This is a genomic window from Pseudomonas sp. (assembly GCF_040514055.1).
Classification (GTDB): Bacteria; Pseudomonadota; Gammaproteobacteria; order Pseudomonadales; family Pseudomonadaceae; genus Aquipseudomonas.
In genome coordinates this window covers 1-48,815 of the sequence record NZ_JBEVDL010000003.1, presented here as the reverse complement: position 1 = coordinate 48,815, position 48,815 = coordinate 1, and the positions used below count along the sequence as shown (strand labels likewise).

Genomic DNA, 48,815 nt, shown 5'->3' with positions numbered 1-48,815 from the left:
GATCCATTCAAGGACCCGCATGCCGAGAAGTTCGATCATCTGACCTACGATGAAGTACTGGATCGCAAGCTGGGCGTGATGGATCTGACGGCCATTTGCCTGTGCCGCGACCACAAGATGCCGTTGCGCGTATTTAACATGAACAAACCCGGCGCCCTGCTGAACATCGTACATGGCGGCGCTGAAGGGACCCTGATCGAGGAAGGCCAACAATGATCAACGAAATCAAGAAAGACGCTCAAGAGCGCATGAAAAAATCCGTCGAGTCGCTGATGCACAACTTCGGTCGCATCCGTACCGGCCAGGCGCACCCGAGCATCCTGGAAGGCGTGATGGTGCCTTACTACGGTTCCGATACCCCGATCAAGCAAGTGGCGAATATCACTGTCAAAGACGCGCGCACCCTCCAAGTCGTTGCTTTCGAGCGCAACATGCTCGGTGCCGTCGACAAGGCCATCGGTAGTGCCGGTCTGAACCTCAACCCGACCAACCTTGGCGAGTTGCTGCTGATCTCCATGCCGGCCCTGACCGAAGAAACCCGCAAGGGCTTCACCAAGCAGGCTCGCGATGTCGCTGAAGACGCCCGTGTTGCCGTGCGCAACATCCGTCGTGATGCGAACAGCCAGCTCAAGGACCTGGTCAAGGAAAAGGAAATCAGCGAAGACGAAGAGCGTCGTGGCGCCGATGAGATCCAGAAGCTGACCGACAAGTACGTGGCCGAGATCGAACAGGCGGTCAAGCAAAAAGAAGCCGATCTGATGGCCGTATAAACCGGTCGAGCTCAGTCATGGACAAGACAGTCAAAAAAACCCCGCCGGCGGCCTCGTCGACGGTACCGCGGCATGTGGCGATCATCATGGACGGCAACAACCGCTGGGCGAAAAAGCGCCTGTTGCCGGGTGTCGCCGGCCACAAGGCTGGCGTGGACGCCGTGCGCGCGGTGATCGAGGTCTGCGCTGAGGCGGGGGTGGAAGTGCTCACCCTGTTCGCCTTCTCCAGTGAAAACTGGCAGCGCCCGGCCGAGGAGGTCGGGGCCTTGATGGAGCTGTTCCTGTCCGCCTTGCGTCGTGAGGCGAAGAAGCTGGACAAGAACGCCATCAGCCTGAAGATCATCGGCGACCGTTCGCGCTTTCACCCGGAGCTGCAGGCCGCCATGCGCGAGGCCGAAGCGGTCACCAGTGGGCATGACGGCTTCGTGCTGCAGATCGCCGCCAATTACGGCGGGCAATGGGATATCGCCCAGGCCGCCCAGCGCCTGGCGCGTGAGGTGGAAGGCGGACACTTGCGCCCGGAAGCGATCACGCCGCAGTTGCTGGAGAGTTGCCTGGTCACCGGTAACCTGCCGTTACCGGACCTGTGCATCCGTACGGGGGGCGAACACCGCATCAGCAATTTCCTGCTGTGGCAGTTGGCCTACTCCGAGCTGTATTTCTCCGACCTGTTCTGGCCGGATTTCAAACACGAAGCCATGCGCAAAGCGCTGGCCGATTACGCTACCCGCCAGCGCCGTTTTGGTAAAACCGGTGATCAGGTGGACGCCGAGGCTCGGGCTTAATGTTGAAACAACGGATCATCACGGCGCTGGTGCTGTTGCCACTCGCCCTGTGCGGTTTTTTCCTCCTGGACGGCGGCTGGTTCGCGTTGTTTATCGGTGCGGTGGTCAGCCTCGGTGCCTGGGAATGGGCGCGCCTGGCAGGTTTCGACGCGCAGCCCGCGCGGGTCGGTTATGCCGCGGTGGTGGCGCTGCTGCTGCTGCTGCTGTACCGCCTGCCCGTTCTGGCGCCGGCGCTGCTGGTCGTGGCGATGCTCTGGTGGGGCGTGGCGACGGCGTTGGTGCTCGCTTATCCGGGCAGCAGCCGCTACTGGGGCGGTGGCCCCGGCAAGCTGCTGATCGGCTGGCTGATCCTGTTGCCGGCCTGGCAGGGGCTGGTGCTGCTCAAGCAGTGGCCGCTGGGCAACCTGCTGATCCTGGCGGTGATGGTGTTGGTCTGGGGCGCCGATGTCGGCGCCTATTTTTCCGGCAAGGCCTTTGGCAAGCGCAAGCTGGCGCCGCGGGTCAGCCCCGGTAAAAGCTGGGAAGGGGCCATTGGCGGATTGCTGTTCTGCCTGGTACTGACCCTGGCGGTCGGCCTCTACCGCGGCTGGTCGATGTCCGGACTGGGCCTGGCGCTGCTGGGTGCGGCGCTGGTGGTGGCCATTTCGGTGGTCGGTGACCTGACCGAGAGCATGTTCAAGCGTCAGTCCGGGATCAAGGACAGCAGCCAGCTGCTGCCGGGCCATGGCGGTGTGCTGGACCGTATCGACAGCCTGACCGCCGCGGTGCCGGTGTTTGCCGTGCTGCTGTGGCTGGCGGGCTGGGGCACGCCGTGAGCCCGGCGCGGCCGCAACAGGTCTGTGTGCTCGGGGCCACCGGCTCCATCGGCCTGAGCACCCTGGACGTCATCTCCCGTCATCCTGAGCGCTACCAGGTGTTCGCCCTGAGCGGTTTCAGCCGCCTGGACCAGTTGTTGGCGCTGTGCCTGTTGTACCGGCCTCGCTACGCCGTGGTGCCCGATGCCCGGGCGGCGACCTTTCTGCGTGAGGCCCTGTCCGGCAGCGCTGTGGCGGTCGAGGTGCTGCAGGGCGAGGCGGGCTTGTGTGACGTGGCTGCCCATCCCGAAGTCGATACCGTGATGGCCGCCATAGTCGGTGCCGCGGGGCTGGCGCCAACGCTGGCCGCCGTGGCGGCGGGCAAAAAGGTGCTGCTGGCCAACAAGGAAGCGCTGGTGATGTCCGGCGCGCTGTTTATGCAGGCGGTGCGCAACAGCGGCGCGGTGCTGCTGCCGATCGACAGTGAGCACAACGCGATCTTCCAGTGCCTGCCCACTGACTACGCCCGTGGCTTGGCCCAGGTGGGGGTGCGGCGCATCCTGTTGACCGCCTCCGGCGGGCCCTTTCGCGAGACGCCCCTGGCAGCCTTGGGCGAGGTCACACCCGAGCAGGCCTGTGCCCATCCCAACTGGTCGATGGGACGCAAGATCTCGGTCGACTCCGCCAGCATGATGAACAAGGGCCTGGAGCTGATCGAGGCCTGCTGGCTGTTCGACGCGCGCCCCGCCCAAGTGGAAGTGGTGATCCACCCCCAGAGTGTGATCCATTCGCTGGTCGATTATGTGGACGGCTCGGTCCTGGCCCAGTTGGGCAACCCGGACATGCGCACGCCGATCAGCCACGCGCTGGCTTGGCCGGAGAGGATCGACTCGGGTGTCGCGCCCCTGGACCTGTTCGCGGTGGCGCGCATGGATTTTCAGCGCCCCGACGAACAGCGTTTCCCGTGCTTGCGCCTGGCGCGCCAGGCGGCCGAAGCCGGGGGCACCGCGCCGGCCCTACTCAACGCGGCGAATGAGGTGGCGGTGGCGGCATTTCTCGAGCGGCGCATCCGCTTCCCCGAGATCGCGGGTATGATCGACGCCGTATTGAATGCCGAGCCGGTGCAGGTGGTCGAAGCACTGGAGGTCGTATTGGCGGCCGATGCCCGCGCGCGGACCCTGGCCAATCATTGGTTGAGTCGCCATGGGCGCTAGCCCCGGAGAAAAACGATGAGCGGACTGTATATGTTCTTCGGCACCCTGATCGCCCTCGGTGTGCTGGTGACCTTTCACGAATTTGGGCATTTCTGGGTGGCCCGTCGCTGCGGGGTCAAGGTGCTGCGGTTTTCCGTGGGGTTTGGCACGCCCTTGTTGCGCTGGCACGACCGCCAGGGCACCGAATTTATGATCGCCGCCATCCCTCTGGGCGGTTACGTGAAGATGCTCGACGAGCGCGAGTCCGAGACGGCCATCCCGTCCGCGCTGTTCGACCAGTGTTTTAACCGCAAATCGGTGCGCCAGCGCATCGCCATTGTGGCCGCGGGCCCCATCGCCAACTTTATCCTGGCGCTGCTGTTCTTCTGGTTCCTGGCCATGCTGGGCAGCGAGCAGGTGCGCCCGGTGATCGGCGAAGTGATCCCTCAGGGGCTGGCGGCCGAGGCGGGCCTGACCACGGGCCAAGAAATCGTCGCTGTGAATGGAGAGCCCACCAGCGGCTGGGCCGCGGTCAATCTGCAACTAATCCGGCGCATGGGCGAGACTGGGGTGCTGCGGATCGCGGTGCGTGAGCAGGGCTCGACGGCAGAAATTACCCATGAGCTGCGGCTCGACGCTTGGCTCAAGGGCGCCGAGGACCCGGATCCGATTCAGGGTTTGGGGATTCGCCCTTGGCGGCCCGTCACGCCGCCCGTGCTTGCCGAGCTGGATCCGAGCGGACCCGCTCAGGCCGCCGGGCTCCAAGCGGGTGACCGGTTGTTGGCGCTCGACGGAGCGCCGTTGGAGGACTGGGTGCAGTTCGTCGAGGCGGTGCGTGCGCGCCCCGATCAGCGGGTCATCCTGCGCCTGGAGCGCGCCGGTCAGTCGCTCGAGCTGCCGGTCATGCTGGCCGCGCGCGGTGAGGGCAAGGCAAAGGCGGGTTATATGGGGGCCGGGCCCCAGCCCGTGGCCTGGCCGCCGGAGATGCTGCGAGAAGTTCGCTTCGGTCCGCTGGAGGCCATCGGCGAAGCTGCGCAGCGCACCTGGACCATGAGCCTGATGACCTTTGACTCGCTGAGAAAAATGCTGGTCGGAGAGCTGTCGGTAAAAAACTTGAGCGGGCCGATAACCATTGCTAAAGTGGCGGGCGCTTCGGCCGAGTCAGGCTTGTGGAATTTCCTGAATTTTCTGGCCATCTTGAGCATTAGCCTCGGTGTGCTGAATCTTTTGCCCATTCCTGTGCTGGACGGGGGGCATCTGCTGTTTTACCTGATCGAGTGGGCGCGGGGTCGTCCCTTGTCGGAGCGAGTACAAACTTGGGGGCTGCAGATCGGTATCAGCTTGGTCGTCGGGGTGATGGTGCTGGCCCTCGTTAACGATCTGGGTCGACTGTAACGCGTCACTGAATTATGAATCGGCGACACCTGTCGCCGTTTCTTTATCGTCAGTTGAAATAAGAAAGGACTTCATGAAACGTCTGCTGCTACCTGCGGTGCTTGCCGCATTGATGATCGCCGAAGTTCACGCCGAGTCCTTCACCATCTCCGATATTCGCGTCAACGGCCTGCAACGGGTGTCCGCGGGCAGCGTGTTTGGCGCCTTGCCGCTGAACGTCGGTGAGCAGGCGGATGACCGTCAGCTGGTGGATGCCACACGCGCATTGTTCAAGACCGGTTTTTTCCAGGACATCCAGATAGGCCGTGATGGCGACGTGCTGGTCATCAGCGTGGTGGAGCGGCCGTCGATTTCCGCTATCGAGATCGAAGGCAACAAGGCCATTTCCAGCGAAGACCTGCTCAAGGGCTTGAACCAGTCGGGTTTGTCCGAGGGCGAGATTTTCCAGCGCGCCACGCTCGAAGGCGTGCGCAACGAGCTGCAGCGCCAGTATGTGGGCCAGGGCCGTTATTCGGCCGATATCGAAACCGAAGTGATTCCCCAGCCGCGCAACCGCGTGGCGGTGAAGATCAAGATCAACGAAGGCACGGTCGCCGCGATCCAGCACATCAACGTGGTGGGCAACTCGGCCTTCCCCGATGAGGACCTGATCGGGCTGTTCGAGCTCAAGACCACCAACCTGCTGTCGTTTTTCAAGAACGATGACAAATATGGTCGGGAAAAACTCTCCGGCGACCTGGAACGGCTGCGCTCCTACTACCTGGATCGCGGTTATATCAACATGGATATCTCCTCGACCCAGGTGTCCATCACGCCGGACAAAAAGCACGTCTACATCACGGTCAACGTCGCCGAAGGTGAGCGTTACACGGTGCGTGATGTCAAACTCAGCGGTGACCTGCGGGTCCCGGAAGAGGAGGTCAAGGCGCTGTTGCTGGTCAAGGAAGGCCAGGTCTTCTCGCGCAAGGTGATGACCACCACTTCCGAGCTGATCACCCGTCGCCTGGGTAACGAAGGCTACACCTTCGCCAACGTCACCGGTGTGCCCGAGGCGCACGACGAGGACCATACGGTGTCGATCACCTTCGGTGTCGACCCGGGCAAGCGGGCCTACGTCAACCGGATCAATTTTCGCGGCAACACCAAGACCGAAGACGAAGTGCTGCGCCGGGAAATGCGTCAGATGGAGGGCGGTTGGGCTTCCACCTACCTGATCGACCAGTCCAAGACGCGCCTCGAGCGCCTGGGCTTCTTCAAGGAAGTCAACGTCGAGACCCCGCAAGTGCCGGGGACCGACGACCAGGTCGACGTCAACTACAGCGTCGAAGAGCAAGCCTCGGGCTCGATCACCGCCAGCGTCGGTTTCGCCCAGAACGCCGGTCTGATCCTTGGCGGCTCGATCAGCCAGAACAACTTCCTCGGGACCGGTAACAAGGTCAGCGTGGGCCTGACCCGCAGCGAGTACCAGTCGCGATACAACTTCGGCTTTGTCGACCCCTACTGGACGGTCGACGGCATCAGCCTGGGTTATAACGCCTTCTACCGTGCCACCGACTACGACGACCTGGATGTCGACGTGTCCAGCTATGCGGTGGACAGCCTGGGTGCTGGTGTCAGCATCGGTTACCCGATCAGCGAGACCGGTCGCCTGACCTATGGCTTGACCGTGCAGCAGGACACCATCGACACCGGCCGTTATACCGTCGACGAGATTTTCGATTTCCTCGAGGAGGAAGGCGACAACTACCTGAACCTCAAGGCCTCGATCGGCTGGTCGGATTCGACCCTCAACCGTGGCGTGCTGGCCAACCGTGGTCACTCCCAGAGCCTGGTGTTCGAAACCACGGTGCCGGGCAGCGACCTGTCGTTCTTCAAGCTCGACTACCGCGGCCAGCTGTTCCAGCCCTTGAGCGATACCTTCACCCTGCGTCTGCACACCGAGCTGGGTTACGCCGACAGTTACGGTTCGACCTCGGAACTGCCGTTCTACGAGCACTACTACGCGGGTGGTTTCAACTCGGTACGCGGCTTCAAGGACAGCAGCCTGGGCCCACGCAGCACCCCCAGCGTGGTGCGCAACGCCAAGGGCGAGATCGTTTACGATACCGAGGACGCCCGTGGCCGGGTTACCGATCCGGACCAGGATCCACTGCCGTTCGGCGGCAACGTGCTGGTCCAGGGCGGTCTCGAGTTGCTGTTTCCCGCGCCGTTCGTCAAGGACCAGCGGTCGCTGCGCACGGCCGTGTTCTGGGACGTGGGTAACGTGTTCGACACCAGCTGCGCATCCTCGTCACCAAGCTGCAGCGACATCGATGCCGGTGAGTTGGCCAGTTCGGTGGGCGTGGGGCTGACCTGGATCACCGCACTGGGTCCCTTGAGCTTCAGTCTGGCCATGCCGATCGTCAAACCCGACGATGCCGACACCCAGGTATTTCAGTTTTCCCTTGGTCAGACCTTCTAAAAGTCCGACATTCACGAAAAGACAGTTTTGCAGGAGTGCACTGTGCGTAAGTTGACTCAATTGGTTATGTTCACGGTCGCTCTGGTGGCTACCCCGGCATTCGCCGAAATGAAGATCGCAGTACTGAACTACCAGATGGCGCTGTTGGAGTCCGATGCCGCCAAGCGGTATGCGGTGGATGCGGAGAAAAAATTCGGTCCGCAGCTGACCAAGCTCAAGACCCTGGAAAGCGATGCCAAGCGTATTCAGGATCGTCTGGTCAAGGACGGCGACAAGGTTCAGCAGGCCGAGCGCGAGCGCCTGGAGTTGGAGTTCAAGCAAAAGGCCCGGGATTTTCAGTTCCAGTCCAAGGAGCTGAGCGAAGCCAAGGCGGTCGCCGATCGCGATATGCTGAAGAAACTCAAGCCGAACCTGGACAAGGCGGTTGAAGAAGTGATCAAGAAAGGCAACTTCGACCTGGTGTTCGAGCGGGGTGCAGTGATCGAGGTCAAGCCTCAATACGACATCACCCGCCAGGTCATTGAGCGTATGAACCAGCTGCGCTGATCATGACGGTACCTGTTTTTACCCTTGGCCAGCTGGCCGAGCGTCTCGGCGCTACCCTTCAGGGCGCCGCGGACTGCCCCATCACGGGCCTGGCGACCTTGCAGGACGCGGGCCCCGGCCAGCTGAGCTTTCTGGCCAACCCCCAGTACCGCAAGTACCTGGCCGACAGCCGTGCCTCGGCGGTGCTGTTGACGTCCGCCGACGCGGTCGGGTATGCAGGGGCCGCCCTGCTGGTCGACAGCCCGTACCTGGCCTATGCGCAGCTCTCCCACCTGTTCGACCGCAAGCCCAAGGCGGGTGCGGGCGTGCATCCGACCGCCCAGGTCGCGGCCGACGCCGAGGTGGCGGCCAGCGCCAGTATCGGTGCCTACGCGGTGATTGAGTCGGGTGCGCGGATCGGTGAGCGGGTGACGGTGGGTGCCCAGTGTTTTGTCGGGGCGCGCAGCGCGATCGGCGATGACGGTTGGCTGGCACCACGGGTGACGCTCTATCATGACGTGTGCATTGGTCAGCGGGTGGTGATTCAGTCCGGCGCGGTCATCGGTGGCGAAGGCTTCGGTTTCGCCAGCGAGCAAGGCGTCTGGCAGAAGATCGCCCAGCTCGGCGGGGTGCGGATCGGCGATGATGTCGAGATCGGGGCCAACACCACCATTGACCGCGGTGCGCTGGCCGACACCCTGATTGGCCATGGGGTCAAACTGGATAACCAGATCATGATCGCCCACAACGTGCAGGTCGGTGACAACACCGCCATGGCCGGTTGCGTGGGCATCTCAGGCAGTACCAAGATCGGCCGCAATTGCATGATCGCCGGCGGTGTGGGCATGGTCGGGCATATCGAGGTCTGTGACGGCGTGTTCGTCACGGGCATGACCATGGTCACCCGCTCGATCAGCGAACCGGGTGCCTATTCGTCCGGCACCGCCATGCAACCGGCCGCTGAATGGAAGAAAAGCGCCGCCCGGCTTCGCCAATTGGATGACATGGCGCGCCGCCTGCAACAATTGGAAAAGCGCCTGGCGGCCGTGACCTCGAGCGGGGAGGCTTCATCTGATGAAGCCTGATTCGCTTTCAGCTGTGCCGGCGTGCCGCATCGGCACTGCCGGGTCCCCGGTCGCGCCGCGACCGTCGGCCACCACGGCGAACTGAAAGCCCGTTGTTCTGCGCACCTTGCGCACCCCTATTTTTATTACAGGCTTCCCCTGACATGATGGACATTAACGAGATTCGCGAATACCTGCCGCACCGCTATCCTTTTCTGCTGGTAGATCGCGTGGTGGATCTTGACGTTGAAGGCAAGACAATCAGTGCTTATAAGAATGTCAGTATCAACGAGCCGTTTTTCAACGGTCATTTCCCCGAACACCCGATCATGCCTGGTGTGTTGATCATCGAGGCCATGGCCCAGGCAGCGGGCATTCTGGGTTTCAAGATGCTCGATGTGAAGCCCTCCGACGGCACCCTTTATTATTTCGTCGGTTCGGACAAGCTGCGTTTCCGTTCACCCGTGACACCCGGTGATCGCCTGGTGCTCGAGGCGCGGTTTCTGAGTACAAAACGCAGCATCTGGAAGTTCGCTTGCCGGGCCAGTGTCGATGGCAAGGAAGTTTGCGCGGCGGAAATCATCTGTGCGGAACGCAAACTATGAGTTTGCTTGACCCTCGCGCGATCATCGACCCGAGTGCCCGATTGGCTGACGATGTACAAGTCGGGCCCTGGTCGATCATCGGTGCCGATGTGGAAATTGGCGAGGGTTCCGTGGTGGGCCCGCATGTCATCATCAAGGGCCCGACACGGATTGGTAAACACAACCGTATTTACCAGTTTTCCTCGGTCGGTGAGGACACCCCCGACCTCAAGTACAAGGGTGAGCACACCCGTTTGGTGATTGGTGATCACAATGTGATCCGCGAGGGTGTGACCATCCACCGGGGCACGGTGCAGGACCGCGCCGAGACCACCATAGGCGACCACAATCTACTGATGGCCTATGTTCATATCGGTCATGACAGCGTGATTGCCAATCACTGCATCCTGGTCAACAACACCGCGCTGGCCGGCCATGTGCATGTTGATGACTGGGCGATTCTCTCGGGCTATACCCTGGTGCACCAGTTTTGCCGCATTGGCGCTCACAGCTTTTCCGGCATGGGCACGGCCATCGGCAAGGATGTACCGGCCTATGTCACCGTGTTCGGCAACCCGGCCGAAGCACGCAGCATGAATTTCGAGGGCATGCGCCGGCGTGGTTTTAGTGACGACGCCATCGCGGCCCTGCGGCGCGCTTACAAGGTGGTGTACCGCCAAGGGCTGACAGTCGAACAGGCCATGGCCGAGTTGGCCGAATCGGGAGCGCAGTTCCCGGAGGTCGCGGTGTTTATCGATTCGATTCAGGCGTCCACCCGCGGCATCACCCGCTGACCATGACGGCACTGATGCGAGTCGCCCTGGTCGCGGGCGAAGCCTCCGGCGATATCCTTGGTGCGGGCCTGATGCAGGCCCTCAAGCAGCGGCACCCGGCGATCGAATTTATCGGCGTCGGCGGACCCCTGATGCAGGCCCAGGGCCTGACACCCTACTTTCCCATGGAGCGCCTGTCGGTGATGGGCCTGGTCGAGGTGCTGGGGCGCCTGCCCGAGCTGCTGGCCCGGCGCAAGCGCCTGATTCGCACCCTGATCGCGGAAAAACCCGACCTGTTTATCGGCATCGACGCACCGGATTTCACCCTGGGTGTCGAACTCAAGCTGCGCCAGGCCGGGATCAAGACCGTGCACTACGTCAGTCCGTCGGTCTGGGCCTGGCGGCAGAAAAGGGTGTTGAAGATCCGCGAGGGCTGCGACTTGATGCTGACCCTGTTTCCCTTCGAGGCGCGTTTCTACGAGGAGAAGGGCGTGCCGGTGCGTTTTGTCGGTCATCCCCTGGCCGACCAGATTCCGCTGCAGGGCGACCGGGCGCAGGCGCGCCGGCAGCTGGGCTTGCCGCTGGACCAGCCGCTGGTGGCCTTGATGCCCGGCAGCCGCGGGGGCGAGGTGGCCCGGCTCGGCGCCTTGTTTCTGGATGCCGCCGAACGCCTGCGCGCGTTGCGCCCGGGCTTGCACTTTGTGCTGCCCTGCGCCAGCCCGCAGCGGCGTCTGCAGCTGGAATTGTTGCTGGCCGGTCGCAACCTGCCGCTGACCCTGCTCGACGGCCGCTCCCATGAGGCCCTGACCGCCTGCGACGCGGTGCTGATCGCCTCCGGCACGGCGACCCTCGAGGCCTTGTTGCACAAGCGACCCATGGTGGTGGCCTACCGGGTGGCGCCCTTGACCTACCGCATTCTCAAGCGCCTGGTGACCAGTCCGTTCTTTTCGTTGCCCAACCTGTTGGCCCAGCGTCAGCTGGTCCCCGAGCTGCTGCAGGACGCGGCGACGCCGGCGGCTCTGGCCGAGGCCCTGGCGCCGCTGTTGGACGCCGGCGAGGCGCAGACCCTGGGCTTCGATGAGATTCACCGGACCTTGCGCCGGGATGCGTCGGCCCAGGCCGCCGACGCCGTGCTCGAGCTGGCGGGGCGCGCCTGATGCAACTGGGGCTGGATTTCACCCTGGTCGAGGCGCTGGTCGCCGGTGTCGACGAAGTGGGTCGCGGCCCCCTCTGTGGCCCGGTGGTCACGGCCGCGGTGATCCTCGACCCGCGCCGGCCGATCCACGGGCTCAACGATTCGAAGAAATTGACCGAGGCGCGGCGGGAAAAACTGTTCGACGAAATTCGGGAAAAGGCCCTGGCCTGGTGCATCGCCCGGGCCGAGGTCGAGGAAATCGATCGGCTGAATATCCTCCACGCGACCATGCTGGCCATGCAGCGGGCGGTGGAGGGCCTGAGCGTGCTGCCGCGCCTGGCGCTGATCGACGGCAACCGCTGCCCGGTCTTGAGCATGCCCAGCCGGGCGGTGATTCAGGGGGACGGCCAGGTGCCGGCGATCGCCGCCGCGTCGATCCTGGCCAAGGTCAGTCGCGACCGCGAGATGCACGCGCTGGACCTCGAGTACCCGGGTTACGGGATGGCCCAGCACAAGGGTTATCCGACCCCGGTGCACCTGGAGGCGCTGCAGCGCCTGGGTGCGACGCCGATCCACCGGCGCTCCTTCGCACCAGTGCGGTTGCGCCTGGAGCAGGCATTGCGCGAGACCAGCCTGACCTGCTAGCGGGCCAGGCCCGGCATCGGGGCGTGAGGCTGTAGCTTTGCCGGCTGCCCCGTTACAATCGCCGCCTTGCCGTATTTGCGTCTGCACAGGATCACCATGGCCGCTTCGTTCGTTCACCTGCGTCTGCACACCGAATTTTCCCTGATCGATGGCCTGGTTCGGGTCAAGCCCCTGGTCAAGGCGGCGGCGGCGGCGGGCATGCCGGCGGTGGCGGTCACCGATCAGCGCAACCTCTGCTCCCTGGTGAAGTTCTACAAGGCGGCTACCGGTGGCGGCATCAAGCCGATCTGCGGCGCCGACCTGTGGCTGGCCAGCCGCGACGAGGATGGGCCGCTCAGCCGGATCACCCTGCTGGTGATGAACGCCAAGGGTTATCGCAACCTGACCGAATTGATTTCCCGTGGTTTTATCGAAGGCCAGCGCAACGGTGAGGTGATCATCGAGCGCGACTGGGTCAAGCAGGCGTCCGAGGGGCTGATCGCCCTGTCCGGGGCCAAGGAAGGGGAAGTCGGTCTGGCGTTGCTGGCGGGCAACCCGGCGGAGGCCGACGCGATCTACCGCGAGTGGCAGGCGGTGTTCCCCAATCGGTTCTACCTGGAGCTGCAGCGCACCAGCCGGGTCAACGACGAGGAGTACCTGCACCTGGCGGTGGCCCTGGCCGAGCGCTGCGAAGCGCCGCTGGTGGCGACCAACGACGTGCGCTTCCTCAAACCGGGTGACTTCGATGCCCACGAGACCCGCGTCTGCATCGGCGAAGGCCGCGCCCTGGATGACCCACGGCGGCCACGCACCTACAGCAACCAGCAGTACCTGAAGACCCCCGAGGAAATGTGGGAGTTGTTCAGCGACTTGCCCGAGGCGCTGGAAAACACCGTCGAGATCGCCAAACGCTGCAATATCCAGATCGAGCTGGGCAAGAGTTACCTGCCCAACTTTCCGGTGCCGGACGGCATGACCATGGACGAGTTCTTCCGCAAGGTCTCCTTCGACGGCCTGGAAGAGCGCCTTGCGGTGCTCTGGCCGCGGGAGACCACGCCGAACTACGAGGAAAAGCGCCAGGTTTACATCGATCGGCTGAATTTCGAGCTGGATATCATTATCCAGATGGGCTTTCCCGGATATTTCCTGATCGTGATGGACTTTATCCAGTGGGCCAAGCGCAACGGCATCCCGGTCGGCCCCGGCCGGGGGTCGGGTGCCGGCTCGCTGGTGGCCTACGTGCAGAAGATCACCGACCTCGACCCCCTGCAATATGACCTGCTGTTCGAACGCTTCCTCAACCCGGAACGGGTGTCGATGCCCGACTTCGACATCGACTTCTGCATGGACGGTCGCGACCGGGTCATCGAGTACGTGGCCGAGACCTACGGGCGCAACGCGCTCAGCCAGATCATCACCTTCGGTACCATGGCCGCCAAGGCGGTGGTGCGCGACGTGGCGCGGGTCCAGGGCAAGTCCTACGGACTGGCCGATCGCCTGTCGAAGATGATCCCCTTCGAGGTCGGCATGACCCTGGAGAAGGCCTTCGAGCAGGAGGAGGTGCTGCGCGACTTCCTCAAGGTCGACGAAGAGGCGGCGGAAATCTGGGAGATGGCGCGCAAGCTCGAGGGCATCACCCGTAACGTCGGCAAGCACGCCGGCGGCGTGGTGATCGCGCCGACCAAGCTCACCGATTTTTCGGCCATCTATTGCGATGATGAAGGCGGTGGCCTGGTCACCCAGTTCGACAAGGACGACGTCGAGGCGGCTGGCCTGGTGAAGTTCGACTTCCTCGGCCTGCGCACCCTGACCATCATCGACTGGGCGCTGAAGACCATCAACCGTGAGCGCGCCAAGGTCGACGAGCCGCCGCTGAACATCGACTTTATCCCGCTGGATGACAAGCCGACCTACCAGTTGCTGCAGAAGGCCGAGACCACGGCGGTGTTCCAGCTGGAGTCGCGGGGCATGAAGGAGCTGATCAAGAAGCTCAAGCCCGACTGCCTGGAAGACCTGATCGCCCTGGTGGCCTTGTTCCGTCCCGGCCCGCTGCAGTCGGGCATGGTCGACGACTTTATCAACCGCAAGCACGGCCGCGCCGAACTGGCCTACCCGCACCCGGACTACCAGTACGACGGCCTCAAGCCGGTGCTGCTGCCCACTTACGGCATCATCCTGTACCAGGAACAGGTGATGCAGATCGCCCAGGTGATGGCCGGCTACACCCTCGGCGAGGCGGACATGCTGCGCCGGGCCATGGGCAAGAAAAAGCCCGAGGAAATGGCCAAGCAGCGTGGCGGTTTTATCGAGGGCTGCGCCAACAACAATATCGACGCCGACCTGGCGGGTAACATCTTCGACCTGGTGGAGAAATTCGCCGGTTACGGCTTCAACAAGTCGCACTCGGCGGCTTATGGCCTGGTGTCCTACCAGACCGCCTGGCTCAAGGCCCATTACCCGGCGCCCTTTATGGCCGCGGTGTTGTCGGCCGACATGCACAACACCGACAAGGTGGTGACGCTGATCGAAGAGTGCCGCAGCATGAAGCTGCGCCTGGACGCGCCGGACGTGAACAATTCCGAGTTCAAGTTCACGGTCAACGATGACGGTCGGATCGTCTACGGCCTGGGCGCGATCAAGGGAGTGGGCGAGGGGCCGGTGGAGGCCATCGTCGAGTCGCGCAAGGCCGGCCCGTTCAAGGACCTGTTCGATTTCTGCGCCCGGGTCGACCTTAAGCGCATCAATAAACGCACCACCGATGCGCTGATTCGCAGTGGCGCCCTGGATCGCCTGGGGCCCTATTTTCATGACGAGATCAAGGCCTACCAGGCCAATATCGACCGTAACCGGGCGGTGCTGCTGGCAGCCATGGAGGAGGCCATCCAGGCCGCCGAGCAGACCGCACGCAGCCATGACAGCGGGCATGCCGACCTGTTCGGCGGCTTGTTCGCCGACACGGCGGCGGACGTCTACGCCAACCATCGACGGGCCAAGGAGCTGTCGCTCAAGGAGCGCCTGCGCGGCGAAAAGGAAACCCTGGGGCTGTACCTGACCGGGCATCCGATCGACGAGTACGAAGGCGAGGTGCGGCGTTTCGCCCGCCAGCGCATCATCGACCTAAAGCCCGCCCGCGACAGCCAGACCGTGGCCGGCCTGGTGGTCAACCTGCGGGTGATGAAGAACAAAAAGGGCGACAAGATGGGCTTTATCACCCTTGATGACCGCTCCGGTCGGATCGAGGCATCCTTGTTCGCCGAGGCCTTCAACACTGCCCAGGCGCTGCTGCAAACCGACGCCCTGGTGGTGGTGGAGGGCGAAGTCAGCAACGATGATTTCTCTGGCGGCCTGCGCCTGCGCGCCAAGCGCGTGATGAGCCTGGAGGAGGCGCGCACCGGCCTGGCCGAGAGCCTGCGCCTGACCATCGCCAGCGATGCGCTCAAGGGCGATCGCCTGCGCTGGTTGGCCGAATTGTGTGGCCGCCATCGCGGCGCCTGCCCGATCACCCTGGACTACCGCAGCCCCGAGGCACGGGCCCTGCTGCAGTTCGGCGAGGCCTGGCGAATTGACCCGGCGGACAGCTTGATTCAGGCCCTGCGTGACCAGTTCGGCCGCGACAACGTCTTTTTGCACTACCGCTGATGTGTGTGGGGGTAAATCCCGCCCGTTGGCCGTCGACATCTTAGGTGTCGACCTGCATGCGCCCGATCCCGTAAGGTAGGGCGTTAAACGGAATCAGCCGCCCGGCCGCCTGGCCGTCGACTCAAGACGGATGCTTATGAACCCGAATTTCCTGGATTTCGAACAGCCGATTGCCGACCTGCAAGCCAAGATCGAAGAGCTGCGTTTGGTCGGCAACGACAACGCGCTGAACCTTGGCGATGAAATTGCCCGTCTGCAGGACAAGAGCAGTTCGCTCACCGAAAGCATTTTCGGCAACCTCAGCAGTTGGCAGATCGCCAAGCTGGCTCGTCACCCGCGACGCCCCTACACGCTGGACTATATCGAGCATATTTTCACCGAGTTCGACGAGTTGCATGGCGATCGGCATTTTTCCGACGACGCGGCTATCGTCGGCGGTGTGGCCCGCCTGAACGATCAGCCGGTGATGGTGATCGGGCACCAGAAAGGCCGTGAGGTGCGCGAGAAAGTCCGGCGCAACTTCGGCATGCCGCGTCCGGAAGGCTACCGCAAGGCATGCCGCCTGATGGAAATGGCCGAGCGTTTCAAGCTGCCGATCCTGACCTTTATCGACACTCCGGGCGCCTACCCGGGTATCGACGCCGAAGAGCGTGGGCAGAGCGAGGCTATCGCCTGGAACCTGCGGGTGATGGCGCGGCTGAAAACGCCGATCATCGCCACGGTGATCGGCGAAGGCGGTTCCGGCGGCGCCCTGGCGATCGGCGTGTGCGACAGCTTGAACATGCTGCAGTACTCGACCTATGCGGTCATCTCGCCCGAAGGCTGCGCGTCGATCCTGTGGAAGACTGCCGAGAAGGCACCGGATGCGGCCGAGGCCATGGGCATCACCGCCGAGCGCCTGAAAGGCCTGGGCATCGTCGACCAGGTGATCGACGAGCCCCTGGGGGGCGCCCACCGCAACCCGGCCCAGGCCGCCGAATCGATTCGCGCGACCCTGTCGGCGCAACTGGAAGTGCTGCAGACCTTCGACAGCGAAGCGCTGCTGGCGCGCCGCTACGAGCGCCTGATGAGTTATGGGGTCTGACGACGACAGTCGCAAGCGACAAGCCGCAAGCTGCAAGATCGTTGCTTGCAGCTTAATGCTTGAAGCTTGAAGCTGCGCAGATGCCGCCCCTCGACACCCGCCTGCTGCAGGCACTGACGCCCTGGCTCGGTGCACCGCGCTGGCGCCTGGCCTTGTCCGGCGGGCTGGATTCCAGCGTACTGCTGCACCTGTTGGTCGGCCTGGGCCGCGCCCATCGGCTGCCGCCCTTGCAGGCCATTTATGTCCACCACGGGTTGCAGGCCGCCGCCGAGGCCTGGCCGGCGCACTGCCAGCGCTTGTGCGACGCCCTGGGCGTGCCGCTGCGGGTCGAACGCGTCCAGGTCGCCCCGGGGGCCAGCCTCGAGCGCGCGGCGCGTGAGGCGCGTTACAGGGCCCTGGCCCGGGACCTCGAGCCGGGCGAGCTGGTGCTGACGGCCCAGCACCGCGACGATCAGGCCGAGACCCTGCTTTTCCGTCTGCTGCGCGGCGCCGGCGCCCGCGGCCTGGCGGCGATGCCCGTGCAGCGTGCGCTGGGCCGCGGGGTGCTGGTGCGGCCGTTGCTGGCGGTGAGCCGGGCCGAGCTGCTGGCCTACGCCCAGGCACAGGGCGTGCCGTGGGTCGAAGACCCGTCCAACGCCGACAGCCACTACGCCCGTAATTATTTGCGTCGGGAGGTGCTGCCGCGCCTGAGCGAACGCTGGCCACAGGCTGTGGCAGGGCTGGCGCGCAGCGCGGCGCACCTGGGCGAGGCCCAGGGCCTGCTGGCCGAGCTGGCGGAGCTGGACCTGGCGCGCGCGCGCGACGACGGCACGTCGATCTTCCCCGGTTTCACGCTGCCCAGCCTGGCGCTGGCACCGTTGCTCGAGCTGTCGGCGGCGCGCCAGCGCAATGCGCTGTCCCAGTGGTTGGTGGCGCTGACGCCGTTGCCGGACACGGACCATTGGCAGGGCTGGATCGATTTGCGCGACGCCGCGCGGGACAAGCAGCCGATCTGGCGCCTGGGCCGAGGCGAACTCAGACGAGCCGACGGACGGTTGTGGTGGCTGTCCGGCGAGTGGCTGCAGGCCCCGCCCATGCCAGCGGACGGCCTGCCGGTAGTGGCGCCTGGAGCCTGGTTCGAGCTGCCCGGCAATGGCCGCGTCCAACTGCTCGGTGACGGGCCGTTGGAGGGGCTTAGCCTGCGCTATCGCCAGGGTGGCGAGCAGTTGCAGCTGCCGGGTCGAGGTCGCCGTGACCTCAAGCGATTGCTTAATGAGCGCGCCGTGCCTAGCTTTGTGCGGGCTCGATTACCCCTGCTGTACCGCGGCTCGCAGCTGGTGGCGGTGGCCAATCTGGCGCAGCTGAGCCGTGCCGACGAACCGGGCTGGCAACTGAGTTGGCACGGACCGACGAATGAGCAAGGTTTGAGCTGAGGGGGGCTTTCCCGTAGACTACGCTCCCGTCTCATGTTGCTTCTGCAGATTCCTCCCGAATCGGCAGCGGCCATCTATATTTCACGATTCAGGTTTTCAGGGCCGCGCTGGCATGCCGGGCGGCCTGCAAGGGGAGGGTGTTGACCCTCTTTCGCTTTTCCCGGCGGCTTTGATCGCCTAAACGCAGACTTCTAGGGTTTTTCATGACGCGCTACATCTTCGTCACGGGCGGTGTTGTTTCTTCATTGGGGAAAGGCATCGCGTCGGCTTCATTGGCGGCCATCCTGGAGGCGCGAGGCCTGAAGGTCACGATGCTCAAGCTGGACCCTTACATCAACGTCGATCCGGGCACCATGAGCCCGTTTCAGCACGGTGAGGTGTTCGTCACCCACGACGGCGCCGAAACCGACCTGGACCTGGGCCACTACGAGCGGTTTATCCGCACGACCATGACCCAGAACAACAACTTCACCACCGGCCGGGTTTACGAGCACGTGCTGCGCAAGGAGCGCCGCGGCGACTACCTGGGCGCGACCATCCAGGTGATCCCGCATATCACCGACGAGATCAAGCGGCGCATCATCAAGGGCGCCGGTGACGCCGACGTGGCCATGGTCGAAATCGGCGGCACGGTGGGCGATATCGAGTCGCAGCCGTTTCTCGAGGCGATTCGCCAGTTGCGGGTCGAGGTCGGTGCCAAGCGCGCGATGCTGATGCACCTGACCCTGGTGCCCTATATCGCCACCGCTGGCGAGACCAAGACCAAGCCGACCCAGCATTCGGTCAAGGAGCTGCGCTCCATCGGCCTGCAACCGGACGTGCTGATCTGCCGCTCCGATCACCCGGTCGACATGGCTTCGCGACGCAAGATCGCCCTGTTCACCAACGTCGAAGAGCGTGCGGTGATCGCCTTGGAAGACGTCGACACCATCTACAAGATCCCGTCCGTGCTACATGCCCAGGGCCTGGACGATTTCGTCGTCGAGCGCTTTGGCCTGGAGTGCGGCGGTGCCGACCTGTCCGAGTGGGAGCGGGTGGTGGACGCCAAGCTCAACCCCGAGCATGAAGTCACCATCGCCATGGTCGGCAAGTACATGGAGCTGCTCGATGCCTACAAGTCGCTGATCGAGGCGATGAGCCACGCCGGTATCGAGAACCGCACCAAGGTCAACCTGCGTTACATCGATTCCGAAGACATCGAACAGCAGGGCACCGCGCTGCTGGAAGACGTCGATGCCATCCTGGTGCCCGGCGGCTTTGGCTTGCGCGGCGTGGAAGGCAAGATCACCGCGGTGCAATACGCCCGCGAACACAAGATTCCCTACCTGGGCATCTGCCTGGGCATGCAGGTCGCGGTAATCGAGTTCGCCCGTAACGTGCTGGGCTGGCAGGACGCCAACTCCACCGAATTCGACAAGGCGGGCCAGCACCCGGTGGTCGGCCTGATCACCGAGTGGGAAGACGCCACCGGTGGGGTTGAAATCCGTACCGAAGCCTCGGACCTGGGCGGCACCATGCGCCTGGGCGCCCAGGACTGCCAGCTGCAGGCCGGTTCCCTGGTACATGAGTGCTATGGCAAGGATGTGATCGTCGAGCGCCATCGCCACCGCTACGAGGTCAACAACAACCTGCTGCCGCAATTGCTGGCGGCTGGCTTGAAAGTCACCGGACGCTCCGGCGACGGGGCCCTGGTGGAAGTGGTTGAAGCCGCGGACCATCCCTGGTTCGTCGCCTGTCAGTTCCACCCGGAGTTCACTTCGACGCCGCGAGACGGGCATCCGCTGTTCAGCGGCTTCGTCAAGGCCGCCCTCAAGCAGCACGGACTCAAAGGCTGACCATGACACAGAAAACCATCCGGGTCGGCGCGCTGCAAATCGCCAACGACAGGCCCTTTGTGCTGTTCGGCGGGATCAATGTGCTGGAGTCGCGCGAGCTGGCGCTGCGCACCTGCGAAGAATACGTGCGGGTCACCGACAAACTCGGCATCCCCTATGTGTTCAAGGCCAGCTTCGACAAGGCCAACCGCTCTTCGGTGAGCTCCTTCCGCGGACCGGGCCTGGAAGAAGGCCTGCGCATCTTCGAGGAGGTCAAAAAGACCTTCGGCGTGCCGCTGATCACCGATGTGCACGAACCCGAGCAAGCCGCGCCGGTGGCGGCGGTGTGCGACATCATCCAGTTGCCGGCCTTCTTGTCGCGCCAGACCGACCTGGTGGTGGCCATGGCCAAAACCGGCGCGGTGATCAATATCAAGAAAGCCCAGTTCCTCGCCCCCCAGGAAATGAAACATATCCTCAGCAAGTGCGAGGAGGCGGGTAACGATCAGTTGATCCTCTGCGAGCGGGGCTCGAGCTTCGGTTACAACAACCTGGTGGTCGACATGCTCGGCTTCGGCATCATGAAGCAGTTCGAGTACCCGGTGTTTTTCGACGTGACCCACGCCTTGCAAATGCCCGGTGGACGCGCCGATTCCGCGGGCGGCCGACGCGCCCAGGTCACCGACCTGGCCAAGGCCGGCTTGAGCCAGGGCTTGGCGGGGCTGTTTCTCGAGGCCCACCCGGATCCGGATAATGCCAAGTGCGACGGCCCTTGTGCCTTGCGGCTGGATAAACTGGAACCCTTCCTGACCCAACTCAAGGCGCTGGACGATCTGGTGAAGAGTTTTCCGCCGATCGAGACTGCCTAAACCGCTCATTGTTCGGTAAAGTGCGGCGCGGTCCGTTCTGACCCGCGAGTCAGGTCATGGTGATGATCGGCTCGCCGGGTTCCCAGTACCACTGGCGGCGGCTGCGCAGCGGCCCCGTTTTGTCAAACCATGGAGTGTCATCAGCAATGGCAAAGATCGTCGACATCAAAGGTCGTGAAGTTCTCGACTCCCGCGGCAACCCTACCGTAGAAGCCGATGTAATCCTCGACAACGGCATCATCGGCAGCGCCTGTGCGCCGTCCGGTGCTTCCACCGGTTCGCGCGAAGCGCTGGAACTGCGTGATGGCGACACCAGCCGTTACCTGGGCAAGGGTGTGCTCAAGGCCGTGGCTAATATCAATGGCCCGATTCGCGAGCTGTTGCGCGGCAAGGATCCGGTTGACCAGCAGGCGCTGGACCGGGCGATGATCGCCCTGGACGGTACCGAGAACAAGGCCAGCCTGGGTGCCAACGCCATCCTCGCGGTGTCCCTGGCCGCCGCCAAGGCCGCGGCCCAGGACCAGGACCTGCCGTTGTACGCGCATATCGCCAACCTCAATGGCACCCCGGGCCAGTATTCGATGCCGGTGCCGATGATGAATATCATCAACGGCGGCGAGCATGCCGACAATAACGTCGACATCCAGGAATTCATGGTGCAGCCGGTGGGCGCCAAGACCTTCTCCGACGCGCTGCGCATGGGCACGGAAATCTTTCACCACCTCAAGGCCGTGCTCAAGGCCCGTGGCCTGAGCACCTCGGTGGGCGACGAAGGCGGTTTCGCACCGAACCTGGCGTCCAACGAGGACGCCCTGGCGGCCATCGCCGAAGCCGTGGCCAACGCCGGCTACACCCTGGGTGACGACGTGACCCTGGCCCTGGATTGCGCCTCCAGCGAATTCTTCGAAAACGGCAAATACGACCTGGCCGGCGAAGGCAAGGTGTTCGACGCCGCCGGTTTCGCCGATTACCTGGCGGGCCTGACCGAGCGTTATCCGATCATCTCGGTCGAGGACGGCATGGACGAGTCCGACTGGGATGGCTGGAAGATCCTCACCGACAAGATCGGCGCCAAGGTCCAGCTGGTTGGCGACGACTTGTTCGTGACCAATACCAAGATCCTCAAGGAAGGCATCGACAAGGGTATCGGTAACTCGATCCTGATCAAGTTCAACCAGATCGGCACCCTGACCGAAACCCTGGAAGCGATCCAGATGGCCAAGGCCGCCGGTTACACCGCGGTGATTTCCCACCGCTCCGGTGAAACCGAGGACTCGACCATTGCCGACCTGGCCGTGGGCACCGCCGCGGGCCAGATCAAGACCGGTTCCCTGTGCCGTTCGGATCGCGTCTCCAAGTACAACCAGCTGCTGCGTATCGAAGAGCAACTGGGTGCCAAGGCGCGCTACAACGGCCGTGCCGAGTTCCGCGGCTAAGCCGCCGGGGGCGGTTCGCGCCGCCCCATGCCTATGACTCTTCGCACTGTATTGCGCAGCCCCTACTGGCTCTTTGTCGTGCTGGCCCTGTTATTGGCGGCCCTGCAGTATCGCCTGTGGGTCGGTGACGGCAGCCTGGCGCAGGTCAATCTGCTGCAACAGCAGATCGACCAACAGCGCGGTGAGAATGAACAACTGCTGGAGCGCAACCGGGTCCTCGAGGCCGAGGTGCTGGAGCTCAAGCAAGGCCTGGAAACCGTCGAAGAACGCGCTCGCCATGAGCTCGGTATGGTCAAAGAGGGCGAGACCCTCTACCAGTTGGCGGAATGAACGCTCTCGAGGTATTGCCACCGTTCTGGGTGGTGATTCCCGCGGCGGGCATCGGCACGCGCATGGCTGCCGACCGTCCCAAGCAGTACCTGCGGGTCGCGGGGCTCTGCATCCTCGAACACAGCCTGAACTGCTTTCTCGACCACCCCGACCTCAAGGGCGTGGTGGTGGTGCTGGCCGCCGATGATCCTTATTGGCCCACACTGGCCTGCGCCGCTGATCCGCGAATCACCCGTGCCACCGGGGGCGGCGAGCGCGCGGAGTCGGTGCTCAAGGGCTTGGCCGGCTTGCCAGCCTTGGGCGCGCAGGAGCAGGACTGGGTGCTGGTACACGATGCGGCACGGCCGAACCTGGCCCGCGCTGATCTGGACGGACTGCTGGGCTGCCTGGCCGACGACCCGGTCGGTGGCTTGTTGGCGGTGCCGGTGCGCGACACCCTCAAGCGCGCGGGTGCCGACGGGCGTGTCCAGCAGACCGTGGATCGCCGGGATGTCTGGCAGGCCTATACGCCGCAGATGTTCCGCCTGGGGCCATTGCGGGCAGCCCTGGCCGATGCCCTGGCGAGCGGCGCGGGCATCACCGACGAGGCCTCCGCCCTGGAGTGGGCGGGACAGGCGCCGCGCCTGGTGGAAGGGCGCAGCGACAACCTGAAGATCACCCACCCCGAGGATCTGCAGTGGCTGATCCTGCAGTGGCAGGACAGGGTGCCTTAGGCCGTCAGGCGCGTTGTGGGCTCTGGTGTTCCGCTGCGCCTTTCGCGTCACTGAACGTGGTACCTCAACCTCGGCACTGAAAACAAAAACGCCGCCTGATCAGGGCGGCGTGGTCGGGGGTGATCCTGCCGGCAGCAGGTGTCAGGCCGTCAAGCGATATTCGACAGGCGCTCCTCGACTTCCGAGGCGTTGCCGTGTTCTTCGGTAAAGACCTGTTTGACCCGCGCCTCGCGGGCCTTGCCGATGATACGGTCGAGGGCGTGACTGAGTTTTTCCACCGCGCCTTCGTAGGCCAGGTGAACGGATTCGGCGTTGTGGGTGACGGAGATCGGCTCGCGCCCCTTGACCCGAGCTTCGACTTGGCAGCGTTTGTCCTGGGCGCCGTGTTTATGCCCGTTTTCATCGTTGAGGTGGACTTCGATACGAGTCAGGTGCTCGTCGAAACGCTGCAGCTTGTGTTCGATATGGCCGCGGACTTTCAGGGCCAGTGCTTCGGAACCGTCAATATGGTTGTCGCTGTTCACTAGAATTTGCATGGTGCTTTTCCTTGTGTATGGCGTCTTGACTCAGGCTCACCTGACGAGAGCCTGGCTCTAGACTCCTCGCTCGCGCCGGTGCCGGTCAAGGGGGGTGCAGCGCTTTTGCAGCCGTCGAGGGCGGGGGCGAGTGGCCGGCGCTGGCCAGGGCGGTGCTGGAGACGCCCGGCACCTCAGGGGTTACGCGGCTTGGCGGTGCGGATCGGGCCGTGACGTCTTGTCACATATTGGTTTTTCTCACTTGGTTTTTTTGTCCGAACGGACAGGCTTGCGAGCGCGGGGAGGGTTGGGTTTGGCCTAAGCCCGGTTCCGCACCGGTTGTCGTCGCCTGAGTGCACCTGGCGGCCGCATCAGACCCGCCGTCGCGGGTGGGGGGCACAAGCGCGGGCCGGTAAACTGTTCGGGAACGCGGGCTAGGCACGCCCTGTGGCGGTGGAACCCTTGGGAAGCGCGCCCTCGCGCCAAAGGGGGCCATGGATCACTCCACCACGGCTTCGGCCCGAGGGCGGGCCTCCTACAACGTGGTACAGACCCAAACTGCGCGCAGGAGAGCTTGTGTAGGGCGGGTGGAACCCGCTGGCTGGTGCGCCGTGTCGGCTCTGCCTCAAGGGCGTGTGCGCCGAGCCGCAAGGCGCCCAAGGTTAAGGTGCAACGCCCTAGGGCCTGTGGACACTACCCGCACGGTCGCGCCGACCCTGGTTTTGAAACCCTACCCAGCATGAAACAGGCCGGCCCTTCGGGTTGCGCGAATAAGTGCCCCATGCCGCGTTGCGAAACTGGGCAAGGGAATGACCCTTGCCGGCGTTTCGCGCCTTGCCTGGAACCCTTCTTCGCGGCAACGCGCCTCGCGAGGGTTAATGTCCACAGGCCCTAGACGTATGCGCTGGCCCGGGCCAGGCCCTGGCGCAGGCTGTCGATCAACAGGCGCACCTTGGGTAGCGGATAACGGCGCTGCGGGCAGACTGCCCAGACCCCGGCGTCCGCCGGTTGGTGGCCGGGCAGCAAGGCCACCAGACGGCCTTGGCGCAGCGGCTCGAGTACGTAGTAGTCCGGTAGCTGGCAGAGTCCAAGCCCGCTCAGCGCCGCGTCGAGCACCGCCTGGCCGCTGTTGCAGCGCCAGTTGCCGCTGGGTTTGAACGGTTGCTCGCGGCCCTGGTTCTGCAGCATCCAGGTGTCGCTGGTACCGATCAGGCAGTTATGCCGGGCCAGTTCGGACAAGGTGTGGGGCCGCCCGTAGTGGTCCAGGTAGGCCGGCGAGGCGCACAGGTACAACCTGCGTGGGGCGATGCGGCTGGCCACCAGGCTCGATTCGCCGAGCCGTCCCAGGCGGATGGCCAGGTCCTGCCCCTCCTGCACCAGGTCCAGGGTGCGGTTGGACAGTTCGATGTCCACCCGCAACTGGGGGTGCTGGAGCATAAAGGCATTCACCAGCGGCACGATAAAACGCTCGCCGTAGGCCACCGCGGCGGTCATGCGCAGCAGGCCGGTGGGGGCGCCGTGCAGGTCGCTGATCGCCAGGAACGCCTCATCGCGTTCCTCGATCAGGCGCTGGCAGCGGCTGAAAAACGTCTGGCCCGCCTCGGTCAGCGACACCCGGCGCGTGGTGCGATAGAGCAGACGCGCCTGCAGCCGCTCCTCCAGGCGGGCGATCTGGCGGCTGACATGGGAGGACGACAGCCGCAGGCGCTCGGCGGCGCGCAGGAAACTCCCGCATTCGGCCACCGCGACAAATTCGTCCAGCCCTTCCCAGCCCGATCCGCTCATTAATTATCCCTGTATGGCAATAATGTTTTACCGATTGAGCGATTATCCCTGTTCGCGAGTGAATTACACTGCTGGTTTTCCCGTTATCGAGATCCTCGCCATGATCAAGTCGCGTGCTGCCGTCGCCTTCGCTGCCAACCAACCCCTGGAAATCATCGAAGTGGACGTGGCGCCGCCCAAGGCCGGCGAGGTGCTGGTGCGTATTGTCGCCACCGGCGTCTGCCACACCGATGCCTACACGCTGTCGGGCACCGACCCCGAGGGGATCTTTCCGAGCATCCTCGGTCATGAGGGCGGAGGTATCGTCGAAGCCATTGGCGAGGGCGTGACTTCGGTGGCGGTGGGTGATCATGTGATCCCGCTCTACACGCCCGAATGCCGTCAGTGCAAATTCTGCCTGTCCGGCAAGACCAACCTGTGCCAGGCCATCCGCGCGACGCAGGGCAAGGGTCTGATGCCTGATGGCACCAGCCGCTTTTCCTACCAGGGCAAGCCGATCTTCCATTACATGGGCACCTCGACGTTCTCCGAGTACACCGTGCTGCCGGAAATCTCCCTGGCCAAGATTCCCAAGGAAGCCCCCCTGGAGCAGGTCTGCCTGCTGGGGTGTGGCGTGACCACCGGCATCGGCGCGGTGCTTAACACCGCCAAGGTCGAGGCCGGCGCCAGCGTGGCGATCTTTGGCCTGGGTGGCATCGGTCTGTCGGCGATCATCGGCGCGGTGAAAGCAGGGGCCGGGCGCATCATTGCCATCGACATCAACCCGGCCAAGTTCGAGATCGCCCGGCAACTGGGCGCCACCGACTGCATCAACCCCAAGGACCATGACCTGCCGATCCAGGACGTGATCGTCGGCCTGACCGATGGCGGCGTCGATTACTCCTTCGAGTGCATTGGCAACGTCAACCTGATGCGGGCGGCGCTGGAGTGCTGCCACAAGGGCTGGGGCGAGTCGGTGATCATCGGTGTCGCCGGCGCCGGTCAGGAAATCGCCACCCGTCCGTTCCAACTGGTCACCGGCCGGGTCTGGCGCGGTTCGGCGTTCGGTGGCGTGCGCGGGCGTACCGAGCTGCCCAGCTATGTGGAGATGGCACGTACCGGTGAGATCCCCTTGCAGACCTTTATCACTCACACCATGGGCCTGGAGGACATCAACAAGGCGTTCGAGCTGATGCATGAAGGCAAGAGCATCCGCTCGGTCGTATTGTTTTAATCCGCCCACTTTGTGCTCGACCCGAGGACCGCAGTGGGCTAATGGGCCCCTGCAATTCCGGTCGATGAGGAGGTCTCGATGAGTCTGGATTCGCTGGAAAATATCGCCTGCCAGAAGAGTTTTGGCGGTTGGCACAAACGTTACCGTCACCGCTCCAGCGTGCTGGGCTGCGACATGCAGTTCGCCGTGTTCCTGCCGCCGCAGGCGGAGCAGGGTGGTCAGTTGCCGGTGCTGTACTGGTTGTCGGGGCTGACCTGCACCGACGAAAACTTTATGCACAAGGCCGGTGCCTTGCGCCTGGCGGCCGAACTGGGGCTGGTGCTGGTCGCACCGGACACCAGCCCCCGCGGACCCGGAGTACCGGACGATGCCGAGGGCGCCTGGGATTTCGGCCTGGGTGCCGGTTTTTACCTGAATGCCAGCCAGGCGCCCTGGGCCGAGCACTACCGCATGCACGACTACGTGGTCGAGGAGCTGCCGGCCTTGATCGAGGCGAACTTCCCGGTGTCGCAGCGGCGCGGTATCAGCGGTCATTCCATGGGTGGCCACGGTGCGCTGGTCTGCGCGCTGCGCAACCCCGGGCGCTACGCCTCGGTCTCGGCCTTTGCGCCCATCAGCAATCCGATGGACTGCCCCTGGGGGCAGAAGGCATTCAGTCATTACCTGGGTGAGGACCGCTCGCGCTGGCGCGAGTGGGATGCCTGCGCCCTGCTGGCCAGCGTCGCGCCGGGTGTGCCGCTGCTGGTGGACCAAGGCGATCGCGACGATTTCCTCAGCGTCCAACTCAAGCCCGAGGCGCTGCAGGCGGCGGCCAAGGCGGCGGGGCACGCGCTGACCCTGCGCCTGCAACCGGGGTACGACCACAGTTATTTTTTCATCGCCAGTTTTATCGACGATCACCTGCGTCATCACGCGGCTGCCTTGAGTCGCTAGGCCTGGCAACCCAGCCCGGGCTATTTTTTGCCAAGGGGCTGGGGGCCGTTTTCGGATCGCGCCCTCCGGCCAGGCTGCCGTGGGGTCACCCGTGGTTCATGCCTTGCCGCTTTCAGTTAGAATCACGCCCTGACTTTTCTGGGCCTGATTTCAAGGAAGTAACTCGCAATGCGTATTGGCCATGGTTACGACGTTCACCGCTTTGCGGCGGGCGATTTCATCACCCTGGGTGGGGTGCGGATTACTCATCGTTTTGGTTTGTTGGCCCACTCCGATGGCGACGTGCTGCTGCACGCCCTGAGTGACGCCTTGCTCGGCGCCGCGGCGCTGGGCGATATCGGTCGGCATTTCCCGGACACCGATGCGCAGTTCAAGGGTGCCGACAGCCGTCTGCTGTTGCGCCAGGTGCTGGCCCTGGTGCAGGCCAAGGGCTGGAAGGTCGGCAACGTTGACGCCACCATAGTCGCTCAGGCGCCGAAAATGGCCCCGCATATCGAGACCATGCGCAGCCTGATCGCCGCCGACCTGCAGGTCGACCTCGACCAGGTCAACGTCAAGGCCACCACCGAGGAGAAACTCGGCTTTACCGGTCGCGAAGAAGGTATCGCGGTGCATGCGGTGGCCTTGTTGGTGGCCCAATGACTGTACTGACGGAGCAGCAGTTGTTGGGGCCGCGGGCCTATGGCGCGCCGGTGGGGCGCGCGGTGCTCAAGGCCACGGCCGAGGATTTCCAGGTCGACGAGGTGCTCGATATCCCGTTGTCCGGCAGCGGTGAACACCTCTGGTTGTGGGTCGAGAAACGCGGCCTGAACACCGAGGAGGCGGCGCGCAAGCTGGCGCGCGCGGCCGGTGTGCAACTGCGCACGGTCAGCTACGCGGGCCTCAAGGACCGCCAGGCGCTGACCCGCCAGTGGTTCAGCATCCAACTGCCGGGCAAGGCCGACCCGGACCTGTCCGCCGCCCAGGACGACAGCCTGCGCATCCTGTCCAGCACCCGGCACAGTCGCAAGTTGCAGCGCGGTGCCCATGCGGCCAACGGCTTTACCTTGCGCCTGACCCAGCTGGCCGGTGAGCGCGGTGAGCTGGACAGTCGCTTGCAGCAGATCGCGGCCCAGGGCGTACCGAACTATTTCGGCCTGCAGCGTTTCGGGCATGACGGCGGCAACCTGGGCCAGGCCCGTCACTATGCCGTGGGCAAGGTCCTGCCAGAACAACGCAATATCCGTTCGCGGGTGTTATCAGCGGCGCGCAGTTACCTGTTCAATCAGGTACTGGCGGCGCGGGTGGCCGACGGCAGTTGGCAACGGGCGCAGGTGGGGGACCTGCTGGCGTTTACCGACAGTCGTAGTTTCTTCCCGGCTGGCGAGGCCGAGTGTGGCGATCCGCGGCTGGCGCTGCTGGACCTGCATCCGACCGGCCCGTTGTGGGGCGAGGGTGCCTCGCCGGCCGGTGGTGCCAGCGCGGCACTGGAACAGCGCACGGCCGAGCGGGAGCCGCTGTTGTGCGACTGGTTGGTCAGCGCGGGCTTGGCGCACGAACGGCGTATCCTGCGCCTCCCCATTGGCGGGTTGACGTGGCATTATCCCGAGCCTGACATTCTACAACTGGAATTCGTCCTGCCGGCTGGATGTTTCGCCACCGTACTGGTGCGCGAACTGGTCGATCTGTTGCCGGCGGGGCAGACGGATAACCCATGCGCATTCTGATTTCTAATGACGATGGAGTGATGGCACCCGGGCTCGCGGCACTGCACGGTGCCCTGGTGGACTACGCCGACTGCGTGGTCATCGCACCCGATCAGGATCGCAGTGGCGCCAGCAGTGCGCTGACCCTGGACCGTCCGCTGTACCCGCATACTTTGCCCAACGGCTTTATCGGCATCGATGGCACACCCACTGATTGTGTCCACCTCGGGCTCAATGGCTTGTTGCCAGAGGTGCCGCATATGGTGGTGTCGGGTATCAACCTGGGGGCCAACCTGGGGGATGACGTGCTCTATTCCGGTACCGTTGCCGCGGCGCTGGAGGGGCGCTTCCTCGACCTGCCAGCCTTCGCCTTTTCCCTGGTGTCGCGTCAGCCCGAGCACCTGGTGACCGCGGCGCATGTCGCCCGGCAACTGGTGACGGCTCACGAGCGGCTCAACCTGCCGCCACGCACGGTGCTCAACATCAACATCCCCAACTTGCCGCTCAGCCATCTGCGTGGCGTCCAGCTGACCCGCCTGGGCCATCGCGCCCGCGCGGCGGCACCGGTCAAGGTAGTCAATCCCCGTGGCCGCGAAGGCTACTGGATCGCCGTGGCGGGCGACGCCGAGGATGCCGGGCCCGGTACGGATTTTCACGCGGTGCTGCAGGGCTATGTGTCGGTCACGCCCTTGCAACTGGACCGCACCTTCCATGAGGCCTTCAAGGGACTCGACCGTTGGGTGGAGGGCCTGCTCTGATGAGTCGCGAGCAAGATGAACTGCAGCGCCGTGGCATCGGCATGACCTCGCAGCGAACCCGCGAGCGCTTGATCCAGCGCCTGTATGAAGAGGGACTGTCCAACGCCCGGGTGCTGGAGGTTATCCGTCGGACACCCCGGCACCTGTTCGTCGATGAGGCGCTGGCTCACCGTGCTTATGAAGACACGGCGCTGCCGATCGGCCATAACCAGACCATCTCCCAGCCTTACATGGTGGCGCGTATGAGCGAGCTGCTGCTGGCGGCCGGTCCGCTGGACAAGGTGCTGGAGATCGGCACCGGGTCGGGTTACCAGACCGCGGTGTTGGCGCAGTTGGTCGAGCGGGTGTTTTCGGTCGAGCGCATTCAAGCCCTGCAGGAGCGTGCGAAGGAGCGTCTGCTGGAGCTCAACCTGCGTAACGTGGTGTTCCGCTGGGGCGATGGCTGGGACGGCTGGTCGGCATTGGCGCCCTATAACGGCATCATCGTCACGGCGGCCGCGGCCGAGGTCCCTCAGGCATTGCTCGATCAGCTGGCGCCGGGCGGGCGCCTGGTCATTCCCGTTGGGGCGGGAGATGTCCAACAGTTGATGTTGATCGTTCGTGAGGAGGACGGGTTCTCTCGGCACGTCCTGGATGCTGTTCGTTTTGTGCCGTTGCTCAATGGTCCGGTGATTTGATGACGCAACCGAGCGATGCGGGATGCGGCGGTTCTATGCTTCCACTTTCAGCGGCTTGCCGGTGCCGTGCTTTCGTTGGGCGCGACGCCACGCGAGCTGCCGGCAAAGAGGGCGCGAGGCTTTGTTTTTTGGCACCAGAAGGGAGAGGCGGGTGAGGCTTAGAGGCATGCAGCGGTGGATTGGGATGGTATCAGGCGGCCTGCTGCTTGGTACGTTGTTGACCGGTTGCGCCTCGCGTTCCAGCGAGGTGCAGGTGGTCGACCGCAATACCCGTGGGACAGCCGCGCAGCCCCAGCGGCCGACCAAGATCGGCGGCCAGTACCGCGTGCAACGCGGTGATACCTTGTATTCCATCGCCTTTCGTTTTGGCTGGGATTGGAAAGCCCTGGCCGCGCGCAATGCCATCGCACCGCCTTACGTGATTCGTCCCGGCCAGGTGGTACGTTTCGATTCCGAGTCCAAACCGGGTGTGGTGGTTGCGACCAAACCGCCGGTGGTGGTCACTCCGGCACCGGGCAAGCCGGGTGCGCCTTCTTCTCAAACCGGTGCCGTTCATCCAGTTCCGCTGCCAACGCCGGAAAAACCCTCGTCCGCCACCACCCCGATACAGCCGGTAAAACCTTCCGCAGCGGGCTGGGCATGGCCTGCGACGGGGGTTTTGATCGGACGATTCTCCTCAAACGGTAGTTTGAATAAAGGAATTGATCTAGCTGGGGAATTAGGACAGCCTGTTTCTGCTGCGTCTAATGGATCAGTGGTGTACGCCGGAAGTGGTTTACGGGGCTACGGCGAGTTGGTGATCATTAAACACAGCGATACCTACGTGAGTGCCTACGGTCATAACCGCAGGCTTTTGGTACGGGAGGGGCAGCAGGTCAAAGTCGGTCAGACTATTGCTGAGATGGGTTCCACGGGAACCGATCGGGTGAAGCTCCATTTCGAGATTCGCCGCCAGGGTAAACCTGTCGATCCTCTGCAATACCTGCCCACTCGTTGATCCGCCGTCAGCCTGTGCCAATGCGTGGTAAGAACGGGCTCGGGTATTGCCAGGGACATTAGGCGTCGCCAGGGCTTGTTGTCGACTCAGCATAGGACAATAAGAATATGGCACTCGACAAAGAAGCGCCGGAGTTTGAGTTAGACGATGAAGTGCTCTTGATGGAGCCCGCCATTGTCTTGGATGACAGGGTCAGTGAGGAGTCCGACAGCCCTCCCACTCGCGCTAAAGCCAAGAGCTCCTCTTCGCCCAAGCAGCATAAGTATATCGATTACACACGGGCGCTGGATGCGACCCAGTTGTACCTTAACGAAATCGGTTTTTCCCCGTTGTTGACCCCGGAAGAGGAAGTGCACTTCGCGCGACTGGCGCAGAAGGGCGATCCGGCTGGGCGAAAACGGATGATCGAAAGTAATTTACGCCTGGTGGTGAAGATTGCCCGGCGTTACGTCAACCGTGGCTTGTCCCTGCTGGACCTGATCGAAGAAGGCAATCTCGGTCTGATTCGCGCCGTGGAGAAGTTCGACCCGGAGCGCGGTTTTCGTTTTTCGACCTATGCGACCTGGTGGATACGCCAGACCATCGAACGGGCGATCATGAATCAGACGCGGACCATCCGCTTGCCGATTCATGTGGTCAAGGAGCTGAACGTTTATTTGCGTGCCGCCCGTGAGCTGACCCAGAAACTCGACCACGAGCCCTCTGCCGAGGAGATCGCCAACCTGTTGGAGAAACCGGTGGGCGAGGTCAAGCGTATGCTGGGCCTCAACGAGCGGGTTTCTTCCGTGGATGTCTCCTTGGGTCCGGATTCGGACAAGACCCTGCTCGACACTCTTACGGATGACCGCCCCACCGACCCCTGCGAGCTGCTGCAGGACGATGACCTGTCGCAGAGTATCGACCAATGGCTGTCGGAGCTGACCGACAAGCAGCGCGAGGTGGTGATTCGCCGCTTTGGCCTGCGCGGCCATGAGAGCTGTACGCTGGAGGAGGTCGGCCAGGAAATTGGCCTGACCCGCGAACGGGTGCGGCAAATCCAGGTCGAGGCCCTCAAGCGGCTACGCGAGATCCTGGAAAAAAACGGCTTGTCCAGCGATGCGTTGTTTCAGTAGGGCGTGATGCGTGAGCAAAACCCGGCCATGGCCGGGTTTTTTGTGGGCGCGCGTGTAGGAAGAGGCGTACAGGCACTGTAGGTCCTGGCCAGGCCAGGGCGGGAGCCTGCGCCGTTTTGTTCTGTTGTTATTGGGTAAGTGATTGATAAATAATCTTAAAAGCTTGTTGTCCGGTTTTCCTTGAGGCGGTTTCGAGCGGTCTGGGCGGGTTGCCGGTGCCTCCCGGGTGCGTAGAATCGACCTCGTGCCAAGGAACAGGCACAGGCTGCCAAGGATGGCAGTCAGGACATCGCAGGACGCGATTCATCAGGATGATGAGCCTCGACAGAGGGAGTAAGGACAAAAAGTGGGCGGTTTATCCGCCCCTTTTTTATGTGCAGAGAACGCAAAAGGCCCGCATTCGCGGGCCTTTTGCGTTGGGGCGGGTTAGCGCTCCAGGTGTTGCAGCTTGTCTTTGACCCCGTCCCACTCTTCCGCGTCGGCCAGCGCTTCCTTGCGTTCGGTGATGTTGGGCCAGACTTCGGCCAACTCGGCGTTCAATTCGATAAAGGCCTGCATGCCGTCCGGCACCTCGTCTTCGGAGAAGATCGCCTGGGCCGGGCATTCCGGCTCGCAGAGCGCACAGTCGATGCACTCATCCGGGTGAATCACCAGGAAATTCGGGCCTTCGTAGAAGCAGTCCACCGGACAGACTTCCACGCAGTCGGTGTATTTGCACTTGATGCAATTGTCGGTGACGACGAAGGTCATTTCTAGTTCTCCTCAGGCGGCGGCTGGGAACGCTTTATCAACAGCGTTCCTCGGCTCGGGGTCTATGGCGGCGGCACCAGGCTAATAGGCCAGCGCATCCCAAAGCGCGCGCGATTCTAACAGCTTGTGCGTTCCGGGCGTTAGATTCGCGCTTTCCATGTATATAACAGCTCCAGCGCCCGGCGGGGGGTCAGATCATCCGGCGTGATGCGGGACAATTCGTCCAGCACCGGATGCGGCAGGCTGGCGAACAGGTCGCTTTGCAGCGGCACTGTCGGGTCCGCGGCGGCGCTGCGCGGCAGGTCATGGGGCAAGGCGGTGGATTCCAGGCGTGCCAAATGCTCGCGGGCGCGCAGGATCACCGCGCTGGGCACGCCGGCCAATTGCGCCACCGCCAGGCCGTAACTCTGGCTGGCCGGCCCCGGTAGCACATGGTGCAGAAAGACGATCCGCTCATTGTGTTCGGTGGCGTTCAGGTGCACGTTGGCCACCAGCGGCTCGCTGTCGGGCAATACCGTCAATTCGAAGTAGTGGGTGGCGAACAGGGTGTAGGCGCGCAATTTGGCCAGCTGCTCGGCGGCGGCCCAGGCCAGCGACAGGCCGTCGAAGGTGCTGGTGCCGCGGCCGACTTCATCCATCAGCACCAGGCTGCGATCGCTGGCATTGTGCAGGATATTGGCGGTTTCGCTCATTTCCACCATAAAGGTCGAACGGCCGCCAGCCAGGTCGTCGCTGGAGCCGATTCGGGTAAAGATACGGTCGACCAGGGACAGCTCGCAGCACGCCGCCGGCACGAAACTGCCGATATGAGCCAACAACACGATCAGCGCCGTTTGCCGCATATAGGTCGATTTACCCCCCATGTTCGGTCCGGTAATGATCAGCATGCGGGTGCTGTCATCCAGCGCCAGGTCGTTGGCGACGAAGGGCGTGGTCAGCACCTGCTCGACCACCGGGTGACGACCCTGGTCGATGCGCATGCAGGGTTCATCGACGAAGCGCGGGCAGTTCAAATCCAGGTTCAGGGCGCGTTCGGCCAGGTTGCCCAGTACGTCCAGTTCGGCCAGGGCGGCGGCACTGTCCTGCAGCGGGCCCAACTCACCGATCAGCGACTCGAGCAGGGCGTCGTAGAGCATTTTTTCCCGGGCCAGGGCGCGGCTCTTGGCCGACAGCGCCTTGTCCTCGAACGCCTTGAGTTCCGGCGTGATAAAGCGCTCGGCGCCCTTGAGGGTTTGCCGGCGGATATAGTCGGCCGGTGCCGACTCGGCCTGCTTGCTCGGCAGCTCGATAAAGTAGCCATGCACGCGGTTGTAGCCGACCTTGAGGTTGGCCAGGCCGGTACGGGCTTTTTCCCGGGCTTCCAGGTCGATCAGAAACTGCCCGGCGTTTTCGCTCATGGCCAGCAATTCGTCCAGTTCCGCGTCGTAGCCGGTTTTCAGCACGCCGCCGTCACGGATCACCGCGGGGGGGTTGTCGACGATGGCGCGGGCGAGCAGTTCGGCCAAGGCCGGGTAGGTGCCGATGCTCGTTGCCAGCGCCTGCAGGTGCGGCGCTGGCAGGTCGACCATGGCCACTTGCAGGGCGGGCAGTGCGGCCAGGGCATCGCGCAGGCGCGCCAGGTCGCGCGGACGGGCGTTACGCAAGCCGATGCGCGCCAGGATGCGCTCCAGGTCACCGATTTCCTTGAGCTGGGGCTGCAAGGGTTCAAAGCGATACTGTTCCAGCAGACAACTGATGGACTGTTGGCGCTGTTCCAGCACCTGCCGGTCACGCAGCGGGCGGTTCAGCCAGCGGGTCAACAGGCGGCTGGCCATGGCGGTCTGGCAGCGGTCGATGACCGATTGCAGGGTGTTGTCGCGGCCGCCCGCCAGGTTGGTGTCCAGTTCGAGGTTGCGGCGGCTGGCCGCGTCGAGGATCACCGTGTCGTCCAGCCGCTCATGGCGCAGGCTGCGCAGGTGCGGCAGGGCGGTGCGCTGGGTTTCCTTGGCGTAGGCCAGCAGGCAGCCCGCGGCGCCGATGGCCAGGGTCAGGGTTTCGCAGCCAAAACCCTTGAGGTCCTGGGTCGCAAATTGCTGGCACAGGCTCTTGAAGGCCGAGTCGCGCTCGAAGTCCCAGGGCGCGCGGCGGTGGGCGCCGCGGCGTTTTTCGGTGGGCAGACCTTGCGGCCAGTCGTCCGGGAACAGCAGCTCCACCGGGTTCAGCCGCTCCAGTTCGGCCAGCAGGTTCTCCCAGCCCTTGATCTCCAGCACGCTGAAACGGCCGCTGGTGATGTCCAGCACCGCCAGCCCGAACAGGCGTTCGTCGCCCAGCACGGCGGCCAGCAGGTTGTCACGGCGCTCATCGAGCAGCGCCTCGTCGCTGATGGTCCCGGGGGTGATGATGCGCACCACCTGGCGTTCGACCGGACCTTTGCTGGTGGCCGGGTCGCCGATCTGCTCGCAGATCACCACCGATTCGCCGAGCTTGACCAGCTTGGCCAGGTAGCCTTCGGCGGCGTGATAGGGGATGCCGCACATCGGAATGGCGGTGCCTGCCGACTGACCGCGGGCGGTCAGGGTGATATCCAGCAGCTTGGCGGCTTTTTTCGCGTCTTCGTAGAAGATCTCGTAGAAATCGCCCATGCGGTAAAACATCAGCTGGTCCGGGTGCTGGTTTTTCAGCTTCCAGTACTGCTGCATCATCGGGGTGTGGCTAGAAAGGTCGTTCATTCAATGGCTTAGCGCAGGGCGTCTTTTTGACATTGGCGGATTGTCCAATATTACCCGGATTCCTCGGGCGGCGTTGGCGTGCCTGTCGAGCGCCCGGGTCGCTGCCCTGTCTCACCGTGCAAAAGCGTCCAGGTTGTGTAGGCTGTGCCCTCAGATAAATGACGGAGGCTCCCATGGATACCATCACTCTGGCGGCCGCCGAGCTGGGTGAACGCTTGCGCGCCTTGGCTGCCCAAGTCAGCACAGCCGAGTCCTGCACCGGCGGCGGCATCGCCGAGGCGATCACGCGTATTGCGGGCAGTTCGGCGTGGTTCGAAGCCGGTTACATTACCTATTCCAATGCCCAGAAGACCGCCCAACTGGGCGTCTCGCCACTGTTGTTCCAGCAGGTCGGCGCGGTCAGTCGCGAAGTGGTCGAAGCCATGGTGCAAGGGGCCCAGGCCCGCAGCGGTGCCCGTTTTGCGGTGGCGGTCAGCGGCGTGGCGGGACCCGGGGGCGGTTCGGCGGAAAAGCCGGTGGGCACGGTCTGGCTGGCCTGGGGCGACGGTGCGTCGGTGGTTGCCCGACGTTGCCAATTTCCCGGTGATCGCGGGCAGGTGCGTCTGCAAACCGTGGAGACGGCCCTGGCGGGATTGCTTCGTCTGGTGGTCGGAGAAAATCCCGGACAGGGGTAGGCGCGCGGTCTTGGCTGTGGAATAATACTGTCTACTTATACAGGTGTTTTCGGCCGCAAGGCCCAATTGATTACGTGAGGACTTCAATGGACGACAACAAGAAGCGCGCCTTGGCTGCGGCCCTGGGTCAGATCGAACGTCAATTCGGCAAAGGCGCCGTGATGCGCATGGGCGACCAGGAGCGCCAGGCCATCCCGGCGATTTCCACCGGCTCCCTGGGCCTGGACATCGCCCTGGGCATTGGTGGTCTGCCCAAGGGGCGGATCGTCGAGATCTACGGTCCGGAATCCTCGGGCAAGACCACCCTGACCCTGTCGGTGATCGCCGAAGCGCAGAAGCTGGGCGCCACCTGCGCGTTCGTCGACGCCGAGCACGCGTTGGATCCCGAATATGCCGGCAAGCTGGGGGTGAATGTCGACGACCTGCTGGTTTCGCAACCCGACACCGGTGAACAGGCGCTGGAAATCACCGACATGCTGGTGCGTTCCAATGCGGTGGACGTGATCGTGATCGACTCCGTGGCGGCCCTGGTGCCCAAGGCCGAGATCGAAGGCGAGATGGGCGACATGCATGTGGGCTTGCAGGCCCGCCTGATGTCCCAGGCGCTGCGCAAGATCACCGGCAACATCAAGAACGCCAACTGCCTGGTGATTTTCATCAACCAGATCCGCATGAAAATCGGCGTGATGTTCGGCAGTCCGGAAACCACCACCGGCGGTAACGCGCTGAAGTTCTACGCCTCGGTGCGTCTGGATATTCGTCGTACCGGTGCGGTGAAGGAAGGCGACGAGGTGGTCGGCAGCGAAACACGGGTCAAGGTGGTGAAGAACAAGGTGGCGCCGCCTTTCCGCCAGGCTGAATTCCAGATCCTCTACGGTAAGGGCATCTACCGCAACGGCGAGATCATCGACCTGGGCGTGACCCATGGCTTGCTGGAGAAATCCGGTGCCTGGTACAGCTACCAGGGCAACAAGATCGGTCAGGGCAAGGCCAACTCGGCCAAGTACCTGGAAGACAACCCGGAAGTGGGTTCGACCCTGTTGCGCCTGATCCGCGACAAGCTGCTGGTGGCATCGGCGAATGGCCCGACCCCCGCGGCTGCCGCGGCAGTCGATGACCTGGCCGACGCCGACGTTTAACCCGCCCCATGCCCGTCGTGCTCGACACCCCCGCCGCGGTGCGGCGGGCCGCCATGGATTTGCTGGCCCGGCGCGAGCACGGCCGCGTCGAACTGAGCCGCAAGCTGCGGCAACGCGGCGCTCCCGAGGAGCTGATCGAACCCGCCCTCGATCGCCTGATCGAGGACGGCTTGCTCTGCGAAGCCCGTTATCTCGAGAGTTTTGTCAGTTACCGCGCCCGCTCGGGTTCGGGCCCCCAACGCATACGTGAAGAGTTGCTGCAGCGCGGCTTGCCGCGTGGCGCCATCGACCAGGCGCTGCGTGACAGTGGCATCGACTGGCGAACGCAACTGGAAGACACCTGGCGCCGCAAGTTCGCCGGGCAGTTGCCCTTGGACGCCCGTGAGCGCGGCCAGCAAACGCGCTTTCTGAGTTACCGCGGTTATCCGATGGACTTGATCAGCCGTTTGTTGCGCGGCCAGTTCGAGGACGACTGACTCCGGAACCGCCGTTGACCGCTGCACGACTATCCCGCGGAAAGGGTAGGGCGGCCTCGGCGCGCCGTTCAGGGCCAGCCCGCCGCATATCGGCCTAGACGCGTCATCCACCGCCAGCCCACCGCATGTGGCGGCCGGCGCCCTCGCTTTAACAAGTTTCGTTACGCCTGCAGCAGAGGCGCTGTCCGGCCTGGATACCCGCCTGCGCGGGTATGACGGCGCGGGGCAGGAGGGCGGTGGTCTGGTGGACTCCGCTGTTGGCCGCTCCACGACTATTCCGCGGGAAGGCGTTGGGCGGCCTTGGCGCGCCGTTCAACGACAGCCCGCCGTTCAGGGCCAGCCCACCGCGTGTCGGCTTCGGCGCGTCGTTCGACACCAACCTGCCGCGCGTGGCGCCGGTTTGCTCACCCGCTTTAACAAGCTTCGTTATGCCAGCAGCAGAGGTGCTGCCCGGCCTGGATACCCGCCTGCGCGGGTATGACGGTGTAGGAGAGGGGGTTCGGTGGTCTGGTGAGCTCCGCCCTGCCACCGCGCCATAAAGATTCTCGGGTAGGGGTAGGGTGGCCTCGGCGCGCCGTCTGCCAAGGGGGTGCGTGCGAAACCTACGCCTTGAAATCCGGTCGCAGCGTGGCCCTGCCTAGGTGGGCTGCGCCCAGTGTTCGGGCTGGTTGATAAAATCGATCAGCTCGCGCAAGCGTCCATGCTGTCGGCCGATAAAGGCGAACAGCAAACGAGGCAGGTGGAGCAGTTCCGGTTCGTCGCCGTCAGCTTCGCCATTGGGCAGTTGTTCGAAGCCGTCGTGGCGACACAGTCCGGCGAACCCTTCGTGCAACTGTGCCAGGGCGGTGGGGGTCAAGGCGTGGTTCATGCGGATCACGAAGCGTTCCTTGAGCCCGCGGCTGGAGTGGAAGTTGCTGTAGAAACGAGCAATTTCGTCGGCGGCGTCCTGGGCGCTGTGCACCAGGCGCATCAAGCGCATGTCGTTGGGCAGGATATAGCCGTTGCCTTCCAGTTGGGTCTGAATAAAGGCCAGTGCATCGCTCCAGAAACTGCCACCCGGTTGGTCCAGCAAAACCACCGGGACCAAGGGGCTTTTGCCGGTCTGGATCAGGGTCAGCACTTCCAGGGCTTCGTCCAGGGTACCGAAGCCGCCGGGGCACAACACCAGCGCATCCGCTTCCTTGACGAAGAACAGCTTGCGCAGAAAGAAGAAGTGGAAGGACAGCAGGTTGCCGCTGCCGCCAATGGTGGCGTTGGCGCCTTGCTCGAATGGCAGGCTGATATTGAAGCCCAGGCTGTTTTCCAGGCCGGCGCCCTCATGGGCCGCGGCCATGATGCCGCCCCCGCCGCCGGTGACCACCATCAGGTCATAGCGGGCCAGGGTCGCGCCCAGTTCGCGGGCCAGGAGATAGACCGGGTGATCGGCGGGTGTACGCGCCGAGCCGAATACCGTGACCTTGCGTCGGCGCTTGAAGCGCTCCAGGGCGCTGAAGGCGTGCTCCATCTCCCGCAAGGTTTGCAGCATGATCTTGGCGTCCCAGCGGTTGCGGTCGGCCTGGGCCATGCGGATCACGGTGATCAGCATGTCGCGGTACAGCGCCAGGTTCTGGCTGGTGCCGGGTGCGCTGAGGGCTACCAGTTCATCGACCTTGCTCGCCAGGTCGATACCACTGGTCTGGAAGTGGCGGGTCAGGTAGTCATCGGGTTCATAGCGCATTCGACTGCTCCTTGGACAATGACCGGACCCTTCGCAGTGCCTGAAGGCGGCCGGGTGCATATTTAGTTAGGACGCTGCAACTGCCGGGCACGCCACGTCTGAATGCGCGGCGGTGACGGCGCAAGGCCGAGTTCAGGCTAGCGGCCGTCCAGACGCTGGGTCCGTATGACCCGACGCCATTGTGCAGATGCCCGCCCGCGCAACGCCGTTCCTGGCCCCCGTTCCGTCGGCGGCGATTGATGCAGGTCAGCATCGATGCCCGGGGGCTTGTCTAAGCTGGTGCTTTCTCGCCCGTCATCCCGGAGCCGACCGATCATGCCGCAGACCTTGCCGAGCCTCGACGAACTCCAGGCCCATGCCGACATCGAGCCGACGTTCGCCGCCTGGCGCGCCGGTTATGGACCCTTGCAGCACCGCCCCGAGACCCAGGCCGCCGTGTTCAGGCTGGCCCACCTGCTGGTTCAGGGCGGTCAGCAGGCGAGCCTGGCCAGCGTCTACCGGATCTTCCAGGCCCTGGATCGGCTGACGGCCAGCGGCCTGTGGCTGGTGGTGCATATGACCTACGCCCGGCGTGTGCGCCTGGACGGCGCACCACTGGCCGCCGACGACTTCAAAACCAACCCCGAGGGCCATACCGGCGGTTCGCTGAACATGGTGCCGGCCTATGCCGGCTACCTGGCGCTGAACCGGCTGACGGGTCAGCCCCGCGCCTGGTTGATGGGGCAGGGCCACTGTGTGGCGGCGATCGAGGCGCTGAACCTGCTGACCGACAACCTGCATCCGGAGCAGGCCGCGGCCTACGGGGCTGGCGAAGAGGGTTTCAACCGCTTGCTGAATGATTTCTACGGCTATGCAGTTGGCCCCGACGGCGTGCCGGCCGCGCCCTTGGGCAGTCATGTCAACGCCCATACCGCTGGCGGCATCGCCGAAGGCGGTTACCTGGGGTTCGCCGAACTGCAATACGCCCACCTGCCGTTGCCGGGAGAAACCCTGGTGGCGTTTCTTTCCGACGGTGCCGCCGAGGAACAACGGGGCAGTGATTGGATGCCGCGCTGGTGGCGCGCCGAGGATTGCGGGGTGGCCTTGCCGGTGATGATCGCCAACGGTCGGCGCATCGAGCAGCGCACCGAGCTGGGAACGCTCGAGGGCCTGGACGGGTTTCGCCAGCACCTACGTTTGTGCGGCTTCGATCCGATCAGCTTCGACGGCCGCGACGCGGCGGCCTTCGTCTGTACGCTGTGGGAAATGGAGCAGCGCCTGGCGCGGCGCGTGCACGAAAAAGATCAGGGACTGCTGCGCTATCCGTTGCCGATGCCCTATGGCATCGCCGAGACGATCAAGGGTTTTGGTTTTTACGGCGCCGGCAGCAACGCCGCGCATAACCTGCCGCTGCCTGGCAATCCATCCCGGGACGCCGAGGCGCGGGCGCTGTTTAACCAGCATGTGGCGCCGCTCTGGGTGCCGCCTGCCGAGCTGGAGGCGGCCCGCGCGTTGTTCACCGAGGCTGGCCAACCCAAGGCCCGCGACAACCCCCTGGCCCTGCGCCAGCCCGTGGCGCCATGCATGCCGACGCTGGTCTATCGCGACGAGCCGCTGTCGCCGATGACAGCGCTGGACCGCTTTTTCGTCGATCTGGTCGCCGCCAACCCGGGTCTGCGACCACGGGTCGGCAACCCGGACGAATTGGCCAGTAACCGCCTGACCGAGGTCCTGCGCGTGCTGAAACACCGGGTGAGCCAAGCCGAGAGCCCCCAGGAGGCCCTGGACGGCGCCATTATCACCGCCCTTAACGAAGAAGCGGTGGTTTGTGCCTGCCTGGGCAACCAGGGCGGCCTGAACCTGGTGGCCAGCTACGAGGCCTTCTGCGTGAAAATGCTCGGTGCGGTGCGCCAAAGCCTGTTGTTCGCCCGCCAGCAGAAGGAGGTGGGGCGCCCGGCGGGCTGGCTCGGCTGGCCGCTGGTGGCCACGTCGCACACCTGGGAAAACGGCAAGAATCAGCAGTCGCACCAAGACACCACCTTCTGTGAGGCCCTGCTCGGTGAAATGCACGACATGGTCCGGGTGCTGTTTCCCGCCGACCATAACAGTGCCCTGGCCGTGTTGCCGGGCATCTACCAGGCCCGCGGCCAGCTCGCCTGCCTGGTGATACCCAAGCGTGAGCGGCCGGCAGTATTCGATCAGGCCCAGGCCGAGCAACTGGCCCGTGACGGCGCGCTGCTGCTGGAGACACTGGCCGGTGAGCAGCCGCTGCAGCTGATCGCCACGGGCAGCTACCAGCTGGCCGAGATGCGCCGCGCGGGCCAGCGCTTGCACGCCGCAGGCACGCCCTTTGAGCTGATCTACCTGCAGGAGCCGGGGCGTTTTGGCGAGGCGCGGGACCACTGGGAGCAGGCCGCGCTGGCTGACCCGTCCTTGCGTGAATCGCTGTTTCCGCCAAGGCTGACGCGACGCGTGCTGCTCACCCATATGCGCCCGGAAGTCGCGCGCGGGCACCTCTGGCCGATCCTCGGCGAACCTGGGCATACCCGGGTACTGGGCTACCGCAACCGCGGTGGGACCCTGGACGAGGCCGGCATGCTGTTCGCCAATGGTGCGTCCTGGGCCCATGTGCTGGCCGCCTGCGCGCAGCTGTTGCAACAGCCGCTAAGCACCTGGCTGAACAAGGACGAATGCGCCGCGGTGGCGGGGCAGGGGGATCCACGGGTAGTCAGCTGACTGGGCTGGGGCTGCGATTACCGGTCAGGGCCTCGCACCGGCGCGCAACCTCAGGGCGTCAGCCCACAGTCACTGGCCTTGAACCGCTCGGTCACCACGGGGAGGTTGCTTTTGTATTCGCTGAATTCGTAGCGCAAGCCGGCGCCGCGGCTCAGCAGCTGGCGGTAGCCATTGTTGCGGCAGACGCTGCCGGTCAGTTGCTCGCGCACCGCGTCGGGGTTGCCGCGCATCTCGCCGGCGTGGCCGGACTGCACGCTCAGGTGATTGACCAGGTCCTGTCCATCCACCGTATAGCCCTGGTCGAGGATGTCCGCGTTGATCGCCCGGGGGGTGCCGACGCTGCTTTCCCGGGCCACCCGCTCGAGCATCTTGCCCAACTCGTACTCGTTGAGGGAGGCCGCATGGGCGGTGGGTAGCGCCAGGGACAAGGCGAGGACGGTCAGACGTAACATAGGTTTCTCCAGTGGGCGAGCCGACCCCTTCGACCGGCCGTAGCGGCGAGAGGTTCATCAGCTGCCCATATTAACCGCGAAGCATGGGCCGGCGGGCAATTGCCGTACCGCGCGGTCCAGAAGCTTTCGCTGCTGGTAAACTGCCGGCCCTTTTGCGTGTCCACGGGAATAGCCGATGTCCAGTTCCATCCGTATGGCGTGTGCCCGCCCATGAGCCACGCGGTGTTTCGCCTGCGGGCCGAGCGGCTGGCCCGTTGCGTCAAGCCCTTTGTCGCCCGTGGCTCGCGCGCGCCGCGCTGCCCGGGCTGCCGGGTGCCTTTCAGTCATTGTTTCTGCGACTGGCGCCCGCGGGTGCCGACCGAATCGGGCGTGTGCCTGCTGATGCACGACATCGAAGCCTTGAAGCCGAGCAATACTGGCTGGCTGATCGCCGATCTGGTCGAGCAGACTTACGCCTTTGGCTGGTCGCGCACCAGTGCCGACCCGGCATTGCTGGCCGTGCTCGCCGATCCGCAATGGCAGCCCTATGTGGTGTTCCCCGGCGAGTTCGTTGCCCCCGAGCGGGTGGTCCAAACGGTGTCGCCGGTGGTGGGTAAACGGCCCCTGTTTATCCTGCTGGATGCCACCTGGACTGAGGCGCGCAAGATGTTCCGCAAGAGCCCCTACCTGGCCCACCTGCCGGTGCTCAGCCTGGAGCCGGAGCAGCTGTCGCGCTATCGCCTGCGCCGTTCCAAACGCGATGACCACCTGTGCACGGCGGAGGTGGCGGCCTTATGCCTGGAGCTGGCCGGCGACCTGGCGGCAGCCACCGCGCTGGATGCTTTTCTCGACGTCTTTACCGCCCATTACCTGGGTGCCAAGTTCCAGCTCGAACCCGACCTGCAGGATGCCGCGCACCTGCAACTCAAGGCGTTTTTGTAGACGGCGCGGTCCCGCCATTCGCCGCCACCGCCTCGGGGTGCGGCCAGAGCTGGGCCACCAGCATGCCGACGAACATCAGCGCGCAGCCCAGGTAGCCGCGCAGGTGGAGGCTTTCGTCGAGCAGCCAGGCCCCGGCGATGGCGGCGAACACCGCCTCCAGGGAGAGGATGATCGCCGCGTGGGAGGCAATGGCGTGTTTCTGCGCCACCACCTGCAGGGTGTACCCGATGGCCACCGCCACCACGCCGCCGTACAGCAGCGAAGGGCCGGCGCGGCCAATCGCCGCCAGTTCGATGGGTTCCAGGGCCAGGGCCAGCGCCAGGCTGATCAGGGCGCAGACCACGAACTGCAAAAAGGCCAGGCGGATCGGGTCATGGCGACTGGCGAGAAAGCCCACCAGCAGCACGTGCACGCCCCAGACCAAGGCGCCGGCCAGTTGCAGCCAATCGCCGGAGGCCACCTGAAAGCCGTCGCCGACGCTGAGCAGAAACATGCCCACCACCGCCAGGCTGGCGCCGAGCCAGGTGCCCAGGCCGGTGCGATGACCCAGCAGCAGGCCCAGCAGCGGCACTATGATCACGTACAGCCCGGTGATAAAACCCGAGTTGGTCACGCTGGTGAATTGCAGGCCGACTTGCTGCAGGTTGATGCCAATGGCCAGGGCCAGTCCCATCAGTGCGCCGCCCACCAGCAGTCCACGGCTCAGCAGCGGCTCGCCGCCACGCGCCTGTCGGGACTGCCAGAACAGCAAAGGCAGCAACATCAGGGCGCCGAGGGCAAACCGCAGGCCGCTGAACAGGAAAGGCCCGATCGCCTGCATGCCGACGCTTTGCGCGACGAAGGCGGCGCCCCAGATCGCGGCGGTGATCAACATCAACAGGTCGGCGCGCAGGGCGTGGCTTCGCATAATGGCACTCGGCTAAAAGCCTGAACTCTGCCGTAAAGCGCAGCGCTTGACCACCCCGCCGGCGCTCGGCATGCTGGGCGCCGCCCACGGCCCCATAACAATAAACAGGATCCGCCCCATGGCTGCCTACGACATCCTGATCGCCGATGACCACCCCTTGTTTCGCAGTGCCCTGCAGCATGCCCTGAGCCTGGCGTTGGGGCCCGAGGTGCGCCTGGTGGAAGCGGCCAGCATCGCGGAGATCGAGGCGCGCCTCGCCGAAAGCGCCCAGTGGGACCTGGTCCTGCTGGACTTGAACATGCCCGGCGCCTATGGGTTTTCCGGCTTGGTATTGCTGCGCGGGCAGTATCCGCAGATTCCGGTGGTGATGGTGTCGGCCCAGGAGGATGCCGCCGTCATGGCCCGTGCCCGGGAGTTTGGTGCCAGCGGCTTTATTCCCAAATCCAGCTCCCTGGACAGCATCCAGCACGCCGTGCGCGCCGTGCTGGACGGCGACGCCTGGTGGCCGGCGCAGACCGATGCGGCCGCCGCGCTATCGGCCGAGGCCAAGGCCGCCAGCGCCGGCTTGGCCAGCCTGACGCCGCAGCAGTTCCGGGTACTGACCATGGTCTGCGACGGTCTGCTGAACAAGCAGATCGCCTTCGAACTCAGTGTCTCCGAGGCCACGGTCAAGGCCCATGTCACGGCGATCTTTCGCAAGCTCGGGGTCCGCACCCGGACCCAGGCCGCGCTGCTGCTGCAGCACCTGGAGTCGATTCCCGGCGGTTAGTCTTCCCTTACACTTTTTTCACGCCATGCTGACCTCGGCTGGAGTACCCTGCCGCCGTCTTCGCCTCGAGTCTGCCGTTACCATGTCGCCATTCAAGGGCCAAACCGGCCTCAAACGTATTCTCAATGCCGCCGGTTATTCGCTGGACGGGTTGCGCGCCGCCTTTACCGGCGAAGCCGCGTTTCGCCAGCTGGTGCTGCTCAATGCAGTATTGATTCCGCTGGCCTTTGTGGTCCGGGTCACCCCCGGCGAACGGGCCCTGTTGATTGGCGTCTGTCTGCTGGCCTTGATCGTCGAGCTGCTCAATTCGGCCGTGGAAGCGGCGATCGACCGGATCTCCCTGGAACTGCACCCGTTGTCGAAGAACGCCAAGGACATGGGCAGCGCCGCCCAGGCCATTGCCCTGACGCTGATCGCCGTGGTCTGGGGGCTGACCCTGCTGGGTTGATCAAGCGCGGTGGTCGGGGAACGCTCAGGCGATCGGCAGCAGCACGATTTCATCGCTGCGCCGCACCCCGGCCGTCAGCTCCCGGCATTGCTCGAGAAACTCGCGCATGGCCGAGGTCTGGTATTTCTGCCGATGCCAGATGAAATAGAACTGGCGCACCAGGTCCAGCTCCGGGGTCTCCAATGGGATCAGGCTGCCGCGACGAAAGGCGTCGCGCAGGGCCAGGCGCGAGATACAGCCGATGCCCAGGCTGGACTCCACGGCGCGTTTGATCGCCTCGGTATGCTCCAGCTCCAGGCGCACGTTGAGCGCCTTGTTGCGATGACGCATGGCCTGGTCGAAGGTCAGGCGAGTCCCGGAGCCCTGCTCGCGGAGAATCCAGGCCTCGTCGGCCAGCTGCTCCAGGCTGGCGTGGCCACGCCCGGCCAGCGGATGCTGGGGCGCGCAGAACACCACCAGCTCGTCCTCGACCCAGGGATGCACCTCGAGGTCGGGGTGGTTGCAGTCGCCTTCTATTAGACCCAGATCAATTTCATGGTGGGCGACCTGTTGCACGATATGCGCAGTGTTCTGTACATGCAGTTTGACCTGGCACTCGGGGTGGCGCTGCATAAAACTGCCGATCAGCAGGGTCGCCAGGTAGTTGCCGATGGTCAGGGTTGCGCCCACCGCCAGCGAGCCGAAGCCGGTCTTGCCGTTGAGCAGGTCTTCGATCTCCTTGGCCTGGTCGAGCAGCGCCACCGCCTGGGGCAGCAACTGCCGACCGAGGGCGTTGAGGCTCAGGCGCTTGCCGGCACGGTCGAACAGCTGGCAGCTCGATTGCCGCTCCAGTTCGGTGATCGAGGTGCTGGCGGCGGACTGGGACAGGGCCAACAGATTGGCAGCACGCGATACGCTTTGCTGCTGGGCTACGGCGACAAACACCTGGAGTTGACGGAGAGTGAATCGCATATCTATATAACCGATAACCTATATCTTGATAAACCATTTAACAGATATTGTCGCTGCCACTAGAATAATCTGCAATCGCGCCCCCGGTCGGCGCTGGCGAAATCCTTAGGAGCCCCGTACATGAGCAACCTGAACGTCGAGCGCGTACTCAGTGTGCACCACTGGAACGATACCCTGTTCAGTTTCAAGTGCACCCGTAACCCCGGTTTGCGCTTCGAGAACGGGCAGTTCGTGATGATCGGCCTGCAGCAGGAAACCGGCCGGCCGCTGATGCGCGCCTATTCGATCGCCAGCCCGAACTATGAAGAGCACCTGGAGTTCTTCAGCATCAAGGTCCAGGACGGCCCGCTGACGTCGCAGTTGCAGCACCTCAAGCCCGGCGACGAGATCATGGTCAGCCGCAAGCCCACCGGCACCCTGGTGCTGGACGACCTGCTGCCGGGCAAGCACCTGTACCTGCTCAGCACCGGCACCGGCCTGGCGCCCTTTATGAGCGTGATCCAGGACCCGGAAACCTATGAGCGTTATGAGAAGGTGATCCTGGTCCACGGCGTGCGCTACGTGAATGAAGTCGCCTACCGCGATTTCATCACCGAGCACCTGCCGCAGAATGAGTTCTTCGGTGAGGCGCTCAAGGAAAAACTCATCTACTACCCCACGGTCACCCGTGAGGAGTTCGAGAACCAGGGCCGCCTGACCGACCTGATGCGCAGTGGCAAGCTGTTCCGCGACATCGGCCTGCCGCCGATCAACCCGCAGGACGACCGCGCCATGCTGTGCGGCAGCCCGAGCATGCTCGACGAAACCAGCGAAGTGTTGAACAGCTTCGGTCTGACCGTTTCGCCACGCATGCGTGAGCCGGGTGACTACTTGATCGAGCGCGCATTCGTCGAGAAGTGAATCTGATTCTGCGGGCCCTGGTGCCCGCGGAAGATTGTTCTGACTGAAGATGTTCAGCGTTAAATGTGGCCCCTTCCCGAGTCCGCTCGGTCCCACAGGGTTCTCAGGTGGCTGAACATTCTGGCTTCACTCGAAGCCTGTTGTGGGGGCGAGTTTGCTCGCGAAGACGTCAGTGCGGACACTGAAGGTTGGTGTCTGACAAAAAAACCGCCT

General features: G+C 64.1%; 44 protein-coding genes and 1 pseudogene. 37 read left to right on the top strand and 8 right to left on the bottom strand.

Translation table 11 applies throughout. The annotated features are described in order from the left end of the window. The 21 genes and pseudogenes from ABWY06_RS01155 to ispD form a co-directional block, all read left to right on the top strand. A pseudogene (locus tag ABWY06_RS01155) lies at window positions 1-216 on the top strand (UMP kinase); the annotation flags it as partial. Continuing rightward, entirely contained in the window at window positions 213-770 is a 558-nt protein-coding gene (frr, locus tag ABWY06_RS01150) for a ribosome recycling factor (protein ID WP_353923717.1), read from the top strand. The pseudogene ABWY06_RS01155 and the gene frr, both read left to right, overlap by 4 nt. A 17-nt stretch (window positions 771-787) precedes the next feature. Beyond that, entirely contained in the window at window positions 788-1,555 is a 768-nt protein-coding gene (uppS, locus tag ABWY06_RS01145; protein ID WP_353923716.1) for a polyprenyl diphosphate synthase, read from the top strand. Next, a complete protein-coding gene (locus ABWY06_RS01140) occupies window positions 1,555-2,370 on the top strand; it encodes a phosphatidate cytidylyltransferase (protein ID WP_353923715.1) in 816 nt (271 codons plus the stop codon). The genes uppS and ABWY06_RS01140 overlap by 1 nt, the downstream gene beginning before the upstream one ends. After that, on the top strand, window positions 2,367-3,563 hold the full coding sequence (ispC, locus tag ABWY06_RS01135) for a 1-deoxy-D-xylulose-5-phosphate reductoisomerase (protein WP_353923714.1): 1,197 nt from the start codon (window positions 2,367-2,369) through the stop codon (window positions 3,561-3,563). The genes ABWY06_RS01140 and ispC overlap by 4 nt, the downstream gene beginning before the upstream one ends. 15 nt (window positions 3,564-3,578) lie before the next feature. Further along, the gene (rseP, locus tag ABWY06_RS01130; RefSeq protein ID WP_353923713.1) at window positions 3,579-4,937 is read left to right on the top strand and encodes a sigma E protease regulator RseP; all 1,359 of its coding nucleotides are present in this window, start codon (window positions 3,579-3,581) and stop codon (window positions 4,935-4,937) included. Between the two features lie 73 nt (window positions 4,938-5,010). Continuing rightward, window positions 5,011-7,398 carry an outer membrane protein assembly factor BamA gene (bamA, locus tag ABWY06_RS01125; protein ID WP_353923712.1) on the top strand — a complete coding sequence of 796 codons (2,388 nt, stop codon included), beginning with the start codon at window positions 5,011-5,013 and terminating at the stop codon, window positions 7,396-7,398. Between the two features lie 42 nt (window positions 7,399-7,440). Then, window positions 7,441-7,944: an OmpH/Skp family outer membrane protein gene (locus ABWY06_RS01120; protein WP_353923711.1), complete on the top strand. Its 504-nt coding sequence runs from the start codon at window positions 7,441-7,443 to the stop codon at window positions 7,942-7,944. 2 nt (window positions 7,945-7,946) lie between these two features. Continuing rightward, a complete protein-coding gene (lpxD, locus tag ABWY06_RS01115; RefSeq protein WP_502948130.1) occupies window positions 7,947-9,008 on the top strand; it encodes a UDP-3-O-(3-hydroxymyristoyl)glucosamine N-acyltransferase in 1,062 nt (353 codons plus the stop codon). Window positions 9,009-9,151: 143 nt separating this feature from the next. Next, a complete protein-coding gene (gene fabZ, locus ABWY06_RS01110) occupies window positions 9,152-9,592 on the top strand; it encodes a 3-hydroxyacyl-ACP dehydratase FabZ (protein ID WP_353923710.1) in 441 nt (146 codons plus the stop codon). Beyond that, window positions 9,589-10,365 carry an acyl-ACP--UDP-N-acetylglucosamine O-acyltransferase gene (lpxA, locus tag ABWY06_RS01105; protein ID WP_353923709.1) on the top strand — a complete coding sequence of 259 codons (777 nt, stop codon included), beginning with the start codon at window positions 9,589-9,591 and terminating at the stop codon, window positions 10,363-10,365. The genes fabZ and lpxA overlap by 4 nt, the downstream gene beginning before the upstream one ends. A 2-nt stretch (window positions 10,366-10,367) precedes the next feature. Further along, a complete protein-coding gene (gene lpxB, locus ABWY06_RS01100; protein WP_353923708.1) occupies window positions 10,368-11,501 on the top strand; it encodes a lipid-A-disaccharide synthase in 1,134 nt (377 codons plus the stop codon). Then, window positions 11,501-12,124, top strand: a complete 624-nt coding sequence (gene rnhB, locus ABWY06_RS01095) for a ribonuclease HII (protein WP_353923707.1) — start codon at window positions 11,501-11,503, stop codon at window positions 12,122-12,124. The genes lpxB and rnhB overlap by 1 nt, the downstream gene beginning before the upstream one ends. 96 nt (window positions 12,125-12,220) lie before the next feature. Beyond that, window positions 12,221-15,742 carry a DNA polymerase III subunit alpha gene (gene dnaE / locus ABWY06_RS01090; RefSeq protein WP_353923706.1) on the top strand — a complete coding sequence of 1,174 codons (3,522 nt, stop codon included), beginning with the start codon at window positions 12,221-12,223 and terminating at the stop codon, window positions 15,740-15,742. Between the two features lie 136 nt (window positions 15,743-15,878). Continuing rightward, complete coding sequence (locus ABWY06_RS01085; RefSeq protein ID WP_353923705.1) at window positions 15,879-16,826, top strand: acetyl-CoA carboxylase carboxyltransferase subunit alpha; 948 nt, start codon at window positions 15,879-15,881, stop codon at window positions 16,824-16,826. Between the two features lie 80 nt (window positions 16,827-16,906). Beyond that, complete coding sequence (tilS, locus tag ABWY06_RS01080) at window positions 16,907-18,238, top strand: tRNA lysidine(34) synthetase TilS (protein WP_353923704.1); 1,332 nt, start codon at window positions 16,907-16,909, stop codon at window positions 18,236-18,238. A gap of 203 nt (window positions 18,239-18,441) precedes the next feature. Then, window positions 18,442-20,073 (top strand): CTP synthase, encoded by a 1,632-nt coding sequence (gene pyrG, locus ABWY06_RS01075; RefSeq protein WP_353923703.1) that lies wholly within the window; start codon window positions 18,442-18,444, stop codon window positions 20,071-20,073. A 2-nt stretch (window positions 20,074-20,075) separates the two neighbouring features. Next, window positions 20,076-20,921, top strand: coding sequence for a 3-deoxy-8-phosphooctulonate synthase (kdsA, locus tag ABWY06_RS01070; protein ID WP_353923702.1), 846 nt, complete (start codon window positions 20,076-20,078; stop codon window positions 20,919-20,921). A gap of 146 nt (window positions 20,922-21,067) precedes the next feature. Further along, on the top strand, window positions 21,068-22,357 hold the full coding sequence (gene eno / locus ABWY06_RS01065; RefSeq protein ID WP_353923701.1) for a phosphopyruvate hydratase: 1,290 nt from the start codon (window positions 21,068-21,070) through the stop codon (window positions 22,355-22,357). 33 nt (window positions 22,358-22,390) lie between these two features. Further along, entirely contained in the window at window positions 22,391-22,687 is a 297-nt protein-coding gene (gene ftsB, locus ABWY06_RS01060) for a cell division protein FtsB (RefSeq protein ID WP_353923719.1), read from the top strand. Beyond that, a complete protein-coding gene (ispD, locus tag ABWY06_RS01055; protein WP_353923700.1) occupies window positions 22,684-23,400 on the top strand; it encodes a 2-C-methyl-D-erythritol 4-phosphate cytidylyltransferase in 717 nt (238 codons plus the stop codon). Before ftsB ends, ispD begins: the two co-directional genes overlap by 4 nt. A 149-nt stretch (window positions 23,401-23,549) precedes the next feature. Here the strand turns inward: ispD and ABWY06_RS01050 are convergent, their stop codons facing one another. Both ABWY06_RS01050 and ABWY06_RS01045 read right to left on the bottom strand, forming a co-directional pair. Beyond that, the gene (locus tag ABWY06_RS01050; protein WP_353923699.1) at window positions 23,550-23,936 is read right to left on the bottom strand and encodes an HPF/RaiA family ribosome-associated protein; all 387 of its coding nucleotides are present in this window, start codon (window positions 23,934-23,936) and stop codon (window positions 23,550-23,552) included. Between the two features lie 870 nt (window positions 23,937-24,806). Further along, window positions 24,807-25,700, bottom strand: coding sequence for a LysR family transcriptional regulator (locus ABWY06_RS01045; RefSeq protein WP_353923698.1), 894 nt, complete (start codon window positions 25,698-25,700; stop codon window positions 24,807-24,809). 100 nt (window positions 25,701-25,800) lie between these two features. Between ABWY06_RS01045 and ABWY06_RS01040 the strand changes: the two genes are divergently transcribed. The 8 genes from ABWY06_RS01040 to rpoS all read left to right on the top strand — a co-directional run bounded on the left by ABWY06_RS01040 (window position 25,801) and on the right by rpoS (window position 33,075). Continuing rightward, window positions 25,801-26,913, top strand: a complete 1,113-nt coding sequence (locus tag ABWY06_RS01040) for an S-(hydroxymethyl)glutathione dehydrogenase/class III alcohol dehydrogenase (RefSeq protein WP_353923697.1) — start codon at window positions 25,801-25,803, stop codon at window positions 26,911-26,913. 78 nt (window positions 26,914-26,991) lie between these two features. Further along, a complete protein-coding gene (fghA, locus tag ABWY06_RS01035) occupies window positions 26,992-27,846 on the top strand; it encodes an S-formylglutathione hydrolase (protein ID WP_353923696.1) in 855 nt (284 codons plus the stop codon). Between the two features lie 168 nt (window positions 27,847-28,014). Continuing rightward, on the top strand, window positions 28,015-28,488 hold the full coding sequence (ispF, locus tag ABWY06_RS01030; RefSeq protein ID WP_353923695.1) for a 2-C-methyl-D-erythritol 2,4-cyclodiphosphate synthase: 474 nt from the start codon (window positions 28,015-28,017) through the stop codon (window positions 28,486-28,488). Then, window positions 28,485-29,552, top strand: a complete 1,068-nt coding sequence (gene truD / locus ABWY06_RS01025; RefSeq protein WP_353923694.1) for a tRNA pseudouridine(13) synthase TruD — start codon at window positions 28,485-28,487, stop codon at window positions 29,550-29,552. The genes ispF and truD overlap by 4 nt, the downstream gene beginning before the upstream one ends. After that, window positions 29,540-30,289 carry a 5'/3'-nucleotidase SurE gene (surE, locus tag ABWY06_RS01020; RefSeq protein WP_353923693.1) on the top strand — a complete coding sequence of 250 codons (750 nt, stop codon included), beginning with the start codon at window positions 29,540-29,542 and terminating at the stop codon, window positions 30,287-30,289. Before truD ends, surE begins: the two co-directional genes overlap by 13 nt. Window positions 30,290-30,330: 41 nt before the next feature. After that, complete coding sequence (locus ABWY06_RS01015) at window positions 30,331-30,966, top strand: protein-L-isoaspartate(D-aspartate) O-methyltransferase (protein ID WP_353923718.1); 636 nt, start codon at window positions 30,331-30,333, stop codon at window positions 30,964-30,966. Between the two features lie 166 nt (window positions 30,967-31,132). Then, a complete protein-coding gene (locus ABWY06_RS01010; RefSeq protein ID WP_353923692.1) occupies window positions 31,133-31,963 on the top strand; it encodes a peptidoglycan DD-metalloendopeptidase family protein in 831 nt (276 codons plus the stop codon). A gap of 107 nt (window positions 31,964-32,070) precedes the next feature. Then, window positions 32,071-33,075: an RNA polymerase sigma factor RpoS gene (gene rpoS, locus ABWY06_RS01005; protein WP_353923691.1), complete on the top strand. Its 1,005-nt coding sequence runs from the start codon at window positions 32,071-32,073 to the stop codon at window positions 33,073-33,075. Between the two features lie 426 nt (window positions 33,076-33,501). On the opposite strand, the gene fdxA is transcribed toward rpoS, so the two are convergent. Together fdxA and mutS are read right to left on the bottom strand one after the other, a co-directional pair. Further along, window positions 33,502-33,825: a ferredoxin FdxA gene (fdxA, locus tag ABWY06_RS01000; protein ID WP_353923690.1), complete on the bottom strand. Its 324-nt coding sequence runs from the start codon at window positions 33,823-33,825 to the stop codon at window positions 33,502-33,504. Window positions 33,826-33,965: 140 nt separating this feature from the next. Continuing rightward, the gene (gene mutS / locus ABWY06_RS00995; protein ID WP_353923689.1) at window positions 33,966-36,533 is read right to left on the bottom strand and encodes a DNA mismatch repair protein MutS; all 2,568 of its coding nucleotides are present in this window, start codon (window positions 36,531-36,533) and stop codon (window positions 33,966-33,968) included. A 173-nt stretch (window positions 36,534-36,706) separates the two neighbouring features. Here mutS and ABWY06_RS00990 point away from each other — a divergent pair, with 173 nt between their 5' ends. From ABWY06_RS00990 to recX, 3 genes are all read left to right on the top strand, one after another. Next, complete coding sequence (locus ABWY06_RS00990; protein ID WP_353923688.1) at window positions 36,707-37,207, top strand: CinA family protein; 501 nt, start codon at window positions 36,707-36,709, stop codon at window positions 37,205-37,207. 86 nt (window positions 37,208-37,293) lie between these two features. Further along, window positions 37,294-38,346, top strand: coding sequence for a recombinase RecA (recA, locus tag ABWY06_RS00985; protein WP_353923687.1), 1,053 nt, complete (start codon window positions 37,294-37,296; stop codon window positions 38,344-38,346). Between the two features lie 8 nt (window positions 38,347-38,354). Next, a complete protein-coding gene (recX, locus tag ABWY06_RS00980; protein WP_353923686.1) occupies window positions 38,355-38,822 on the top strand; it encodes a recombination regulator RecX in 468 nt (155 codons plus the stop codon). Window positions 38,823-39,459: 637 nt separating this feature from the next. Here recX and ABWY06_RS00975 read toward each other — a convergent pair. Further along, on the bottom strand, window positions 39,460-40,539 hold the full coding sequence (locus ABWY06_RS00975) for an LOG family protein (RefSeq protein ID WP_353923685.1): 1,080 nt from the start codon (window positions 40,537-40,539) through the stop codon (window positions 39,460-39,462). Window positions 40,540-40,854: 315 nt separating this feature from the next. Here ABWY06_RS00975 and ABWY06_RS00970 point away from each other — a divergent pair, with 315 nt between their 5' ends. Further along, window positions 40,855-43,254 (top strand): phosphoketolase family protein, encoded by a 2,400-nt coding sequence (locus ABWY06_RS00970; RefSeq protein WP_353923684.1) that lies wholly within the window; start codon window positions 40,855-40,857, stop codon window positions 43,252-43,254. Between the two features lie 50 nt (window positions 43,255-43,304). On the opposite strand, the gene ABWY06_RS00965 is transcribed toward ABWY06_RS00970, so the two are convergent. After that, on the bottom strand, window positions 43,305-43,706 hold the full coding sequence (locus ABWY06_RS00965) for a quorum-sensing-regulated virulence factor family protein (RefSeq protein WP_353923683.1): 402 nt from the start codon (window positions 43,704-43,706) through the stop codon (window positions 43,305-43,307). 210 nt (window positions 43,707-43,916) lie between these two features. Between ABWY06_RS00965 and ABWY06_RS00960 the strand changes: the two genes are divergently transcribed. Then, window positions 43,917-44,627, top strand: coding sequence for a tRNA-uridine aminocarboxypropyltransferase (locus ABWY06_RS00960; protein ID WP_353923682.1), 711 nt, complete (start codon window positions 43,917-43,919; stop codon window positions 44,625-44,627). On the opposite strand, the gene ABWY06_RS00955 is transcribed toward ABWY06_RS00960, so the two are convergent. Beyond that, entirely contained in the window at window positions 44,611-45,534 is a 924-nt protein-coding gene (locus ABWY06_RS00955) for a DMT family transporter (RefSeq protein ID WP_353923681.1), read from the bottom strand. The two genes, ABWY06_RS00960 and ABWY06_RS00955, sit on opposite strands and share 17 nt — an antisense overlap. Before the next feature lie 118 nt (window positions 45,535-45,652). Here ABWY06_RS00955 and erdR point away from each other — a divergent pair, with 118 nt between their 5' ends. Both erdR and ABWY06_RS00945 read left to right on the top strand, forming a co-directional pair. Next, window positions 45,653-46,303, top strand: coding sequence for a response regulator transcription factor ErdR (gene erdR / locus ABWY06_RS00950; protein WP_353923680.1), 651 nt, complete (start codon window positions 45,653-45,655; stop codon window positions 46,301-46,303). Window positions 46,304-46,385: 82 nt separating this feature from the next. Continuing rightward, complete coding sequence (locus ABWY06_RS00945) at window positions 46,386-46,751, top strand: diacylglycerol kinase (protein WP_353923679.1); 366 nt, start codon at window positions 46,386-46,388, stop codon at window positions 46,749-46,751. Window positions 46,752-46,775: 24 nt separating this feature from the next. On the opposite strand, the gene ABWY06_RS00940 is transcribed toward ABWY06_RS00945, so the two are convergent. Next, complete coding sequence (locus ABWY06_RS00940; protein ID WP_353923678.1) at window positions 46,776-47,702, bottom strand: LysR family transcriptional regulator; 927 nt, start codon at window positions 47,700-47,702, stop codon at window positions 46,776-46,778. 120 nt (window positions 47,703-47,822) lie between these two features. Between ABWY06_RS00940 and fpr the strand changes: the two genes are divergently transcribed. After that, window positions 47,823-48,602, top strand: coding sequence for a ferredoxin-NADP reductase (gene fpr / locus ABWY06_RS00935; protein ID WP_353923677.1), 780 nt, complete (start codon window positions 47,823-47,825; stop codon window positions 48,600-48,602). Window positions 48,603-48,815: the final 213 nt, after the last annotated feature.

What these genes read in the sequence shown, in the direction of transcription:
- kdsA (WP_353923702.1), top strand. Translation starts at nt 20,076, where the DNA reads ATGACACAGAAAACCATCCGGGTCGGCGCGCTGCAAATCGCCAACGAC.
- fabZ (WP_353923710.1), top strand. Translation starts at nt 9,152, where the DNA reads ATGATGGACATTAACGAGATTCGCGAATACCTGCCGCACCGCTATCCT.
- ftsB (WP_353923719.1), top strand. Translation starts at nt 22,391, where the DNA reads ATGACTCTTCGCACTGTATTGCGCAGCCCCTACTGGCTCTTTGTCGTG.
- frr (WP_353923717.1), top strand. Translation starts at nt 213, where the DNA reads ATGATCAACGAAATCAAGAAAGACGCTCAAGAGCGCATGAAAAAATCC.
- surE (WP_353923693.1), top strand. Translation starts at nt 29,540, where the DNA reads ATGCGCATTCTGATTTCTAATGACGATGGAGTGATGGCACCCGGGCTC.
- ABWY06_RS00965 (WP_353923683.1), bottom strand. Translation starts at nt 43,706, where the DNA reads ATGTTACGTCTGACCGTCCTCGCCTTGTCCCTGGCGCTACCCACCGCC.
- ABWY06_RS00970 (WP_353923684.1), top strand. Translation starts at nt 40,855, where the DNA reads ATGCCGCAGACCTTGCCGAGCCTCGACGAACTCCAGGCCCATGCCGAC.
- uppS (WP_353923716.1), top strand. Translation starts at nt 788, where the DNA reads ATGGACAAGACAGTCAAAAAAACCCCGCCGGCGGCCTCGTCGACGGTA.
- ABWY06_RS00940 (WP_353923678.1), bottom strand. Translation starts at nt 47,702, where the DNA reads ATGCGATTCACTCTCCGTCAACTCCAGGTGTTTGTCGCCGTAGCCCAG.
- ABWY06_RS00975 (WP_353923685.1), bottom strand. Translation starts at nt 40,539, where the DNA reads ATGCGCTATGAACCCGATGACTACCTGACCCGCCACTTCCAGACCAGT.
- ABWY06_RS01140 (WP_353923715.1), top strand. Translation starts at nt 1,555, where the DNA reads ATGTTGAAACAACGGATCATCACGGCGCTGGTGCTGTTGCCACTCGCC.
- dnaE (WP_353923706.1), top strand. Translation starts at nt 12,221, where the DNA reads ATGGCCGCTTCGTTCGTTCACCTGCGTCTGCACACCGAATTTTCCCTG.
- ispD (WP_353923700.1), top strand. Translation starts at nt 22,684, where the DNA reads ATGAACGCTCTCGAGGTATTGCCACCGTTCTGGGTGGTGATTCCCGCG.
- lpxD (WP_502948130.1), top strand. Translation starts at nt 7,947, where the DNA reads ATGACGGTACCTGTTTTTACCCTTGGCCAGCTGGCCGAGCGTCTCGGC.
- lpxA (WP_353923709.1), top strand. Translation starts at nt 9,589, where the DNA reads ATGAGTTTGCTTGACCCTCGCGCGATCATCGACCCGAGTGCCCGATTG.
- tilS (WP_353923704.1), top strand. Translation starts at nt 16,907, where the DNA reads ATGCCGCCCCTCGACACCCGCCTGCTGCAGGCACTGACGCCCTGGCTC.
- ABWY06_RS01085 (WP_353923705.1), top strand. Translation starts at nt 15,879, where the DNA reads ATGAACCCGAATTTCCTGGATTTCGAACAGCCGATTGCCGACCTGCAA.
- lpxB (WP_353923708.1), top strand. Translation starts at nt 10,368, where the DNA reads ATGACGGCACTGATGCGAGTCGCCCTGGTCGCGGGCGAAGCCTCCGGC.
- eno (WP_353923701.1), top strand. Translation starts at nt 21,068, where the DNA reads ATGGCAAAGATCGTCGACATCAAAGGTCGTGAAGTTCTCGACTCCCGC.
- rseP (WP_353923713.1), top strand. Translation starts at nt 3,579, where the DNA reads ATGAGCGGACTGTATATGTTCTTCGGCACCCTGATCGCCCTCGGTGTG.
- rpoS (WP_353923691.1), top strand. Translation starts at nt 32,071, where the DNA reads ATGGCACTCGACAAAGAAGCGCCGGAGTTTGAGTTAGACGATGAAGTG.
- truD (WP_353923694.1), top strand. Translation starts at nt 28,485, where the DNA reads ATGACTGTACTGACGGAGCAGCAGTTGTTGGGGCCGCGGGCCTATGGC.
- recA (WP_353923687.1), top strand. Translation starts at nt 37,294, where the DNA reads ATGGACGACAACAAGAAGCGCGCCTTGGCTGCGGCCCTGGGTCAGATC.
- ispF (WP_353923695.1), top strand. Translation starts at nt 28,015, where the DNA reads ATGCGTATTGGCCATGGTTACGACGTTCACCGCTTTGCGGCGGGCGAT.
- ABWY06_RS00955 (WP_353923681.1), bottom strand. Translation starts at nt 45,534, where the DNA reads ATGCGAAGCCACGCCCTGCGCGCCGACCTGTTGATGTTGATCACCGCC.
- erdR (WP_353923680.1), top strand. Translation starts at nt 45,653, where the DNA reads ATGGCTGCCTACGACATCCTGATCGCCGATGACCACCCCTTGTTTCGC.
- ABWY06_RS00990 (WP_353923688.1), top strand. Translation starts at nt 36,707, where the DNA reads ATGGATACCATCACTCTGGCGGCCGCCGAGCTGGGTGAACGCTTGCGC.
- ABWY06_RS01050 (WP_353923699.1), bottom strand. Translation starts at nt 23,936, where the DNA reads ATGCAAATTCTAGTGAACAGCGACAACCATATTGACGGTTCCGAAGCA.
- ABWY06_RS01040 (WP_353923697.1), top strand. Translation starts at nt 25,801, where the DNA reads ATGATCAAGTCGCGTGCTGCCGTCGCCTTCGCTGCCAACCAACCCCTG.
- ABWY06_RS01015 (WP_353923718.1), top strand. Translation starts at nt 30,331, where the DNA reads ATGACCTCGCAGCGAACCCGCGAGCGCTTGATCCAGCGCCTGTATGAA.
- fpr (WP_353923677.1), top strand. Translation starts at nt 47,823, where the DNA reads ATGAGCAACCTGAACGTCGAGCGCGTACTCAGTGTGCACCACTGGAAC.
- rnhB (WP_353923707.1), top strand. Translation starts at nt 11,501, where the DNA reads ATGCAACTGGGGCTGGATTTCACCCTGGTCGAGGCGCTGGTCGCCGGT.
- mutS (WP_353923689.1), bottom strand. Translation starts at nt 36,533, where the DNA reads ATGAACGACCTTTCTAGCCACACCCCGATGATGCAGCAGTACTGGAAG.
- pyrG (WP_353923703.1), top strand. Translation starts at nt 18,442, where the DNA reads ATGACGCGCTACATCTTCGTCACGGGCGGTGTTGTTTCTTCATTGGGG.
- fdxA (WP_353923690.1), bottom strand. Translation starts at nt 33,825, where the DNA reads ATGACCTTCGTCGTCACCGACAATTGCATCAAGTGCAAATACACCGAC.
- ABWY06_RS00945 (WP_353923679.1), top strand. Translation starts at nt 46,386, where the DNA reads ATGTCGCCATTCAAGGGCCAAACCGGCCTCAAACGTATTCTCAATGCC.
- bamA (WP_353923712.1), top strand. Translation starts at nt 5,011, where the DNA reads ATGAAACGTCTGCTGCTACCTGCGGTGCTTGCCGCATTGATGATCGCC.
- ABWY06_RS00960 (WP_353923682.1), top strand. Translation starts at nt 43,917, where the DNA reads ATGAGCCACGCGGTGTTTCGCCTGCGGGCCGAGCGGCTGGCCCGTTGC.
- ABWY06_RS01045 (WP_353923698.1), bottom strand. Translation starts at nt 25,700, where the DNA reads ATGAGCGGATCGGGCTGGGAAGGGCTGGACGAATTTGTCGCGGTGGCC.
- recX (WP_353923686.1), top strand. Translation starts at nt 38,355, where the DNA reads ATGCCCGTCGTGCTCGACACCCCCGCCGCGGTGCGGCGGGCCGCCATG.
- ABWY06_RS01010 (WP_353923692.1), top strand. Translation starts at nt 31,133, where the DNA reads ATGCAGCGGTGGATTGGGATGGTATCAGGCGGCCTGCTGCTTGGTACG.
- fghA (WP_353923696.1), top strand. Translation starts at nt 26,992, where the DNA reads ATGAGTCTGGATTCGCTGGAAAATATCGCCTGCCAGAAGAGTTTTGGC.